This is a genomic window from Amycolatopsis sp. 505 (genome assembly GCF_031625235.1).
Lineage (GTDB): Bacteria > Actinomycetota > Actinomycetes > Mycobacteriales > Pseudonocardiaceae > Amycolatopsis.
In genome coordinates, this window is sequence record NZ_JACKQP010000007.1 from 56,511 (window position 1) to 113,961 (window position 57,451).

General features: G+C 72.6%; 46 protein-coding genes (2 of these 46 only partly in view). 17 read left to right on the forward strand and 29 right to left on the reverse strand.

Annotation, left to right across the window (positions count from 1 at the left end):
- Window positions 1-598 carry the 5' portion of an undecaprenyl-diphosphate phosphatase gene (locus H5965_RS25300; protein ID WP_310972735.1) on the reverse strand. The gene continues 245 nt to the left of window position 1, outside the view, so 598 of the gene's 843 nt are visible here — the first part of the coding sequence; its start codon is at window positions 596-598; its stop codon lies beyond the left edge, outside the window.
- 1 nt (window position 599) lies between these two features.
- Window positions 600-1,637: an LLM class F420-dependent oxidoreductase gene (locus tag H5965_RS25305; RefSeq protein ID WP_310972736.1), complete on the reverse strand. Its 1,038-nt coding sequence runs from the start codon at window positions 1,635-1,637 to the stop codon at window positions 600-602.
- 86 nt (window positions 1,638-1,723) lie between these two features.
- Between H5965_RS25305 and H5965_RS25310 the strand changes: the two genes are divergently transcribed.
- The 3 genes from H5965_RS25310 (at window position 1,724) to H5965_RS25320 (ending at window position 4,025) form a co-directional block, all read left to right on the forward strand.
- Window positions 1,724-2,692, forward strand: coding sequence for an aldo/keto reductase (locus tag H5965_RS25310; protein WP_310972737.1), 969 nt, complete (start codon window positions 1,724-1,726; stop codon window positions 2,690-2,692).
- Window positions 2,693-2,790: 98 nt separating this feature from the next.
- Entirely contained in the window at window positions 2,791-3,804 is a 1,014-nt protein-coding gene (locus H5965_RS25315) for a hypothetical protein (protein ID WP_310973209.1), read from the forward strand.
- A complete protein-coding gene (locus H5965_RS25320) occupies window positions 3,801-4,025 on the forward strand; it encodes a DUF5703 family protein (protein ID WP_004561940.1) in 225 nt (74 codons plus the stop codon). The genes H5965_RS25315 and H5965_RS25320 overlap by 4 nt, the downstream gene beginning before the upstream one ends.
- Here the strand turns inward: H5965_RS25320 and H5965_RS25325 are convergent.
- Genes H5965_RS25325 through H5965_RS25335 form a run of 3 tightly spaced genes read right to left on the reverse strand, consistent with a single transcriptional unit; the run spans window position 4,022 to window position 5,748 of the window.
- Window positions 4,022-4,750, reverse strand: a complete 729-nt coding sequence (locus tag H5965_RS25325) for an SRPBCC domain-containing protein (protein ID WP_310972738.1) — start codon at window positions 4,748-4,750, stop codon at window positions 4,022-4,024. The two genes, H5965_RS25320 and H5965_RS25325, sit on opposite strands and share 4 nt — an antisense overlap.
- 1 nt (window position 4,751) lies before the next feature.
- Window positions 4,752-5,339 carry a helix-turn-helix domain-containing protein gene (locus tag H5965_RS25330; protein ID WP_310972739.1) on the reverse strand — a complete coding sequence of 196 codons (588 nt, stop codon included), beginning with the start codon at window positions 5,337-5,339 and terminating at the stop codon, window positions 4,752-4,754.
- Window positions 5,340-5,370: 31 nt separating this feature from the next.
- On the reverse strand, window positions 5,371-5,748 hold the full coding sequence (locus H5965_RS25335; RefSeq protein ID WP_310972740.1) for a MerR family transcriptional regulator: 378 nt from the start codon (window positions 5,746-5,748) through the stop codon (window positions 5,371-5,373).
- 28 nt (window positions 5,749-5,776) lie between these two features.
- Between H5965_RS25335 and H5965_RS25340 the strand changes: the two genes are divergently transcribed.
- Window positions 5,777-6,460, forward strand: a complete 684-nt coding sequence (locus H5965_RS25340; protein ID WP_310972741.1) for a methyltransferase domain-containing protein — start codon at window positions 5,777-5,779, stop codon at window positions 6,458-6,460.
- 2 nt (window positions 6,461-6,462) lie between these two features.
- On the opposite strand, the gene H5965_RS25345 is transcribed toward H5965_RS25340, so the two are convergent.
- The 3 genes from H5965_RS25345 to H5965_RS25355 form a co-directional block, all read right to left on the reverse strand.
- On the reverse strand, window positions 6,463-7,344 hold the full coding sequence (locus H5965_RS25345; RefSeq protein WP_310972742.1) for an alpha/beta hydrolase: 882 nt from the start codon (window positions 7,342-7,344) through the stop codon (window positions 6,463-6,465).
- Entirely contained in the window at window positions 7,344-8,666 is a 1,323-nt protein-coding gene (locus tag H5965_RS25350; protein WP_310972743.1) for a M20/M25/M40 family metallo-hydrolase, read from the reverse strand. Before H5965_RS25350 ends, H5965_RS25345 begins: the two co-directional genes overlap by 1 nt.
- 120 nt (window positions 8,667-8,786) lie before the next feature.
- Window positions 8,787-8,987 carry an NYN domain-containing protein gene (locus H5965_RS25355; RefSeq protein WP_310973211.1) on the reverse strand — a complete coding sequence of 67 codons (201 nt, stop codon included), beginning with the start codon at window positions 8,985-8,987 and terminating at the stop codon, window positions 8,787-8,789.
- A 55-nt stretch (window positions 8,988-9,042) separates the two neighbouring features.
- Between H5965_RS25355 and H5965_RS25360 the strand changes: the two genes are divergently transcribed.
- A complete protein-coding gene (locus H5965_RS25360) occupies window positions 9,043-9,648 on the forward strand; it encodes an HAD family acid phosphatase (protein ID WP_310972744.1) in 606 nt (201 codons plus the stop codon).
- On the opposite strand, the gene H5965_RS25365 is transcribed toward H5965_RS25360, so the two are convergent.
- Complete coding sequence (locus H5965_RS25365) at window positions 9,627-10,559, reverse strand: LacI family DNA-binding transcriptional regulator (RefSeq protein WP_310972745.1); 933 nt, start codon at window positions 10,557-10,559, stop codon at window positions 9,627-9,629. The two genes, H5965_RS25360 and H5965_RS25365, sit on opposite strands and share 22 nt — an antisense overlap.
- A 139-nt stretch (window positions 10,560-10,698) precedes the next feature.
- On the opposite strand from H5965_RS25365, the gene H5965_RS25370 reads away from it, so the two are divergent.
- Entirely contained in the window at window positions 10,699-11,874 is a 1,176-nt protein-coding gene (locus tag H5965_RS25370; RefSeq protein WP_310972746.1) for a CaiB/BaiF CoA-transferase family protein, read from the forward strand.
- 160 nt (window positions 11,875-12,034) lie between these two features.
- A complete protein-coding gene (locus tag H5965_RS25375) occupies window positions 12,035-12,196 on the forward strand; it encodes a hypothetical protein (RefSeq protein ID WP_310972747.1) in 162 nt (53 codons plus the stop codon).
- A 6-nt stretch (window positions 12,197-12,202) separates the two neighbouring features.
- On the opposite strand, the gene H5965_RS25380 is transcribed toward H5965_RS25375, so the two are convergent.
- The 5 genes from H5965_RS25380 to H5965_RS25400 all read right to left on the reverse strand — a co-directional run bounded on the left by H5965_RS25380 (window position 12,203) and on the right by H5965_RS25400 (window position 20,368).
- Entirely contained in the window at window positions 12,203-12,871 is a 669-nt protein-coding gene (locus H5965_RS25380) for an HAD family hydrolase (RefSeq protein WP_310972748.1), read from the reverse strand.
- Window positions 12,872-12,926: 55 nt separating this feature from the next.
- On the reverse strand, window positions 12,927-15,227 hold the full coding sequence (locus tag H5965_RS25385) for a glycosyl hydrolase family 95 catalytic domain-containing protein (protein WP_310972749.1): 2,301 nt from the start codon (window positions 15,225-15,227) through the stop codon (window positions 12,927-12,929).
- A 98-nt stretch (window positions 15,228-15,325) separates the two neighbouring features.
- A complete protein-coding gene (locus tag H5965_RS25390; protein WP_310972750.1) occupies window positions 15,326-16,087 on the reverse strand; it encodes an NAD(P)H-binding protein in 762 nt (253 codons plus the stop codon).
- A 58-nt stretch (window positions 16,088-16,145) separates the two neighbouring features.
- Window positions 16,146-19,724, reverse strand: a complete 3,579-nt coding sequence (locus tag H5965_RS25395; protein WP_310972751.1) for a discoidin domain-containing protein — start codon at window positions 19,722-19,724, stop codon at window positions 16,146-16,148.
- A gap of 203 nt (window positions 19,725-19,927) precedes the next feature.
- A complete protein-coding gene (locus tag H5965_RS25400; protein WP_310972752.1) occupies window positions 19,928-20,368 on the reverse strand; it encodes a helix-turn-helix domain-containing protein in 441 nt (146 codons plus the stop codon).
- Between the two features lie 131 nt (window positions 20,369-20,499).
- Here H5965_RS25400 and H5965_RS25405 point away from each other — a divergent pair, with 131 nt between their 5' ends.
- Window positions 20,500-21,696 carry a thiolase family protein gene (locus H5965_RS25405; RefSeq protein ID WP_310972753.1) on the forward strand — a complete coding sequence of 399 codons (1,197 nt, stop codon included), beginning with the start codon at window positions 20,500-20,502 and terminating at the stop codon, window positions 21,694-21,696.
- Window positions 21,697-21,768: 72 nt separating this feature from the next.
- On the opposite strand, the gene ligD is transcribed toward H5965_RS25405, so the two are convergent.
- Window positions 21,769-22,710, reverse strand: a complete 942-nt coding sequence (gene ligD, locus H5965_RS25410) for a non-homologous end-joining DNA ligase (protein ID WP_310972754.1) — start codon at window positions 22,708-22,710, stop codon at window positions 21,769-21,771.
- Window positions 22,711-22,775: 65 nt separating this feature from the next.
- On the opposite strand from ligD, the gene H5965_RS25415 reads away from it, so the two are divergent.
- On the forward strand, window positions 22,776-23,612 hold the full coding sequence (locus H5965_RS25415) for a PHP domain-containing protein (protein WP_310972755.1): 837 nt from the start codon (window positions 22,776-22,778) through the stop codon (window positions 23,610-23,612).
- Between the two features lie 16 nt (window positions 23,613-23,628).
- Here the strand turns inward: H5965_RS25415 and H5965_RS25420 are convergent, their stop codons facing one another.
- The 8 genes from H5965_RS25420 to H5965_RS25455 all read right to left on the reverse strand — a co-directional run bounded on the left by H5965_RS25420 (window position 23,629) and on the right by H5965_RS25455 (window position 40,385).
- Window positions 23,629-25,659, reverse strand: a complete 2,031-nt coding sequence (locus H5965_RS25420) for an MDR family MFS transporter (RefSeq protein WP_310972756.1) — start codon at window positions 25,657-25,659, stop codon at window positions 23,629-23,631.
- Between the two features lie 62 nt (window positions 25,660-25,721).
- Window positions 25,722-26,558, reverse strand: coding sequence for an SDR family oxidoreductase (locus H5965_RS25425; RefSeq protein ID WP_310972757.1), 837 nt, complete (start codon window positions 26,556-26,558; stop codon window positions 25,722-25,724).
- A 26-nt stretch (window positions 26,559-26,584) separates the two neighbouring features.
- The gene (locus tag H5965_RS25430) at window positions 26,585-27,037 is read right to left on the reverse strand and encodes a GNAT family N-acetyltransferase (protein ID WP_310972758.1); all 453 of its coding nucleotides are present in this window, start codon (window positions 27,035-27,037) and stop codon (window positions 26,585-26,587) included.
- A 44-nt stretch (window positions 27,038-27,081) separates the two neighbouring features.
- Window positions 27,082-28,248 carry a nucleotide disphospho-sugar-binding domain-containing protein gene (locus tag H5965_RS25435; RefSeq protein ID WP_310972759.1) on the reverse strand — a complete coding sequence of 389 codons (1,167 nt, stop codon included), beginning with the start codon at window positions 28,246-28,248 and terminating at the stop codon, window positions 27,082-27,084.
- Window positions 28,248-29,051, reverse strand: coding sequence for an alpha/beta hydrolase (locus H5965_RS25440; RefSeq protein WP_310972760.1), 804 nt, complete (start codon window positions 29,049-29,051; stop codon window positions 28,248-28,250). Before H5965_RS25440 ends, H5965_RS25435 begins: the two co-directional genes overlap by 1 nt.
- Window positions 29,048-29,362: an acyl carrier protein gene (locus H5965_RS25445; RefSeq protein ID WP_310972761.1), complete on the reverse strand. Its 315-nt coding sequence runs from the start codon at window positions 29,360-29,362 to the stop codon at window positions 29,048-29,050. Before H5965_RS25445 ends, H5965_RS25440 begins: the two co-directional genes overlap by 4 nt.
- Complete coding sequence (locus H5965_RS25450; RefSeq protein WP_310972762.1) at window positions 29,359-33,636, reverse strand: beta-ketoacyl synthase N-terminal-like domain-containing protein; 4,278 nt, start codon at window positions 33,634-33,636, stop codon at window positions 29,359-29,361. The genes H5965_RS25445 and H5965_RS25450 overlap by 4 nt, the downstream gene beginning before the upstream one ends.
- Before the next feature lie 5 nt (window positions 33,637-33,641).
- Window positions 33,642-40,385: an SDR family NAD(P)-dependent oxidoreductase gene (locus H5965_RS25455; protein WP_310972763.1), complete on the reverse strand. Its 6,744-nt coding sequence runs from the start codon at window positions 40,383-40,385 to the stop codon at window positions 33,642-33,644.
- A 768-nt stretch (window positions 40,386-41,153) separates the two neighbouring features.
- Between H5965_RS25455 and H5965_RS25460 the strand changes: the two genes are divergently transcribed.
- Window positions 41,154-42,263, forward strand: a complete 1,110-nt coding sequence (locus tag H5965_RS25460; protein ID WP_310972764.1) for a pyridoxal-phosphate dependent enzyme — start codon at window positions 41,154-41,156, stop codon at window positions 42,261-42,263.
- Window positions 42,260-42,877 (forward strand): PAS domain-containing protein, encoded by a 618-nt coding sequence (locus tag H5965_RS25465; protein ID WP_310972765.1) that lies wholly within the window; start codon window positions 42,260-42,262, stop codon window positions 42,875-42,877. The genes H5965_RS25460 and H5965_RS25465 overlap by 4 nt, the downstream gene beginning before the upstream one ends.
- A 2-nt stretch (window positions 42,878-42,879) precedes the next feature.
- Here the strand turns inward: H5965_RS25465 and H5965_RS25470 are convergent, their stop codons facing one another.
- Entirely contained in the window at window positions 42,880-43,785 is a 906-nt protein-coding gene (locus H5965_RS25470) for a glutaminase (RefSeq protein ID WP_310972766.1), read from the reverse strand.
- A gap of 149 nt (window positions 43,786-43,934) precedes the next feature.
- On the opposite strand from H5965_RS25470, the gene H5965_RS25475 reads away from it, so the two are divergent.
- From H5965_RS25475 to H5965_RS25485, 3 genes are all read left to right on the forward strand, one after another.
- Window positions 43,935-45,323, forward strand: a complete 1,389-nt coding sequence (locus tag H5965_RS25475; RefSeq protein WP_310972767.1) for an amino acid permease — start codon at window positions 43,935-43,937, stop codon at window positions 45,321-45,323.
- A gap of 129 nt (window positions 45,324-45,452) precedes the next feature.
- Window positions 45,453-46,454: a LacI family DNA-binding transcriptional regulator gene (locus H5965_RS25480; RefSeq protein WP_310972768.1), complete on the forward strand. Its 1,002-nt coding sequence runs from the start codon at window positions 45,453-45,455 to the stop codon at window positions 46,452-46,454.
- A 99-nt stretch (window positions 46,455-46,553) separates the two neighbouring features.
- Window positions 46,554-49,391 (forward strand): glycoside hydrolase family 2 TIM barrel-domain containing protein, encoded by a 2,838-nt coding sequence (locus H5965_RS25485; protein ID WP_310972769.1) that lies wholly within the window; start codon window positions 46,554-46,556, stop codon window positions 49,389-49,391.
- Window positions 49,392-49,394: 3 nt separating this feature from the next.
- Here the strand turns inward: H5965_RS25485 and H5965_RS25490 are convergent, their stop codons facing one another.
- Complete coding sequence (locus H5965_RS25490) at window positions 49,395-50,072, reverse strand: NUDIX domain-containing protein (protein ID WP_310972770.1); 678 nt, start codon at window positions 50,070-50,072, stop codon at window positions 49,395-49,397.
- A gap of 78 nt (window positions 50,073-50,150) precedes the next feature.
- On the opposite strand from H5965_RS25490, the gene H5965_RS25495 reads away from it, so the two are divergent.
- Window positions 50,151-51,152: an SPFH domain-containing protein gene (locus H5965_RS25495; RefSeq protein WP_310972771.1), complete on the forward strand. Its 1,002-nt coding sequence runs from the start codon at window positions 50,151-50,153 to the stop codon at window positions 51,150-51,152.
- Window positions 51,149-52,018 carry a hypothetical protein gene (locus H5965_RS25500; protein ID WP_310972772.1) on the forward strand — a complete coding sequence of 290 codons (870 nt, stop codon included), beginning with the start codon at window positions 51,149-51,151 and terminating at the stop codon, window positions 52,016-52,018. The genes H5965_RS25495 and H5965_RS25500 overlap by 4 nt, the downstream gene beginning before the upstream one ends.
- Before the next feature lie 87 nt (window positions 52,019-52,105).
- Here the strand turns inward: H5965_RS25500 and H5965_RS25505 are convergent, their stop codons facing one another.
- On the reverse strand, window positions 52,106-54,328 hold the full coding sequence (locus H5965_RS25505) for a glycoside hydrolase family 15 protein (RefSeq protein WP_310972773.1): 2,223 nt from the start codon (window positions 54,326-54,328) through the stop codon (window positions 52,106-52,108).
- 265 nt (window positions 54,329-54,593) lie between these two features.
- Window positions 54,594-55,289: a TetR/AcrR family transcriptional regulator gene (locus H5965_RS25510; protein ID WP_310972774.1), complete on the reverse strand. Its 696-nt coding sequence runs from the start codon at window positions 55,287-55,289 to the stop codon at window positions 54,594-54,596.
- Window positions 55,290-55,376: 87 nt separating this feature from the next.
- Here H5965_RS25510 and H5965_RS25515 point away from each other — a divergent pair, with 87 nt between their 5' ends.
- Window positions 55,377-56,372, forward strand: a complete 996-nt coding sequence (locus H5965_RS25515) for an aldo/keto reductase (RefSeq protein WP_310972775.1) — start codon at window positions 55,377-55,379, stop codon at window positions 56,370-56,372.
- Here the strand turns inward: H5965_RS25515 and H5965_RS25520 are convergent.
- Window positions 56,351-57,451, reverse strand: a complete 1,101-nt coding sequence (locus H5965_RS25520) for a glycerate kinase (protein WP_310972776.1) — start codon at window positions 57,449-57,451, stop codon at window positions 56,351-56,353. The genes H5965_RS25515 and H5965_RS25520 overlap by 22 nt on opposite strands.
- On the reverse strand, window positions 57,448-57,451 hold the final stretch of the coding sequence (locus tag H5965_RS25525; protein WP_310972777.1) for a gamma-glutamylcyclotransferase. It continues 374 nt past the right edge of the window; only the last 4 of its 378 coding nucleotides appear in the window; its start codon lies beyond the right edge, outside the window; its stop codon occupies window positions 57,448-57,450. The genes H5965_RS25520 and H5965_RS25525 overlap by 4 nt, the downstream gene beginning before the upstream one ends.

Below are 57,451 nucleotides of genomic sequence, written 5' to 3' on the forward strand. Positions count from 1 at the left end.
CGAACACTGCCGGCAGCGCCAGCAGGAACGAGTACTCCGCCGCCTCCGCGCGGGTGTAGCCGAGCAGCAGGCCCGCGCTCGTCGTGCCACCCGAACGGGACACGCCCGGGATCAGGGCCAGCGCCTGCGCGAACCCGAACCCGAGGCCGTGCGGCACGGTGAGGTCGTCCAGCGTGCGCTCCTGCTTGCCGATCCGGTCGGCGATCAGCAGGATCACGCCGAACACGATGAGCACCGTCGCGGTGATCCGAAGGTCGCGGAACGCGCTGTCGATCTCGTCCTGCAGCAGCAGGCCGAGCACCACGATCGGGAGCGAGCCGACGATGATCAGCCAGCCGAGGCGGGCGTCCGGGTCGCGGCGCCACTCCGCCTTGTACAGCGAGAAGAACCAGGCCCGCAGGATCTTCCCGATCTTGGGCCCGAAGTAGATGATCACCGCCAGCTCGGTGCCGATCTGGGTGACGGCGGTGAACGCCGCGCCCGGGTCGTCCCAGCCGGCCAGCGCCGCGACGATCCGCAGGTGCGCGCTCGACGAAATCGGCAGGAACTCCGTCAGGCCCTGGACCAGGCCCAGGACGAGTGCTTCGAACCACCCCACGTCAGGCCACCCCCGCCAGCTCGAGCGCCTCGGCGGCCGTGCGCAACGCCGAGGCCGGCTCCGGGCCGTAGGGCGACACCGACAGGGTCGTCACGCCGGCTTCGGCGTATTCCGTCATCTTCTCCGCGATCCGTTCCTTCGGGCCCAGCAGCGACGTCGCGTCGAGGAACTCGGCCGGCACCGCCGCCATCGCCCCCGCCCGGTCGCCCGCCAGGTACTTCTCCTGCACTTCGGCGGCCTCGGCCGCGAATCCCATCCGGCACGCCAGCCGGTTGTAGAAGTTCTTCTCCTTGCTCCCCATCCCCCCGAGGTAGAGCGCCGCGTAACCGCGGACGGCGTCCGCGCTCCTCCGCCAGTCCTCGCCCGGCACCAGCGGCACCGAAGGGACGACGTCGAAGCCGTCCAGGTTGCGTCCGGCCCGCTCGGCGCCGGCGCGGACGTGGGCCAGCTGCTCCCCCGCGTGGGCCGGCGAGAAGAACACCGGCAGCCAGCCGTCGGCGATCTCGCCGGCCAGCTCCAGGTTCTTCGGGCCGATCGCGGCCAGGTACAGCGGGAGGTGCTTGCGGGCCGGGCGGACGGTCAGCCGCAGCGCCTTGCCCGGGCCGTCCGGCAGCGGCAGCGTGAAGTGCTCGCCCTCGAACCGCACCCGCTCCCGCCGCAACGCCGAACGCACGATCGAGGCGTACTCCCGGGTCCGGCCCACCGGAGAGGTGAACCGCACGCCGTGCCAGCCCTCGGACACCTGCGGGCCGGACACGCCGAGGCCGAGCCGGAACCGGCCGCCCGACAGCGTGTCCAGCGTCGCGGCGGTCATCGCCGTCATCGCCGGGGTGCGGGCCGGGATCTGCAGCACGGCGGCACCGACGTCGATCCGCGACGTCCGCGCCGCGATCCAGGTGAGCACGGTCACCGCGTCCGAGCCGTAGGCCTCCGCGGCCCACACGACCGCGTAGCCGAGGTCCTCCGCCTGTTTCGCCAGGGCCAGGTTGGCGGGGTCGTTCCCCGCTCCCCAGTAGCCGAGATTCAGTCCGAGTCGCACGGGGCCAGACCCTAACGGGGGCCTTGATCGCGACACGACTCACCTTGGTCTCCTCCGGACGGGGCAGCCCACTAGGCTCGGCGGTCGTGGAAAAGCGACTGCTCGGCCGCTCGGGACTGCGCGTCTCCCGTATGGCGCTCGGCACCATGACCTGGGGTGGCGACACCGACGCGGAGGAGGCCGCCAGCCAGCTGGTCGCCTTCGTCGACGCCGGCGGCACCCTGGTGGACACGGCCGACATCTACGGCGAGGGCGAGAGCGAGCGGGTGCTCGGCTCGCTGCTCGGCGACCTCGTGCCCCGCGAAGACGTCGTCCTCGCGACGAAGGCCGTCGCCAAGCGCACCGACGGGCCGTTCGGCGGCGGTGCCTCCCGCGGCGCCCTGCTCACCGCGCTCGACGGCTCGCTCAAGCGGCTCGGCACCGACCACATCGACCTGTGGCAGCTGCACGCCTGGGACGACTGCGTGCCGCTCGCCGAGACCCTCGCCGCCCTCGAGTACGCCGTGACCAGCGGAAAGGTCCGCTACGTCGGCGTCTCGAACTACGCCGGCTGGCAGCTGGCCACCGCCGCCGCGGGCGCCTCGGCCCTCGCGCCGATCGTCTCCACCCAGGTCGAGTACTCGCTGCTGGAACGCGGGGTGGACCGCGAGGTCGTCCCCGCGGCCGCGCACCACGGCATCGGGCTGCTCCCGTGGGCACCGCTCGGCCGCGGCGTGCTGACCGGCAAGTACCGCACCGGCACCCCCGCCGACTCCCGCGGCGCGAACAGCGCCTACGCCGGGTACGTCGAGCACCACCGCACCGACCGCGCCGCCCGGATCGTGCAGGCGGTCGCGACCGCCGCCGACGGCCTTGGCACGTCCCCGCTGGCCGTGGCCCTGGCCTGGGTCCGCGACCGGCCCGGCGTCGTCGCCCCGGTGGTCGGCGCCCGGGACACCGGCCAGCTCACCGGCTCGCTGACGGCGGAGGACATCACCCTCCCGCCCGCCATCCGGTCCGCGCTCGACGACGTCAGCGCGATCGAGGTCGGCTACCCCGAACGCTGGCCGCGGTGAGCGCCAGGTGTCTGTTCGGTGACACGCACGTGACGGCACGGGGATCGAGGAGCATGCTGGTGAAGACCGACCGCCGAGGGACAACTGGAGGCCGCAACGTGCATCGGCTCGCCGCCGTGTCGTGGCTCGCGCTCCCGCTCGCCGGTGCCCTGGTGCTCTCGGGCTGCTCGTCGGCCAAGTCGACCTCCGACGACCTGCAGGTCGTCGCGAACCCGACCGCCGCGCGCCCGGCCGTCTCCCCCGCCGTGACCGTGCCGCCGGCCGGTCAGGTCCTCCGCGACGGCTCGGTGTCGGCTGTCGCCGTGGACGCGAAGACCTCGACCCTCGTCGTTGCGGTTTCTTCGCCACCGGCTCTGCGCCTGTATGACTTGAACGCACTCGCGTCCCCCCCGGTGAATATGCCGTTATACAGTGCTGCGTCCCGGCTGACGGTGTCGCCGGGGCGGGTGGAGATCGCCGAGCCCGGTCGGGGTGTGGTGCAGCAGCTGACGTTGCCGGACCGGAAGCTGACCGAGACGAAGACCGGCGGGCAGCCGGCTTCGAGCATCGCCTACGGGGCCGATCGCCTGGTCGCGATGGGCGCGGGCAAGGACATCCGGGTGCTGCCGGCCACGGGTCCGGCACGGACGATCGGCGGGCAGCTCTACAGCGCCGACGACGTGGTCGACACCGGGGACGGCGTGGTGGTGCTGGATCGGCTGCGGACCGCGGTGTTCTCCGTCGACGTCGCCGCCGGGAAGGTCGACGAAGGCTTGCGGGCGGGCGACGGCGCCGCGAACGCCGTGGCGGACTCTTATGGGCGCGTGCTGGTGACCGACGCCCGCGCGGGGGCGCTGCTGGCGTTCTCGGCCGGCCCGCTGATCCTGAAGCAGCGTTACCCGGTGCCCGGCGGCGCGTACGGGATCGCCTACGACGCCGCGCGGAGCCTGGCGTGGGTGACGCTCACCGAACGGAACGAAGTGGTCGGGTTCGACGTCCGCGGCGGCGAGCCCGTGGAGAAGTACCGGTTCCCCACCGTGCGCCAGCCGGACTCGGTGGGGGTGGACGAGAAGAGCGGCCGGGTGATCGTCGGCTCGGCGGCCGGAGAAGGGACCCAGGTGATCCAGCCATGACAGCGGTCAGCGAGGCGGTGGTCGAAGGGGATTGGGAGTATCGCCGTCTGCACCTCCCCCCGGGCGTGTCCCGGCGTGCGGCGGCGATCCAGCTCTCCATCCACGCGGAGTTCGCGGGCTGGGAACTGCGCACCGTGCGGCTCTACGCCGACGGCACGCGCCGGGTCTGGCTCCGCCGCAAGAAGACGGCGCAGAGCCTCCCCGGCGCCCTCCCGACCTAACCGAGCACGCGGTTCAGCCAGTCGCCCCAGGTCTTCTCCTCGACGTCCGCGTCGGCTCCCGGGGCGAACAAGTGGTGGCAGGCGACCATCGCGCCCTGGAAGCCGCGGACGAACCGGAACATCGCGTCCGGCGTCCGGATGCCCACCGTCTGGTCGTTCACGGCGTAGACCACGCCTCCCCCGCCGAGCCGGACCCGGTCGCCTTCGGACGGGCGCGCCGGCAGTCCCAGCTCGGCGCCCAGCCGCGTCCATGCCTCGTCCCAGTCCGCGACCGGCGGGCCGAACGCGGTGACCGGGGTGGCCTTCCGGCCCACGAAGTGCGTCACGTACTCGACCAGCGTGCGGAAGAACAGGTCGCCGCCCGCGGTCATCGCCTCGAACTCGTCCTCCCAGTCGTCGCCCGGCAGGAAGCCGCTGGTGACGCAGCGGAGCACCGTGCTGCCGCCGCCGCGGCCCTCGATGAGGAATTCGTACGCGATCCGGCGTCCGTCCGGTGCGGTGTCGCTGCCGTAGGCGAGCTTCTCCGCCGGGTCCCACTCGCTGATCCGGAACTCGGGCCGGTAGGCCCCGAAGGCGCCGCGGATCGTGCCGCCGCTGCCGCCCTCGACCTCGTTGCGGCCCATGAACCAGGAGTCGATGCCCGGGCCGGTCGCGATGGCTTCCCACACCTGCTCCGGCGTCGCCCCGACTTCGGCGGCGTCGGTCAGTTCGAACTCGTACCCCACTTCAGGACTCCTCCGGGACGCTCGGGTGCACGGCGACGACCACCCGGTGCGAGCGGCCCTTCTCGGCCGCCTCGTCGTGGTACCTCCCCACCAGCGTGGTGACCGCGGCCGTGAGCTCCTCGGCGAACGCGGCCCGGTCGGCGGCGGAGGCGAACCGCACCTCGCCGTCGAGCGCGAACGTCGCCAGGCGCTGCTTGGCCTTGGCCGCGCCGGTGATCAGCAGGCCGACGTCCCGCACGAGCCGGCCGGCGACGGCGAGCAGCCACCGCGCCGAGAGCCGGTCCGGTGAGCGGGCCGGGTCCGGCTGCACCGCGGCCAGCGCCGTCGGCGAGATGACGTACGAGGCCGCCGTCGCCCGCATCATCCGCTCGGTGACGTTGCCCTTGCGGCGTTCCTCGACCAGTTCGACCAGGCCGTGGCTCTCCAGCGCGCGCAGGTGGTAGTTGACCTTCTGGCGCGGCAGGCCGACGCGCGCGGCGAGCATGGTCGCCGAGGCCGGTTCGGCCAGTTCGGCCAGCAGCCGGGCCCGGACCGGGTCCAGCGACACCTCGGCCGCCGCCGCGTCTTCGATCACCGCCACGGGAAACATGCGCCCAGCATCCAGCCGAACAGAGAAGTTGTCAAGAACGATCGAGCTGTCGGTCGATGAGGGTCTGGAAGTGCGGGCAGCTCATGAGGTCCTCGTGCCGGCAGTCACCCTCGATCAGCTCGAGCGCGGCCTGGGCGCGCGCGATCCGGGTCCGGAGCCGCTCCCGCTGGCGGGCCGCCATCGCCGCCCGCCCGGCCGCGGACCGGTCGGTCAGCATCGAACGGATGTCCGCGAGCTCGAACCCGGCTTCCTTGGCGACCAGGATCGCGGCCACCCGCCGGAGGTCCGCGTCGGTGTACCGGCGCCGGCTGCCGGCGCGGGCGGGGGTCAGCAGCCCTTCCGCCTCCCAGTAGCGCAGCACGTGGGCCGGCAGCCCGAACCGGGCCGCCACTTCGCCGATTGACTTCATGTCGGCATTAAGTCGCAGGATGGGTCGCATGTCCACGTTGCTGAGCCTCCTCGACGCCCTCGACGACCGCCCGCAAGCCGTCCACCTGCGGGAACGTACTTACGAAGGACTTGGTGACGTCGTGGTCGACGTCGGCTGCGGCGGCGGGCGGGCCGTCGGCGAGCTGGCCGCCCGCGGGGTGCGGGCCATCGGCGTCGACGCCGACCCGGCCATGATCTCGGTGGCGGCCGCGCGCTGGCCGGACGGCGAGTTCCACGTCGCCGACGCGACCGCCCTGCCCCTCGACGACGGCGCGGTCACCGGCTACCGCGCCGACAAGGTCCTGCACGTCCTGCCCGACCCCGCGCTCGCGGTCGCCGAGGCCCGCCGCGTCCTGGCCCCGGGCGGCCGCGCGGTGCTCACCGGCCAGGACTGGGACACGATCGTCATCGACTCGGACGATCCGGCGCGCACCCGCGCGATCGTCCACACGCGAGCGGACGGCATGCCACACCCGCGGATCGCGCGGCGGTACCGGAACCTGTTGCTGGACCACGGGTTCACGCAGGTGACGGTCGAGGTTCACACGGTGGTGTGGACGGACGTGGCGGCCCTGCCGGTCTTGGCCAACCTCGGCGGCGACGGCACCTGGCTGGAGGAGCAGTCGGCCCGCGCCCGCGACGACCGGCTGTTCGTCGCGGTGCCGATGTTCGTCGCCACCGGCACCCGCTGACCTCAGGCGCGCCGGCTCGCGTTCACCAGCGCGACCACCCGCGGCAGCACCTGGGCCGCGGCCTCCAGCGGGACGACGTGGCCCACCCCCGGCAGCACCACCGCCGTCCCGTTGCCGAGGCCGCGGACCCAGTGCTCCACATCGGACGCGCGGACGATCCGGTCGCGCTCCCCCACGATCGCCGTCACCGGGAGGTCGGCGACCTGGGCCAGCGCCGCGTCGCGCGCGTAGGCGTCCATGGCCGGGCGGAACACCGACACCGTGTGGGGCCAGTTGCCGCGGATCATCTTGACCGTCAGCTCGACCAGGTCCGGGTCCGGGTCGTCGCCGAAGAGCCACCAGCGCAGGCCCGCGCTGACCGCCCGGCTGGTGTGCTCGCGCACCACGCCGAACAGCTTCGAGCCGAGCACCGCTTCGAGGTCGCGGGCCAGCTTGCCCAGCGCGTTCGGCCAGGTCGCCGACACCTCGGTGGCGAGGGTGCCCGACGACGTCGCCAGCAGCACCAGCCCCGACACCCGCTCGGAGAACAACGCCGGGTGCCGCTGGGACAGCGACATGATCGCCAGGCCGCCCATGTCGTGGCCGACCAGCACCACCCGGCCGTCGGGCACCTCGCGGGTCAGCAGCTCGGCGAGGTCGTCGCCGAGCTGGGCCATGGTCGCGGTGCCGCGGCGGGCCCGCCCGGAGCCGCCGTGACCGCGCTGGTCGAAGGTCAGCACGGCCACCGGCCCGTCGGCGGCGTCCGGCACCAGTGGCGCGATACGGCCCCAGCTGCGCTGGTCGAGCGCGTAGCCGTGGACGAACACCACGGTCACCGGCGCGGCCGGGTCGCCCCTGCGGATCACCTGCAGGGGCGTGCCGTCGGCGAGCGCGAACCCGGTCATCAGCTGGTGCGCAGGAACCGGTCGAGTACGCGGGTGCCGAACTTCAGCGCCTCCACCGGGACCCGCTCGTCGACGCCGTGGAACAGCGCCGAGAAGTCGAGGTCCGCGGGCAGCTTGAGCGGCGCGAAGCCGAAGTTGCGGATGCCCAGCTCCTGGAACGACTTCGCGTCGGTGCCGCCGGACAGCATGTACGGCAGCGTCTTCGCGCCCGGGTCCTCGGCCAGGACCGCCGCGGTCATGGCGTCCACGAGCGCGCCGTCGAAGGTGGTCTCGACCGGCGGGAGCTCCATCCACTCCTTCTCGATGTCCGGGCCGAGCAGCTCGTCCAGCTCGCGGTCGAAGGCCTCCAGCCGGCCTGGCAGGATCCGACAGTCGACCGCGGCCTCGGCGACGGACGGGATGACGTTCGACTTGTACCCGGCGGTGAGCATGGTCGGGTTGGCCGTGTCGCGCAGGGTCGCGCCGATCATCCGGGAGATGTTGCCCAGCTTGGCGACCGAGCCCTCCAGGTCGTCCTCGGGGAAGTCCCAGCCGGTGATCTCGGTGACGCCGGCCAGGAACTCCTTCACCGAGTCGGTCAGCACCAGCGGGAACCGGTGGTTGCCGAGCTTCGCCACGGCCTCGGACAGCTTCGTGACCGCGTTGTCGCGGTGGATCATCGAGCCGTGCCCGGCGGTGCCGCGCACGCGCAGCTTCATCCAGCGGATGCCCTTCTCCGCCGTCTCGATCAGGTAGGCGCGGACGTCGTCCTTGAGCGTGATCGAGAAGCCCCCGACCTCACTGATCGCCTCGGTGACACCCTCGAACAGCTCGGGCCGGTTCTCGACCAGCCACTGCGCGCCGTACTTGCCACCGGCCTCTTCGTCGGCCAGGAAGGCGAAGACGAGGTCCCGCGGCGGCACGATGTTGTTCAGCTTGTAGTGCCGGGCCAGCGCGAGCGCCATCGCGCACATGTCCTTCATGTCGACCGCGCCGCGGCCCCAGACGTAGCCGTCCTGGATCGCCCCGGAGAAGGGGTGCACCGACCACTCCGACGCGTCGGCGGGCACGGCGTCGAGGTGACCGTGGATGAGCAGGGCGCCCCGCTCGCGGTCGGCGCCTTCGAGCCGCACGATCACGTTGTGCCGGTTCTTCCCGCCCGACTCGACGTAGGTGATCTCGTAGCCGGCGTCGGTCAGCTTCTCCGCCACGTACTCCGCCGCCGCCCGCTCGCCGACCAGCGTGTCGGGATCGCCGGTGTTGGTCGTGTCGATGCGGATGAGCTCGCTGGTCAGCGTGACGGCCTCGGCCGCGGCGGCTTCGATCAGGTTCGGTTCGGTCACCGGCCATTCCTATCATTGGCGCCGTCGGACGCGCTGGCCGTGGGAACAGGCTGAGCTCGGCCGTCCGACCGGCCGAGTACGACGTTATACAGACTGGGCCTGCTGTCGCCGGTCGCGCACTTAGATGAACTTGTCGCACGCCGCGACGAACGGCTTGGGCGTCTTGCGTTCGCCGAAGCCGTACACGGTCAGGCCCGATTCGCGCAGGCGCGCCGCCAGCCGGGTGAAGTCGGTGAATCCGTCCCGGCCGGCCCGGGTGCATCCTGCCCGAACCGGGGACCCGGCGCGCTCCGGTCTCCCAGCGCGTCGCGAACATGAAATAGATTCGGCTACTTGCCGGTACGATCACTCCCCACCGGCTGGTGGACTGTCAGCCATGTCAGCCTCGAAAGCCCGCCTCGCCGTGGCCGGTACCGCCTCCGCCGCCCTGCTGCTGCTCGGCAACGCCGGTGTCGCCGACGCCGCCGTTGCCCGGCCCGCCGTCACGGCCGCCGCCGCGCCGTCCTATGCCACCTGGGTCGCCGACGTCACCGCGGTCACCACGCCGGCCGCCGACTACCTCACCCAGCGGCTCGCCGTCCCGGGCGGGCGGACCGCGATCGTGCTCGACATCGACAACACGAGCCTGGAGACCCACTACAACGGCGGGTTCACCACCCCGGCCGTCAAGCCGGTCCTCGCGCTCGCCAAGTTCGCCCAGGCCAAGGGGGCCGCGGTCCTCTTCGTCAGCGACCGCACCGAGGTGCTCCGGTGGCCCACCGAGGGGAACCTGAAGGCGGTCGGGTACCCGGACGACGGGCTCTACCTGCGTCCCCTGTTCAACTTCGACCCGGTGCAGACCAACAAGACCAAGGCCCGGGTCGCCATCGAACAGGCCGGCTACACGATCGTCGCGAACATCGGCAACAACACCACCGACCTCGACGGCGGGCACGCCGAGCGGACCTTCAAGCTGCCGGACTACAACGGCGCGCTGTCCTGAACCGACGCGATCGTCGTCCCGGCCACCGGCGGGCAGGTGAGCAGCCGGGGCTCGCCTGCCCCCGTGGCCACGACGGACGCCAGCAGCCGCACCGCCTCCCGGCCGAGGGCGCGCCGCGGCACCTCGAAGCCGCTGGCTTCCGGACTGGACGGCGGGCAGCCGAGCACCGCCAGCGACAGGTCACCGGGGACCGACACCGCCGCCGCGTGCAGGGCCCGCTGGGCAGGAGCGAACACCGCCTCGTCGACGACCAGCGCGGTCACGCCGTCGGCGAGCCAGCCGCGGACCGCCGTCGCGAGGCCGGTGCCGTCGGTGCGGACCACCAGGGCGGGCTCGATGCCGGTGCCGCTTTCCCGCTCACGCGCGGCCGGGGTGTCGGCCGGCTCGCGCAGGTAGCGGATCCGCCGGTGGCCCGCCTGCCGCAGCCGGGCGAGCACTTCAGCGGACGCCGATGCGTGGTCGGCGTCGACGTACGGGACGCGGTCACCGAGCTCCGGACAGCGTCCGATGTGGACGCTCGGGTACCCGGTGGCGAGCTGCTCCGCGGGCACCGGGCCGCCGAAGAACAGGCAGCCGTCGGCGAGCCGGCTGCGGCGGGCGAAGCCGGGGCCGGGCGCGGTGAACATGATCAGATCCTTGCCGAGCACGGCCGCCTCCGCCGCGATGCCGGCCAGGATCGCCTGGTGCGCCTCGAACGCCGGGCCGGCGGCGCAGATCCCGAAGAGGCCGTGGCCCGCCTGCCGTTTCGCGAGCGGATCGGCGTAACCGAGCCGCTGGGCGGCCTCCAGCACGCGCAGCCGCGTCGCCTCCGCCAGCCGGACCCCGGTGCGGTTGCCGCCGAGCACCACCGACACGGTCGCCTGGGAAACCCCGGCCACGCGCGCGATGTCGGCCTGCCGCACCCTGCCCATCGGGCACCTCGCTCGCCGGTCGCCGGGGTCAGCTGATCGATTCAGACTGCAAGCCCGCTTCGGGACGCGTCAACGGTTTTGCCCGAAACTCCCGTTGATCCGGCCCGGTCATACCGGCGGCGGATGGCAGGATGCGGCCATGCGCTCCTTGCCCCTCGACGGCGTCACGGTCGTGTCGTGCGAACAGGCCGTGGCCGCGCCGCTGGCCACCCGGCACCTGGCCGACCTCGGCGCCCGGGTGCTCAAGATCGAGCGGCCGGGCACCGGCGACTTCGCCCGCGCCTACGACGAAACCGTGCACGGCCTCTCCAGCCACTTCGTGTGGCTGAACCGGTCGAAGGAGAGCGTCGCCCTCGACCTCAAGAGCGACGCGGCGCCCGGCGTGATGGCGGCGCTGCTGGACCGGGCGGACGTGTTCGTGCAGAACTTCGCGCCCGGCGTCGCGGACCGCCTCGGGCTGGGCGCGGCCGCCGTGCGCGCGACCCGGCCGCGGCTGATCACGTGCTCGGTGTCGGGTTACGGCTCGACCGGTCCGTACCGCGACGCGAAGGCGTACGACCTGCTCATCCAGTCCGAAGCGGGACTGGTGTCGGTCACCGGATCCGAGGAGGAGCCGGCCAAGAGCGGTATCCCGGCCGCGGACATCGGGGCCGGGATGTACGCGTTCTCCGGCATCCTCTCCGCGCTGTACGACCGCGAGCGCACCGGGCAGGGCACCGAACTGGAAGTGAGCCTGTTCGACTCGCTGGTGGAGTGGATGGGCTTCCCGCTGTACTACGCGGGTTACGGCGGGACGCCGCCGCCGAGGACGGGCACCAGCCACGCCGCGATCGCGCCCTATGGAACGTTCGCCGCGGGCGACGGGAGCGAAGTGGTGCTGGCGGTGCAGAACGACCGCGAGTGGGCGGCGTTCTGCGAGCACGCGGTCGCCCGCCCGGACTGGGTCACCGACCCGCGGTTCGTCACCGGCAGCGCCCGCGTGACCCACCGGGCGGAGCTGGAAGCCGCGATCGATGCGATCTTCGCCGAGCTCACCGGCGCTTCACTGGAGGCACGGTTGGCAGCGGGCCGGATCGCGTATGCCCGCCGCCGCGACCTGCCGGACGTGCTGGCCCATCCCCAGCTCACGGCCCGCGACCGGTTCGCGGAGGTGGCGACCCCGGGCGGGCCGATCCGGGCGACGCTGCCGCCGATCACGGTGGCCGGCCGGGCGCCGAGGATGGCCCCGGTGCCGGCGCTGGGCGAGCACACGGACGCGGTGTTGAGGGAGTTCGGCTTCGATGTGGACGCACTGCGACGTCAGGGCGCGGTGTAGCACGGGCGCGTCAGGTTCCCAGGATGTGCCGGGCCCTGGTGAGCACCGGCTTGTCCACCATCCGCCCGTAAGGGGTCCGGGCCGCCGGACTGCGTGATCACCCGATGCGACGCCCCACCCCTCAGGACGAACCTGGGCTTCACGACGGAAGGAGCCCCTCATGCGAGGCGACTGGATCCACGACTGGGTGCAGGTGGAGATGGCGTACCGGGCCGGGGAGCGCCCGGCACCGGTGGTGCGCGAGCGGCCGGCTGCGCACCCTTGGAAGACGCTGTGGGCCGCGCTGTTCCCGCCGCGCCGGGCCGCGGTGCGCCACCCGTGACGGCCGTCAGCGGGCTCCGGCGTGCACCCGCTCGACCGTCTCGACCAGGGTGTCCAGGCCGGGCAGGACCGCGTCCGCCACCGCCGGGTCCTGCGGGCCGTCGTGCCGGTTGACCCACACGCGCGGGATGTCCAGCGCCTGGGCGGGCACCATGTCGTGGAAGTGGCTCTGCGCGACGTGCACCCAGTTCGCGGCGGTCGCGTCGAAGGAGGCGGCGAACCGCCGGAAGTGGCCGTGCCCCGGCTTGTACTCGCCGACGTCCTCCGCGGTCACGATCGCGTCGATCGGCACCACCAGCCGCCGCTGGGTCTCGCCGATGAGGTCGCGGTCGCAGTTGGTGAGCAGCGCGAGCCGCCAGCCCGCTTCCCGCAGCGCGGACAGGGCCGGCCGGACGTCCGGGAACACCGGCCAGTACGGCAGCCCGGTGCCGAGCACCGACGCGTCGTCCGCCACCAGCTCCAGCCCGGCTTCGGCCGCGGTCCGCCGCACGGACTCGGCGAGCACCTCCCGGTAGCGCCGCACCGGCACTTCGGCCTGGACCTGCGGCTCGATCCGGTTGTAGACCTCGAGCAGGTCCGCGCCGCGGCCGGGGAACAGCAGCTCCAGCCCGGTGGTGATGCCGTGGCGCCAGTCCACCAGCGTGCCGAAGCAGTCGAACGTCGCCCAGCGGATCATCCTGTCCTCTCCCCTGCGTCGGTGCAGCCGTCCGGATACCCGCGGCGGGCCGACCTCATTCACTCGGCCGGACCGTGATCGACGCTCCCGGCCGCAGGGTGATGATCCGCCGCCAGGTGCCGGCCCGCACCTCGGTCCGGGTCCCGCCGACGCTGCGGAGCACCGCCTTGGTGACCTTCCCGGCCCGCCATTCGACGTCCACCTCGAAGCCTCCGCGCGCGCCGATCCCGGTCACCCGGCCCGACGCCGCCCACGCCGACGGCAGCGCGGGCAGCAGTTCCAGCACGCCCGGCCGCGAGTACACCAGCATTTCGAGCATCGCCGTGGGCGCGCCGAGGTTCGCGTCGATCTGGAAGATCGCGTAGCTGCCCTGGCTGTACATGTCGAAGAAGTTCGGCGCGGTCCCGTTGCCGTTGTCCACCGACGGCCGCAGCACGGTGAGCAGCAGCTGGTACGCACGATCGGCGTCCTTGAGCCGCGCCCAGCACGCCGAGCGCCACGCGGTCGCCCAGCCGTAGCTGTCCATCCCGCGCGCGATCAGCAACGCCCGGACACCGTCGAGCAGCTCGCGCGGTGCCGTGTCGGCCGCGATGCGGTCGCCCGGGAAGAAGCCGATCAGCGGGGACAGGTGCCGGTGCGTGGTCTCGCCGAGGTTGTCCGGCGACATCCATTCCTCGAGCCAGCCGGTGGCCGGGCTCACCTTCGGCAGGTACAGCTTCTTCTGCAGCCCGGCGATCCGGTCGCCGTAGGCGCGGTCCCGGCCCAGGACCGCGACGGCTTCGCGGTAGTGCTCGAACAGGTCCCAGACGATCTCCTGCGCGTAGGTGATCCCGCGGGCGTCCTGCGGGCCGTGCTCGGGTGACCAGTCGTGGTCGTCGACGAGCACTTCGCGGCCGTCGACGGTCATCGGGAGCAGCCGCGCGTCCCAGAACTCGGCCGCTCCCTTGAGCAGCGGGTAGATCCGGGCGAGGTAGGCCTTGTCCTGTGTGTGGGCGTAGTGGTCCCAGAGCGAATTGCACAGCCACGCGTTGCCGCCGGGGTGCCACCACCAGCCGGAGCCGCCGTAGATGTTGGTGGAGAAGGCGACCGCCCAGCCCGCGACCTTCCCGCTGGTGTTCCGGTAGCGGTTGCGCGGGTCGTTGAACAGCCGGTTCGTGCTGTCCGTCCACACGGGAAGCTGCGCGAGGCAGTAGCCGGCCAGGGCAGTGAAGTTCTCCGGCAGCGCCGCGCGATCGGCCAGCCAGTAGTTCATCTGGACGTTGATGTCGGTGTGGTAGTCGCTCATCCAATCCGGCGTGTTGGTGTTCTGCCACAGGCCCTGCAGGCCCATCGGCAGGCCGTCGCGCGAGCCGGTGATCGTCAGGTAGCGCCCGAACTGCAGGTAGCTCGCCTCCAGCTCCGGGTCGGGCACACCCGGCTGGTCGTGCCGGGCGACCAGCCGCGACCACGTGTCGAGGGCCCGCCGGGCCGGCGGCGAGTGGCCGAGGTCGACGCTCATCCGGTCGAACAGCCGCCGGTAGTCCGCGACGTGGGTGGCCCGCAGGGCGCTGCCACCCACGGCCAGTGCCGCGGCCGCCTTCCGCTTCGCCAGGGCCAGGGGGTCGAGCGACGCGTCGAGGAACTTCCGCGCCGCGTCGGGCACGTAGTTCGTGCCGCCGCTGAGCACGATGACGACGTCGTTGCCGCTGAACGTGGTCCCGCCGGCCACCGTGCACGCGTACTTCAGGCCGTTGGCGAACGTGCCGGTGAACGCCGTCGCGCCGGAGGAGGTCTCGCCCCGGGTGGGCTCCAGCGACACCGAGCCGGCGACGGGGCCGCCGCTGAACCGGATCACCACGACGTCGTCGGGGTGGCTCGCGAAGTACTCGCGGCGGTACCGGACGCCCTGGTGCCGGTAGGTGATCACGACGAGGCCGTTGCTCAGGTCGAGCGTGCGGCGGTAGTCCGTGACGCCGGTGTGCGCGGGCACCGAGATCCGCAGCTTCGCCAGCAGGCCGAGCGTGCCGAACTTCTCGCGTTCGTACGGGAACTGGCCGTCCTCCTCGAGGACGTCGTTGGCGCCGCCGGTCCACAACGACGCGTCGGCGAGGTAGAGGAAGTCGGTGGCGGGGTCGCCGCCGACGAGAGCACCGATCCGACCATTCCCGATCGGCAGCCCCTGCTCGATGATCTTGTCCTCGGCCGCGGGAGCCGGGTACCACAGCGTGGTCGCCCGTGCGTCCGGCACCAGGTCCGCCGCGGCCGGCCGCAGCACGTCCGCGCCGGCCAGGAACGGTGGAATCCCGCTGAAGGCGAGGCCGGCGCCGACCGCGCCACCGAGCTTGACGAACGTACGGCGAGAGGGAGGGTTCGACATGTCGGATCCGTTCGGCGTTGAAGGCGGGACCGGCGTGCAGCTCGCCAAACATATGACCTATCCGGAGCCGAGGTCAAGATTCTTCGTAATTAATCGGATTACATATGAGCGTGCTCGGCCAGGTACTCGCGGAAGGTGATCTCGCCTTCGCGGTGCCCGGGGGTCAGGTGCCCGCCGCCGGCGTAAGCCCGGAACGTCTCCCCCGGCACCTTCACCGGCACGATCCGCTTGTGCCGCCCGGTCACCTCGCCGACCGCCTGGGCCAGCTCGGTCGCGGTGAGGATCTCCGGGCCGCCGAAGTCGGGCGCGCGGCCGGCCGGGTCGTCGACCGCGTGGGCGGCGAGGCGGCGGGCGACGTCCCGGACGTCGACGGGCTGGAACGAGATCCGCGGCACCGGCACCACCGGGAGCCGGGACGCGCCGGAAAGGAGCGTGCGGACCAGGCCGTGGAACTGGGTGGCCCGCTGGATCGTGTACGGCAGGCCCGAGGCCGCGAACAGCTCCTCGGTCTCGTGCTTGGCCCGGTAGTAGCCGAGCGGGACCCGGTCGACGCCGACGATCGAGACGTACACCAGGTGCGGGCCGCCCGCCCACCGCGCCGCCTCGATCAGCGTGCGCGCGAGCTGCGTCTCCCGCCCGAAGTAGTCGGTGGCGCAGTGGACGACGACGTCCACCCCGGCGACGGCGCTGTCGATGCCCCGCCCGGTCCGCAGGTCGCCGCGGACGACGTCCGGCGCCGCCCGCCTGCTGAGCACGCGGACTTCCTCGCCCGCCGACCGCAGCCGCGTCACGACCGCCGAGCCGAGCTGCCCGGTGCCGCCGGTGACCAGGATCCGCACGTCGACCACCTCCGGCGTCATCCTGGCACGGCGCGGGCCCGCCGGGGAACGGCTTCCCGGCGGGCCCGCGCGGCCTGGCTCAGCTGCGGTTGATGGTGAACGTGGTGGTGCGGTTGCGGATGTCCTCGGCGTTGTCGGCCAGGGTCAGCCCGGTGAAGGTCGCCGAGCCGACGGCCGGGCCCTGGCCCGGCTCCGGCAGCTCGTTGGCCCAGATCCCGATCCCGGACTTCGCGTCGAAGGCGTCCCCGCTGCGGTGGGCGCCGGTGATCGACACGTTCGCCAGCACGGTGTCCTCGACCGGGTGCTCCGGCGTGGTGCCGTTGTACTTGGTCTGGAACATGATGCCGCTGTAGGTCGGGCTCTGGATGTCCACATCGGACACCCGGATGCCGCGGAACTCCTTGGACGCGGAGAACAGCCAGATCGCCGGGAAGGTCTGCTGGCCCCAGAAGTGGCCGCCGTCCCGGACCAGGGAGGCGTTCTGGACCGTCGTCGGCTGCGGCCCGAACCCGAGGAACGGGTAGCCGAAGTCGAGCGAGCTGATCGTGATCGCCGAGTAGGTCAGCGTGTCCGCGATGTAGAGGTTCCGGAAGGTGTTGCTGTACCCGCCGTACACCGCCAGCCCGGCCGCACGCCACGGCGTGAGCGCGGTGAGGTTTTCGAACACGTTGTCGTACTGGTTGCCCGGGTTGAGGTCCGTGGCGGCGAACAGCGCGAAGCTGTCGTCACCGGTGGACCGGGCCTCGATGTTGGTGACGTGGTTGCCGGTGCTCCCGTTCGTCAGGTTGACGCCGTCGGCGAAGGTGTCGCGGATCCGGGAGTTCTTGATCGTGGCGTTGTCCACGTTGGTGCCCCAGACCATGACCACCTGGTGTTCGACCCAGATGTTGTCGATCGTCAGGTTCGCGACGTTCGTCAGGTTGAACACCTTGCCGGGGCCGTCGATCCGGGACGTGTAGTTGCCGAACACGGCGAACCCGCTGAACGTCGAGCCATTCGCGCTCGCCTGCACGTCGATGCCGATGTCGGTGTTCTCCTGCCCGGAGGGTGCGGAGAACTTCGTGAACCACGGCCCGGCGCCGGTGACCGTGACGGCCTTGCCGTAGACGTTCAGCTTGCTCGACAACGCGTAGGTCCCGGCCGGCAGGTAGACGCCGGTGAGGGTGGTGTCCTGCCGGACCTTGTCGAGGGCGCTCTGCACGTCCTGCTGGGTGAACCCGGCAGGCACCGCGAAGTGCGCCGGGTCGGGGTTGGCGACCGCGGTGGCCTGCTCGAAGTTGACGAAGTCGATCGCGTAGTTCGTCGTGTTCGCCGCGTCCTTCTGCAGCTTGATCCTGCTGCCGGCGGGCACCGTGGTGCCCAGCAGCATGCTGGCTTCGTCGTAGATGTGCCGCGGGCCGGCGCCCGGCGAGTTGCCCGGGCCGGTCTCGGCGCCGTAGAGCCACGCGAAGTGCGAGGTCAGGTCGATGGCCTTGAGGAAGGTGCCGTCGACGTAGACGTTCAGCGTCGAGTTGATCCCGCCACCGCCCGCGCTGTCCGGGATGGAGAACCGCGTGACCAGGGTGTTGGTGGCCGCGCGGGTGGTGAACTCCACCGAGGAGCCGGTCGAGTTCAGCGTCACGGCCTTGCGGCCCGACGCCTCGCCCGCGAGGTCGCCGATCGTGCGGTTCGGCCCGACCACGGCGGCCCCGCCCGCCAGGACGCCGTCCTCGGCTTCGTACATGTCGTAGGGCATGTTCGCGCCACGGCCGGCGAAGAGCGCCTGCGTGCCGGTGTTGTTGCCCTGCTTGACGGGCAGCTCGTTGGCGTCGTTCGCGACGACGGTCTTGACGGTGTACCGGCCGTTGGCGGCGGTCCACGTGCCGACGGTGACCGGGCTCGCGGTGGCTCCGGCGGCGATCGCGCCGGTGTAGGTCCCGCTGAGTGTCTTCACCACGGTGCCGTTCTGGTCCGTGATCGTCACCGTGATGCCGTGGGCGCCGCCGGCGCTCGCCACCGTGCCCTGGTTGCGCAGGGTCGTGGTGAAGGTGACCGTGTTGCCCGCGGACGGGTTGTTCGGCGACCACGCCGTGGCCGCGACGAGGTCGGAGCTCTGCACCGGGCTGACGACGAGCGCCGCCGAGCTCGTGTAGGCGTTGTTGGCCTCGTTCTGCTCGATGACGGCGTTGGCTTCGTCGACCTTGGCCGTCAACGGGTAGCTGCCCGCGTCCCGGGTGCCGATGTTCGCCGACACCGTCGTCGAAGCGCCTGCCGCGAGCGCGCCGACGGTGGCCGTGCCGACCTTGGTCGTTCCGAGGTAGAGGTTGACGTTCGTCGCGCCCGAAGCTGCCGTGCCCGCGTTGCGGACGGTCGCCGACGCGGTGATCGCGTCGGTCTCCACCGGGTTCTGCGGCGACCAGGACACCCCCGAGATGGTCAGGTCCGGGTTGGGTGCGGGGACGCCGAAGACCTGGAACTCGGCGGCCTGCCCGCCGCCCGCGCCGGAGTTGGCGGTGACGCGCAGGCGGACGTCGGCGGCGCGGCCGCCGAGCGGGATCGTCACGGTGTTGCCGCTCGCGGGGTTGAAGCTGTAGCTCTGGGCGGCGGCCAGCGTGGTGAAGGCGGACGCACTCTGCTCCCGGCCCTCGACGGCGATCGTCTGGGTCCGCGGCCCCCACGCCGGGTCCGGGTTGAGCTTGACCACGACCTGGTTCAGGTCGGCGTTCGCGCCGAGCGCGACGGTCAGAAGGTTCGGGTAGGTCCCGCCGCCGCCCTCCCAGTAGGTGGCCACGGAGCCGTCGTTCGCGTTGCCCGCCACGTACGTCCACTCCGTCGAGGACGCCGTGATCGGCTTGCCCAGGGCCAGGTTCGTCCCGGCTTGCGTGCCGGTTCGGGTCACGGTGCTGCTGGGGCCCGACTGGTTGCCCGCCGCGTCCTTCGCCCGGACGAAGTAGGAGACCGTGGCGCCGTCGGGCTGGCTGTCGGTGTAGGTCAGGACATTCCCGGCGACGCTGCCGCGGAGCTGGTTGTTGGCGTAGACGTCGTAGCCGGTGACGCCGGTGTTGTCGGTCGACGCCGACCAGGTCAGCCGGATCTGGCCGCTCGCGGGCTGGGTGTAGGCGAGGTTGCCGGGCGCGGACGGCGGCTGCGTGTCGCCGCCGGCGGGGCCGTGCACCTCGAACTCCGAGAGCTGGGCGGCGGGCCAGCCGGTGTTGGCGCTGACGTTCAGCCGGACGAACCGGGGCTTGCCGCTGACGTCGACGGTGACCGTGTTGGCCTTGGCCGGGTCGAAGACGTACCCGGCGGAGGGCTTCAGGTCGGTGAAGGTGGTCCCGTCGGTGCTGCCCTGGACGCTGATGGTCTCGGTGCGGGCACCCCAGTTCGCGGCCGGCAGCTTGAGCACGAGCTGCGCGACGTCGGTCGGCGTGCCGAGGTCGGCCTGGACCCACTGCGGGAACTGGTTGTTCGCGCTTTCCCAGTAGGTGTCCTGGTTGCCGTCGCCGACGTTCGAGACGGGGTAGCCGGCGAGCTGGCTGCTGGCGGTGTAGGTCGCGGAGGCGGCTTGGACGGCCGGCGCGGGAGCGGCCGGCGCCGCGCTGGCCGGAGCGGCGGGCGTGGCGAGGAGCAGGGACAAGGCGGCGAAGGCGGCCGCGGGTGACAACACACGCTTCGTTCTCATGCGGTTCCTCTGATCCGGGGAGGGGAGGGAGACGACTCGGAGCGAAACCGGAATCTTCCTGACGTCTGCCGCGATCTGCCGGTTATCTGTCAGGTTCTTGCACTGATTCGTTCAAGAGTTACAGTGACCGGGGCCACAAGTCAACGCCCGCGCAGCAAAAAGGCCTCCTCGCGGGGGATGCGAGGAGGCCGTTCCGGCTTGGTTCAGGCGTGCACGGCGCCGAGCCGGATCGCGTGGGTGCCCGGGGCGTCGACCGGGCCGCCGCAGTGGGCGCAGACGGTGGCCGGCTCGAGCACTTCACCGCAGGCGTGGCGCCAGAGGGTGGGCGGTTCGCCCTGGTGGACGTACTTGTCGCCCCAGGCCATCAGACCGAGCAGGACGGGCTGCAGTGCGCGGCCGGCTTCGGTCGGGTGGTACTCGTGGCGCGGCGGGTGGGCTTCGTACTGGACCTTCTCGAGGACGCCGGCGTCGACGAGCTTGCGCAGCCGCGCGGCCAGGATGTCCCGGCTCGCGCCGGTGTTCTCGGCGATCTGGTTGAACCGCCGCTCCCCCAGCATGATCTCGCGCAGCGCGAGCAGGCTCCACCGTTCGCCGACAATCTCCAGCGCCTCGGCGACCGAGCATTCGCGACCACGCCGGACCATGCCACCTCCACGGGATTGAAAATCCAACCTAGCACGTCAACCGCATGTGACGTGGCGAACAGCTGAGTTGTGGATTCCAACCGACCGGGCGTATACCGGAGGGACCCCCGATCTGCGAGGAGGCAGACGCCATGACGGACGCGGTGATCGTCGACGCGGTACGAACCCCGATCGGCAAGGGCAAGCCGAACGGGACACTGGCCGGGGTGCACCCGGTGGACCTGCACGCCCACGCCTTGCGGTCCCTGGTCGAGCGCACGGGCGTGGACCCGGCCCGCATCGACGACGTGATCAGCGGCGCGGTGGGCCAGATCGGCGAGCAGAGCATGAACACGGCCCGCTGGGCGGCGCTGGCGGCCGGGCTCCCGGAGTCGGTCCCGGCGGTGACGGTCGACCGCCAGTGCGGCAGCAGCCAGCAGGCCGTCCACTTCGCGGCCCAGGGCGTGATCGCGGGCGCGTACGACGTGGTGATCGCCTCGGGTGTCGAGTCGATGAGCCGCGTCCCGATGGGCAGCCAGGTGGCGGGCCGCGACCCGTTCGGCCCCCAGGTGGCGGCCCGCTATCCGGACGGCCTGGTCCCACAGGGCATCAGCGCGGAGCTGATCGCCGCGAAGTGGGGCTTCACCCGGGCACAGCTGGACGAGTTCTCGGCGCAAAGCCACCAGCGGGCGGCGAAGGCGTGGGCGGACGGGAAGTTCGCGGCCGAGGTGGCCCCGCTGAAGGCACCGGGACCGGACGGCACGCTGCGGGAGGTCACCACCGACGAGACGGTCCGGCCGGGCACCACAACGGAGGTCCTCGCGGGCTTGAAGCCGGCCTTCCGGGCGGATGTCTGGGAGCAGCGCTTCCCTCAGCTGGCCTGGCAGGTGACGGCGGGCAATTCTTCCCCGATCAACGACGGCGCGGCAGCATTGCTGATCACGAGCGCCGAGGCGGCAGCGGCACTGGGCCTGAAGCCCCGAGCCCGAATCCACAGTTTCGCGGTAGCGGGCGACGACCCCCTCCTGATGCTGACGGGCATCATCCCGGCCACGAACAAGGTCCTGGCCAAGGCAGGCCTGAAGGTGTCGGACATCGACGCATTCGAGGTCAACGAGGCATTCGCCAGCGTGGTCCTGGCCTGGCAGCACGAGACCGGAGCGGACCTGGCGAAGGTGAACGTCAACGGAGGAGCCATAGCCCTGGGCCACCCCTTGGGAGGCAGCGGAGCAAGGCTGGCCACAACACTGCTGTCGGTCCTGGAGCAAACGGGCGGCCGCTACGGCTTGCAGACGATGTGCGAGGCAGGAGGCCTCGCCAATGCAACAATCATCGAGCGCCTGGACTGACCGCACCAAAACCGAAGCAGCACGCACAACCGAAGCACCAAGGAACCCAGACCTCCGGCAACCACCCGGGAATCACTCCGGATCAGGCGCCTCGACACCATCCCGATCAGCCCACTCGAGCAAGGGTTCAAGCGAGAAAACAGCATCATCGATCCCGGCGTGAAGATCACCCACCTCGGCGAACCGGCCCGGAACAGTGGCGATCGTGAAATCCCCCGGCTCGGCATCATCGATCTCCGACCACCGAACCGGCGTCGAAACCGTCCCTTCAGGATTTCCGCGAACCGAGTAGGCACTGGCGATCGTGTGATCCCGGGCGTTCTGGTTGTAGTCGACGAAGAGCAACCGCGGATCCCGGTCCTTCCGCCACCAGGTGGTGGTGACGTCGTCCGGAGCCCGCCGTTCCACCTCATGGGCGAAGGCCAGCGCAGCCCGCCGGACCTCGGCGAAACCCCACCGCGGCTCGATCCGGACGTAGATGTGCAGCCCCCGGCCACCGGAGGTCTTGGGAAAGCCCACCGCACCGAGCTCGTCGAGAATCTCGTGCGCCACGTGGGCAACCCGCCGCACCCGGTCGTAACCACAATCGGGCATCGGGTCGAGATCGATCCGCCACTCGTCCGGCTTCTCGGTATCGGCCCGCCGCGAGTTCCACGGGTGGAACTCCACAGTGGCCATCTGCACCGCCCACGCGACGTGCGCCAGCTCGGTGACGCACAGCTCGTCCGCGTGCCGGTTGTACCGCGGAAAGGTCACCCGGACCGTCTCCAGCCACGGCGGAGCACCGTTCGGCACCCGCTTCTGGTGCACCTTTTCCCCGGCCACCCCGGACGGGAACCGGTGCAGCATGCAGGGCCGCTCGCGCAGGGCGTTGACGATGCCGTCGCCCACCGAGAGGTAGTAGTTGACCAGGTCGAGCTTCGTCTCACCCCGAGCCGGGAAGTAGACCCGGTCCGGGTTGGAGATCCGCACGGTGTGCGGGCCGACCTCGAGCTCCACAGCCTTGGACGCCATGGCATGACGGTACAGCGGCGCGAAGGGCGGCGGCGGGAGGAAGGCGGTGGTGCACAATCGGCGTGGTGAGCCTCCCGACGGACGGGCACGTCCACACCGAATGGTCCTGGGACACGGTCACCGGTTCGATGATCGGCTCGTGCGAGCGGGCGATCGAGCTGGGCCTGCCGTCGGTGGCGTTCACCGAGCACGCGGACCTGACCCCGTGGCTGATCCCGGAGCCGGTCCGGCCGCTGCTGCCGGACCACTTCCGGGTGCGCCTGCGCGCGGACGGCGTCCTGGAGCCGCCGGACCTGGACGTCGCGGGGTACCTGGCGTGCGTCGAAGAGTGCCGCGCGCGGTTTCCGGACCTGCGGATCCTGTCGGGCGTCGAGCTGAGCGAGCCGCACTGGCACCGCCCCCGCGCCGACGCCCTCCTGGCGGCCCACGACTTCGACCGCGTCCTGGGCTCGGTGCACTCCCTGCCGGACGGCGAGCACCACCAGGAGCTGACGGTGGTCTCGGGCCGGCCGCCGGGCGAGCTGCTGCGGGCGTACCTGGGCGAGGTGCTGGGCCTGGTCGAGTCGACGGCGGACTTCGCGGTGCTGGCCCACATCGACTACGCCCTGCGCTCATGGCCTGCCGAAGGCCCCCCGTTCGTGGCGGCGGACTTCGAGGAGGAATTCCGGACGGTGCTGCGCGCGTTGCGGGCAAGCGGGCGAGCGCTGGAGGTCAACACGAAGGTGCCGTTGCCGGGCGAGGTGGTCCGGTGGTGGTTCGAGGTGGGCGGCGAGGCGGTGTCGTTCGGCAGCGACGCCCACGAGCCGGGCCTGGTCGGCCACGGCTTCGAGCGGGCGGCGGCCCTGGTGGAGTCGTGCGGCTTCCGGCCGGGCCGCACCCCGCACGACTTCTGGCGCCGCTGACGCCCGGCGCGGCACGTCAAGCGAGGGCGTGCCGCCCGGAGGCGCGGGACTCCGCGCTCTGGTCCATCAGGCGGGCCGCGACCCGGCCGATCGCCGCGTCCAGTTCGGCTCGGTCACCCGGCCCCCAGTCGCCGAGGCGGTCGGCCAGCCAGTCGTGCCAGGCCTGGACCACCTTGCCGAACTCGGCGCGGCCCCCGGCCGTCAGCTCCCAGCCGTCCCGGGTGTACCGCAGGTGGCCCGTCAGCTCCAGGCGGTTGAACGCCGGCTCCAGCACCTGCGCCGGCACGCCGAAGTACGAGCCGATCGCCGGCAACGTGGCCGGCTCACCGCGGCGGCGACGCAGGTGGACCTGCAGCAGGCACCACATCCCGCCCTCGTCCAGGTCTCCCCCGGCGCGCTCGATGATCGACGGCGCCACCTGGCGGCGCTCGCGGAAGAACAGGGTCGCCACCGCCCGCTCCAGCTCGCGGTCGTCGGTGCGGGCCTCCGGCATCGCGAAGCCGTCGCCCAGGTCCGGCGCCGCCGCCCGAGCCGTGTCGCGCAGCGGGACCTCCTTCAGGAAGAACGCCAGGACCAGTGCCACCAACCCGACCGGCGCCGCCGCGAGGAACACCACGTGCAGCGAGTCGCTGTACGCGCGGATCACCGGCGCCGACACTGACGAAGGCAGCGCGTGCAACGCCGTGGGTACCTGCAGCGCCCGCGGGTCCACCCCCGGCGGTACCGGGAGGGCGGCCAGTTTGGGCGTCAGCTGGTTCGCGTACACCGTGCCGAAGATCGCCGCGCCGAACGAGCTGCCGATCGAGCGCAGGAACGTCACGCCCGAGGTCGCGACGCCGAGGTCGGCGTAGTCCACCGTGTTCTGCACCGCGATGGTCAGGACCTGCATGCCGAGCCCGATGCCGAGGCCCAGCACGGCCATGTACGCCGACGCCTCCCAGAACCCGGTGCCGGTGTCCAGCCGCGACAGCAGGTACAGCCCGATCGTCATGCCCGCCGCCCCGGCCAGCGGGAAGATCTTGTACCGCCCGGTGCGGCTCACCGCGTTGCCCGCGGCGATCGAGGCCACCAGCAGGGCCAGCACCATCGGCAGCAACCGGACCCCGGACGTCGTCGCGGACGTGCCCTGGACGTACTGCATGTACGTCGGCAGGTACGACAGCGCGCCGAGCATCGCGAAGCCGACGACGAAGCTCATGATCCCGCCGACGGTGAACACCGGGTTGCGGAACAGCCGCATCGGCAGCATCGGTTCCTTCGCCCGCAGCTCCACGAAGACGAACGCCGCGAGCAGCACGACCGAGCCGAGCGCCATCCCGATGATGGTCGGCGAGCCCCACGCGTACTGCGTGCCGCCCCAGCTCGTCACCAGGGTCAAGCCGGTCGCGGCGAGGCCGATGAGCAGGATGCCGAGGTAGTCGATGACCGGCTTGACCGCCGCGCGCGCGTTCGGCATCGCCGAGGACGCCACCAGGAGCACCACGAGGACCAGCGGGATGTTGACGTAGAACGCCCAGCGCCACGACAGGTGGTCGACGAAGAAGCCGCCGAGCATCGGGCCGGCCACGGTCACCACGCCGAACACCGAGCCGAGCACGCCCTGGTACTTGCCGCGCTCGCGCAGCGGGACGACGTCGGCGATCAGCGCGGTCGAGGTGACCATCAGCCCGCCGCCGCCCAGGCCCTGCACCGCGCGCCAGACGATCAGCCAGACCATGCTGTCGGCGAACCCGGCGCAGAACGAGCCGATGCCGAACACGATCACCGACAGCTGGAACATCAGCTTGCGGCCGAACAGGTCGCCGAGCTTGCCCACGACCACCGTCATGATCGTCTCGGCCAGCAGGTAGGACGTCACCACCCAGGACAGGTGCCCGGCGCCGCCGAGGTCGCCGACGATGGTCGGCAGCGCCGTGCCGACGATGGTCTGGTCCAGTGCCGCCAGCAGCATGCCGAGCAGCACCGCACCGAACACGGCGTTGACCCGGCCGCGGCTGAGCGCCGGCGGCGCCGCGGCGCCCGGGGTGACCTCCGCGGTGGCCGTCATCCCCCCAAGCTAGTAGGAGGCGTCCACTGTGGATAGCCACCCGTTCCGGTGGTCCTTGTCCCTCAAAGGGTCCAGCGCTCCCGCGGCGGCGATTCGAGGACGAGCTCGCGTTCGACGGCCGCGGCGATCTCCTCCACCGTCCAGGTTTCCCGGTGCAGGACGGGCCGGATGATCGCGGGCTGGCGGACGGCGTGCAGGTGCCCGTCGGCGAGCCGCAGCACCTGCCCGGTGACGCCGGCCGAGAGGTCGCTGAGCAGGTAGGTCACCAGCGGCGCCACCCGTTCGGGCGGTGGTGCGTCGCGGTTCCCGTTCGGGTCGGCGGCCATCAGCCGGGTCCAGGCGATCGGGCTGACGGCGTTGACGCGCACGCCGTGCTCCGCCAGGTCCGAGGCCCACGAGTAGGTCATCGACGCCACCGCGCCCTTCGACGCCGAGTACGCGGCGGCGCGGCGCTGGCCGATCATCGACCCCGACGTCACGTTGACGATGACACCGCGGCCCCGGGCGCACATGACTTTCGCGGCCGCGGTGCCACAGTGGAACGGGCCGAGCACGTTGGTCTCGACCAGTGCCCGGGTCCGCTCGGCGTCGTCGTCCTCCCACGGCGGCGCGTGGTAGCCGACGGCGGCGTTGTTGACGAGCCCGTCCAGCGCCCCGAACCGGCTGCAGCACAGGCTGATCAGCGACCGGGCGTAGTCCGGGTCGGCCACCGAGCCGACGCTCGCCGCCGCGGTACCGCCGTCGGCCACGATCGCCTCCACGGTCTCGCAGGCCGGTTCGCCGTCGACGTCGTTGACGACGACCGCGGCGCCGCTCGCGGCCGCGTGCCGCGCGAACGCCCGCCCCAGCCCGCGTCCGGCACCGGTGATCACCACGGCCCGCCCGTCCAGGAAGCCCATGGCCTCCAGTGTGACGCGGGACCGGCTCAGCTGCGCGTCAAGGACACCAGAAACGGGCGGAACCCGTGCGCGCGGTAGAAATCGAGTGCACCGGCGTTCTGCGCGTACGCCTGCACGGTCATTTCGTTCGCGCCGCGCTCCCGTGCCCAGGCCAGAAATGCGGCCACCAGCGCGCTGCCCACTCCCTCGCGACGGCGGTCCGGAGCGACGCGCATGCTCTCGAGCACGGCCGTCACCGCGTCCGGCCGCAACGGGTCCGGCCGGCGCAACCGCCCGATCAGGTGGCCTGCGCCCCCGCCGGCCAGCAGGCACAGGCACTCCGGGTTCTCGACGAGGCCCGCGTAGTAGGCCTCGCCTTCGCGTGCGGGCCAGCCCGTGTCCATGAACGGGTCGTGCTGCCCACCGTCCTCGGCGAACAACGCCGCGGCCGACGCGACGAGCTCGGGAACGTCCTCGGGACGACATTCGGAAACAGTCATCCCGACCACGGTAACGGCCCTGTTTTCCGCTGTAAATCACGGCTTCAGCGGGAAAGGTGCGCCAGGCTCTCCAACGCCAGCTGCTCCAGGTGCCCGGCGGCCGCCGCGCTTCCGCCGGCCGCGTGGAACGAGGCCGCCACGACCTCGGCCGCGCGGCGGTACGACGGTTCCGTCAGGACCTCCTCGACCGCCGCCGCGATGCGGGGTGCGTCCGCGCGGCCGAACCGCAGGCGGACGCCCGCGCCCGCCGCGACCACCTGGGCCGCCACGACCGGCTGGTCGTCGCGGATCGGCGCGACCACCAGCGGCAGGCCGTGCCACAGCGTTTCGCAGACCGTGTTGTGGCCCGCGTGGCACAGCACGGCGTCGACCCGGGACAACAGCGGCAACTGCGGGACGCTCGGGCGCACCAGCACGTTCGGCGGGACGTCGCCGAGCACGCCGCCCGGGTCGGCGATCACCGCGCGCACGCTCGTCCCGGCGAACGCCTCCGCCGTCGCCGCCAGGAACCCGGCGCCCGCGGACGTGTTCGCCGTCCCCAGGGAGACCAGGACGGTCGGCCGCAGCGGGTCGAGCCACTCCCACGGGAAATCCGTTGTGGACGGCCGGGCGCCGAGGGCGGGCCCGACGAGCCGAACCGCCGCCGGCAGGGTGGCCTCGCCGAGCAGTTCGCGGGTGGTGAAGGCGAGGACGCCGTGCGGTGAGAACCGCGGGTCCGCCCCGCCCCGGCCGCCGGCGATCCGCGCGCGGAGCCCGTCGAGCAGCTCGCCGACCCACGCCCCGACCTTCGGCATCCCGGCCAGGGGGTCGACGAGCTCGGCCGACGTCGTCGCCGACGTGACCCACGGCAGGCCGGCGGCTTCGGCGAGCAGGCCACCGGCGAGGGCCTGCTGGTCGGCGACCATGACGTGCGGCTCGAAGGCGTCGAGCGCCGCGGCCACGCCGGGGGCCATCGCGTCCGCCAGCGGGACGAGGAAGTCCTGCCACAGGAAGCGCAGCGCCGCCGGGCCCTTCAGGTCGGCCGGGCGCACGGGCAGGTCTCCCGCGGCGCAGGAGAACACCAGCGCCTCCGGGCCGGCCAGCTGCCACAGCAGTTCGCCGTGGCCCGCCCAGGCGACCTCGTGGCCGCGCGCGGTGAGCTCGGCCGCCACGCCGACGGCCGGGTTGACGTGCCCCACCAGGGGCGGGACGACGAAGAGGAACCGGGCCACTACCGCACCCGCGCCTGCGTGCGCGCGGTGTCGCGGACCCAGTTCGAGATCAGCTCGATGACCTCCGCGGTCCGCTCGACCAGCACCGAATGCCCCTGCTCGGGCAGCACGACGCAGCGGCCTTCGAGGTGCGTCTCGAAGTGCGGCACCTGCGCCGCCAGCCCCGAATCGCCACCGAAGATCGCGAACACCGGGCAGCGCACCGCCGAAAGGTCCGCTGCGATCGTGGCGCTGCGCGGGATGTCCTCGGCGATCGTGGTGGTCTGCAGGATCTTGTTCGCGGCCTTGGACAGCCGGGCGGTGTGCGCGCCGTGGTGGTCGGCGATCCAGCCGATCACCTCGTCGATCGCCAGCCGGGTCTTGGCGTCGGCGAGCCCGTCGGCCATGTGCCGGGTCCACTCCTCGGTCGGTGGTTCGCCTTCGAGCACGACCACGCTGGCCACCCGGTCGGGCCGGGCGGCGGCCAGCCCGAGCGCCACCGAAGCGCCGAAGGAGTTGCCGACGACGTGGACGGGCCGGGTGACGTCGCAGGCGTCGAGGACCGCGACGAGGTCGTCGACGAACCGCTCCAGCCGGTACCCGGACGCCGGGCGGGTCGTCCGGCCGTGCCCGCGCAGGTCGTACATCAGCACGTCGAGGCCGCGCTCGGCGAAGGCCGGGCCGAGCGTGAAGTAGTAGCTGGCCAGGCTGTCGGTCAGCAGCCCGTGGACGCACACCACGATCGGCGCGTCCCCGTCCAGGGGCACGTCCGGGGTGAGCCGCTGGACGTGCACGTCCAGCTCGCCCGCGCGGATCCGGGTCACGCCGTCGCCCGCAGGGAAGCGACGATGTACCGGACGAGCTCGCCGACGGTCAGCGCGATGATCTCGTCCAGGTCGCGCTCGGCGATGAAGGTGGCGAAGTTGACGCGGTCCCCGTAGTGCTCGCGCAGCTGCCCGGACAGCGCCACCAGGTCGACGCTCTCCAGCTCGAGATCGTCGTGGAACGTCGTCTCCATGGTGATTTCCGCAGTGTCTTCCCCGTCCAGCCCGTACTCCTCGAGCAGCTCGCGCAGCATTCCGCTGAGCTGGGCGAGCACGGTCACCTCGTTCGCGGCCGTGGTCTCGATGCTCATCCGGCAGTCTCCTTCGTCTCTTCTGTCCAGGCGACGACGTAGCGGCGCGGCGGCGCACCGGGCGGGTTCTCGACGTCGGCACAGCACACGCGGTACGCGCGGCCCGCGACGCGGACGGTCAGCCCTTCCGGGGCCGCCGCGACGACCTCGAAGTCCCGGGGTTCCCCGCGCAGGCCGGTGCCGCGCAGTTTCGCGACGGCCTCCTTCGCCGTCCAGAACCGGGCGAACCACTGCTCCGGATCGCCCGGCAGGCTCGCGAACAACGCCAGCTCGCCCGGGCCGAGCGCGGCCTCCACAGTGGACTCCGCGCGCGGGGCCACCTCTTCGATGTCGATGCCGCACGGCCCGAACCGGGCGATCGACACCCCGGCTTCGGCGCGGTGCGCCACGGAAATCGTCACCGGGGGCAGCTCCCGGCCGTAGGCGCCGGTCGCGAACGGCCGGCCGCTCTCGTCGTTGCCGATCCGCAGTTCGGCGGGGAACATCTCGGGTTCGCCGCGGGCCCAGAGGAACTGGCGGACCGCGTCCTTGGCCGCGATCCGGCCGAGCAGCCACTGGCGCCGCCCACGCGGCGGACGGCGGTCGTAGGCGTCGCGTTCGGGGCCGGCGAGGTAATTGCGCATGATCAACTCGCGGGTGGCCAGGTCGGGCCACTGCTCGCGCACCAGGGCCCAGCCGCCCGGCTGCTCGTGCGACAGCGTCGACCGCTCCGGCGTCCGGTCGGCCTGCCGGATGTGCGCCGTGCTGTCGAACCGCCGGTCGCGCCAGCCGGCGAACTCGGCCCAGACCCGGCCGTCGTGGACGAGCTGCATGTCCGCGTCGAGGAACTCGTCGGTCAGCCCGGTGATCCGGACCAGGCACTCCAGGCGTTCGCCCGGGGCCGGGTGCGGCCCGTGGAACCGGATTTCGCGCATGGCGACCGGGAAGACGGTGGTCCGTTCGGGCAGCCGGGACATGATCCAGTAGCCGAGCACCTGGCCGACGTTGTCGAGCAGCGCGCCGGGCGCGGCCGGGGTGGTCAGCACGGCCCGCACGTGCCGGTCGCCGACGGCGGTCAGCTCGGTGACGCCCTGGAAGCGCGGGCCGTGGAACATCCACCGCTCGTCGTACAGCTGGGCCGCCGTGGTCTCGGGCACCTTCTCGGCCGACGCCGGGAACCGCCACGGTGCCGGTGCGGCGGCGGGGTAGTGCGGGGCTAGCTCGACGACGGCCTGGGAGTAGCCGGTGATGGCCGCGTGCACCCGGTCCGGGCCGTGCGGCCGGACGCGCACCGGCACGGTGACCGCCGGAACCGCGGTGATCCACTGGCTGAGCCGCACGTCGTGCACGGCGACCGCCTGCCGTCCGGGCGCGGCCTGCTCGGCGAACCGCATGAGGTGGTCGATCACCGTGGTCGCCGGGACGACCGGCCAGCGATCGCCCGGGTCGGCTTGGGGTGGCTGTTTGAAGAAACAGTGGTCGAGCAGGTACGGCATCGTTTCGAGCGACACGGTGAGGGTGGTGTCGAGTGCCCGCGGTGCCGGGAGGCGGCGCGCCGGGCCGGCGAGCACGGTGGACGCCAGCTCGGCGGTGTCGGCCAGCAGGGCGGCGAACTCCGCGGCGAGCGGGCCCTTCGCGGCCAGGTCGTCCACGCCTGCCTTCCGGGCGGCCGGCAGCGCGATCCGGGCGCGGACCTGGTCGTCCAGGGAGATCAGGCGGCCGCCGAGATCGAGCTTGACCGCCTTGGGCGCGGCCGGGCGTTCGCCGGGCAGGCGCGCGAAGTCGACGTCGAGACCGTCGGCCCACAGCGCGGTCGCGACCCGGCGCAGCTGCGCGAGCCCGGGTCGTTGCGCCGAGTGCGCGGCCACGACCAGGTGTTCCTCGCCGTGCAGGGTGTCGCCGACCAGCGAGCCGAGCTGCCCGGCGCCCACCTGGACGAACGCGCGGAACCCGGCGTCGTGCAGGGCCCGCACGAGCGGGCGGAACCGGACCGGCTGCAGCAGGTGGCGCACGAACAGCTCGCGGATCCCGGCCGCACCCGCCGGGTATTCGGACACCGTGGTCGCCGACCAGAGCGGCAGGGCGGGCGGGTGCAGCGTGAACCGCTCGGCCGCCGCCCGGATCGGGTCCAGGTACGGCCGCAGCATCGGGGTGTGGAAGCCCGAGCGGAACGGCAGCACCTGCGCCACGATCCCGGCGTCGCGGAACCGCTCCACGAGCGCGCCGACCGCCGCTTCCGGCCCGCAGATCATGGCCTGGTTCGGGGAATTGTCGTGGGAGAGGACGACGTCCGCCCGCCCGGCCAGCTCTTCGGTCACCCGCGGCGCGGACGCGCCGATCGCGGCGAAGGCGAGACCGGGGACGACGAGCGCGTCCGGGTCGAACCCGGCGAGGAAGGTGTCGACCTCTTCTTCGGCGTAGACGCCGGCGACGGCCATCGCCGTCCATTCGCCCAGGCTGTGCCCGGCGACGGCGTCCGGCGTGACACCGAGCCGGCCGAGGGCGCCGTGCAGCAGCCGGCCCAGCTCGAACACCGCCGCACCCTGCCGCCCGACGTCGCCGACCTCGACGTCCGCGTGCTTCCAGGGCAGGCCGAAGTGACGGGCGACGTCGCCGCAGTCGAGCGTGAGTTCCGACTCCAGGCCGGGGAAGAGGAACGCGATCTTGCCGCCGCCCGGCCCGAGCAGGGGGCGGTCGGCGAACCAGACGTCGTTGCGGCCGCGCCAGGCCCGGCCGCGCGCCAGGACCTTCCGGGCCAGGGCCAGCCGTTTCCCGGTCGGGTCGACGATGCCGAGCCGGACCGGGCCGCGCCCGGTTTCCGGCGGCCCGGGCCGGTCGAACGCCTCGCGCAGCGCGTCGAGGGTCGGCGCGGCCAGCCGCAGCACGCGCTCGGGCTCGCGCACCACGACCGGTTTCGCGCGGCCCGGGGCCTGTTCGAGGACGACGTGGGCGTTGATCCCGCCGAAGCCGAACGCGTTGACGCCGGCACGGCGCACCGGCGCGTCCCACGGCGCGGCGGCGGCCAACGTGGAAAAGCGGGTCTTGGCCAGCTCCGGGTGCGGGTCGTCGCAGTGCAGCGTGGGCAGCAGGACGCCGTGGTGCACGGCCAAGGCCGCCTTGACCAGCCCGGCGATCCCGGCCGCGGGCATCGTGTGGCCGATCATCGACTTGACCGAGCCCAGAACGGCAGAGCCCGCGCTTCCGAACACCTCTTTCAGCGTGGTGAGTTCCGCGGCGTCGCCGGCCGGGGTCGCGGTGCCGTGCGCCTCCAGCAGGCCGATGGAGTCCGGGGCGGCCGGATCGAGGCCGGCCGCGGCCCACGCCTGGCGGACGGCCCGGACCTGGCCGCCGGAGTCGGGACTGGCCAGGCTCGCGGTCCGGCCGTCGGAGGCGATGCCGGTTCCGGTGATCACGGCGTAGACGCGGTCGCCGTCGCGCTGGGCGTCTTCGAGGCGCTTGAGGACGACGACGCCGGTGCCTTCGCCGATCAGCACCCCGTCGGCGTCGCGGTGGAACGGCCGGATCCGCTCCGACGGTGACAGCGCGCCGAGCTGGGTGAACACGCTCCAGAAGGTGATGTCGTGGCAGTGGTGCACCCCGCCGGCGAGGACGACGTCGCACCGGCCGGTGGTCAGCTCCCGCACGGCGTGGTCGACGGCGATCAGCGAGGACGCGCACGCGGCGTCCACCGTGTAGGCCGGGCCGCGCAGGTCGAGGCGGTTGGCCAGCCGCGACGCGGCCAGGTTCGGCACCAGCCCGATCGCGGATTCGGGTGCCTCGGGGCCGAGCTGGTCGGTGAAGGCCTGGCGGACGGCGTCGAGCCGGTCGGCGTCGAGGTCGGGCATGAGCTCGCCGAGGGTGCGGACGAGCTGGCTCGCGGTGCGGACCCGCTGGTCGAGCCGGACCAGCCCCGGCGTCAGGTACCCGCCGCGGCCGAGCACGACCCCGACCTTCGCGCGGTCGGCCGGCAGGCGGTCCGGGCCACCGGCGTCGGCGACGGCCTGCGCCGCGACGCGCAGCGCGATCAGCTGGTCGGGCTCGGTGGCGGGCACGGAGTTCGGCATGATCCCGAAGCCGGTGACGTCCACTTCGGCCAGTTCGTCGACGAACCCGCCGCGCCGGCAGTAGACCCGGTCGGCCCGGCGCTGCTCGTCCGGCGCGTAGTGCGCGTGGTCCCACTTGCCCGGCGGCACCTCGGTGATCGCGTCGACGCCGCCCGCGAGGTTGCGCCAGTAGCTCGCCAGGTCGGGGGCGCCGGGCAGCAGGACCGACATCCCGACGATGGCCACGCGCATGCCGGTCACCAGCCCGAGGCGGTGTGGACGACGGCGCCGGTGCCCGGACGGCCCCAGGCCAGCTCGCGCAGCAGGCCGAGGGTGCCCTCCTCCGGGTCGATCAGCGCGATGCCGCGGCGGGCGTAGTCGCGCATGAGTTCGGGCGTGACCATGCCGTCGTGCTCACCGGTCGGGGCCCACGGTCCCCAGTGGACGGTCACCGCCCGCCCGGCCGGCCACTGGCGGCCGAGCGTCTCGAGGGCGTCGTTCGCGGCGGCGTAGTCGGACTGGCCGCGGTTGCCGAGCGTGGCGGCGATGCTGCCGAAGAGGACGACGAATGCGGGCTCTTCGGGCAGGTCGGCGGTCGCTTCGAGGAGGGTGCGGGCGCCGTCGACCTTGGTGCCGTAGACGCGCTCGAACGACTCGGGCGTCTTCTCGGCGACGAGCTTGTCCTCGATGACGCCGGCCGCGTAGACGATGCCGTCGAGCCGGCCGTGCTCGGCGTGGATCTCCTTGACCGCGCGGTGCACGGCTTCGGCGTCGAGCATGTCGACCGACTGGTAGCGCGCCGGGCTGCCGAGGGCTTCGAGCTTGGCCAGGGTCTGCCGGACCTCGCGTTCACCCAGGATCCGGCGGACGGCCCGTTCGATCTCGGCGGGGCTCTTCGAGCCGGATCCGATGAGCGCGGCTCGGAGGTCTTGGGCCGTCGTGGCCTGCGGGTGTTCGTCGTGGTGGGCGGGCACGGGTGTCCGGCCGAGCAGTTCGATCCGGCACCCGGCGGCCGCGGCGAGGGTGGTGGCGAACCGGGCGGTGATGCCCTTGGCGCCGCCGACGAGCAGGACGACCGAGTCCCGGGTCAGGCCGATGGCGGCGGCTTCGGCGGCGCCGTCGCCGGCCGGGCCCGCGCCGTTGGTGGCGAGCGGGCCGAGGTCCTGTTCGGTCATCCGGAAACCCCTGCGAGCGTTGCCGTCACGGACGACGACGGGTTCGCGGTCTGCTGTGGACAGTTCTTGGATCAGTGCGGTGGCTTGGTTTTCGGGTGTTTCGTCCGGGAACAGCTCGACCACGCGGGTGAGGGTGGCGGGGTATTCGCGGGCGAGGCTGCGGTGGAAGCCGCGCAGGCCTTCGCCGGGCCCGGCGGTGAGCAGCCAGGACGGGTTCGTCGCGAGGGCGGCCTGGTACTGCGGGAAGGCGGCGGGCAGCGCGGTGCCGGGGAGGAAGAGGACCCCGTCGAACCCGGCGCGGACCTCGTCGGCGACCTCGGCCGTCGCGCCGAGCGCGGTGAGGTGAGTGTGGACGGCCTCGGCGAGCGGCCCACCGCCGAGAACCAGGAATTTCCGCCCGGTGACGTCGGGCGTCTCGGCGGGCGGCAGGTCGGCTTCGGCCATGACCAGGCGTTTCGGTGCCACGATGAGCGGCGCGGGTTCGCCCGGCTCCCAGCGTCCCGAGGTGGCGTCCGACGCCACTTGGGGACGTTCGCCGTCGATGAGGTCGGCGATCGCCGCGGCGGTGCGGGCCTTGGCCAGTTCCTCGACGTCGCCACCCGGGTCGAGGTTCAGGCGCGTGGCCAGTTCCCCCGCGATCTCGGCGCGCTTGATGGAGTCCACGCTCAGGTCGGCCTCGAGATCGAGGTCCGGCTCGATCATCTCCACCGGGTAGCCCGTCCGCTCCCCGATCACCGCCACCACCGTCTCCAGCACCGAAGCGGTCTCCGGGGCCGGCGCGGGGCCGATCAGCGCCGCGATCGCCGCCGCCGTGCGCGCCTTCGCGAACTCCTCCACGTCGCCGCCGGCGAGCCCCAGCCGGGACGCCAGCTCACCCGCGATCTCCGCCCGCTTGATCGAATCCACGCTCAAATCGGCTTCCAGATCGAGGTCCGGCTCGATCATCTCCACCGGATAACCCGTCCGCTCCCCGATCACCTCGACCACCGTTTCCAGCACCGAAGCGGACTTCGGCAGCGCGACCGGCGCCACCGCCGCGGGCTGTTCGATGACCGAAACCGGGACCGGGGAAGGCAACGGAGCATCCGTGCCGAGGAAGCCCAGCAGGACGTCACGCTGGGCGGCGATCATCTCGCGGCTCGTGCGCAGGAAGTCCGCGACCATCGCCTCCGACGGAGCCGCGGCCGACACCCCGAACGAGACCCGCTCCGCCGGGCGGAGGGCGCCCGCCGGGATGGTGCCGTCCGCCGCGCGGAGGAGGTGGCCGTCGACCGTCCACCCGGGACGCTTCGGCCGCGGCACCACGAACGCGTCCACGGCGTCACGCCCGCGGAACAGCCAGCCGGTCTCGAGCGGCACTCCGGACACCGCCAGCTGCGCCAGCGCGCCGAGGAAGCCCGGCAGGCCGCGGCGGCCCGGCTGCTCGAACCCGACCGTCCGGTGCGGCCGGTCGCCGAGGATGGCGGCGACCTGCTTGGCCAGCACGGCACCGGGCCCGGCCTCGACGAACACCCGGGCCCCGGCCGTGTACATCGCCTCGACCTGCTCCACGAACCGGACCGGCGAGCCCAGCTGGGCGGCCAGCTCGCCGCGGATCGCGTCCGGCTCCTCCGGGTAGGGCCCGGCCGTCCGGTTGCCGTATACCGCAACCGCGGGCCGCACGACGCCGATCGCCTCCAAGGCCCGGCCGAACGTCTCCCCCGCCGGCGCCACCAGCGAGCTGTGGAACGCGCACGCCACCTGGATCCGCTTCGCGCCCAGCCCGGCGGCCCGCAGCTGCCCGACCGCGGCCTCGACGTCGGGTGTCGGCCCGGAAATGACCGTCTGCTTGGGCGAGTTGTGGTTCGCCAGCACGACCGGCGATTCCCCGAGGACCGCGAGAACCTCGGCGGCGGACGCCGACACCGCGGCCATCGCGCCCGGGTCGTCGGCGGGAACCGCGCCGAGGATCGCCGCCGCCCGGACGTGGCTCGCGTGCACCAGCCCTTCCGGCGTGAAGGCGCCCGCCGCGGCCAGAGCCGTCAGTTCGCCGTAGCTGTGGCCGCCCAGCATCCCGGGCCGCACGCCGGCCCGGGTCAGCAGCCGGAACGCGGCCAGCCCGGCCATCCCGAGCGCGGGCTGGGCGACGCGCGTGTCGGTGACCCGCTCGACGCGGTCCCGCCGCGCCGGCTCCCCGAACACCGCCGGGCCGAAGACGACCTCGGCCGTCGCCGGGTCGAGCCGCAGGTAGCGCTGCAGCTCGGGGAAGGTGACGAACAGCTCGGCGAACATGCCCGGCCGCTGGCTGCCCTGGCCGGGGAACAGCACCGCGACCTCGCCCGCCACGGTGTCGTCCGCGCGGAACACGCCGGGGGCGTCGTGCCCGTCCAGTGCCTGCCGCAGCAGTCCGGTCAATTCGTCCACAGTGGACGCGACGACGGCCAGGCGGGCCGGACGTCCCTGCGCCCGCTGGGCCGCCGCGAGGGCCAGGTCCCGCAGCCGCCACGGCGAAGGGGCCTCCGCAGCCAGGGCCAGCAGATCCCGCGCCGCCGGCTCCGTCGCGAAGGTGAACAGTTCCGCCGGCCACTCGTCGGCGGCTTGCGCGGGCGGGACGCCGTCGTGGGCGGCGAGCACGACGTGGAAGTTGGTGCCGCCGAAGCCGAACGCGCTGACCCCGGCCAGCCGCTCGGCCGGTGGCGCGGTCCACGGCTGCGCGGCCGACTGGAAGACGAACGGGCTGGTCGCCGGGTCCCAGGCCGGGTTCGGTGCCGCGAGGTGCAGCGTCGGCGGTTTGACGCCGGTGTGCACGGAGAGGGCGGCCTTGATCAGCCCGGCCAGGCCCGCGGCGCACTTGGTGTGCCCGATCTGGGACTTCACCGAGCCGATCGTGCACGCCCCGGGGGCGGCGCCGGCCTCGGTGAACACCTTGGTCAGCGTGCCCAGCTCGGTCCGGTCGCCGACGACGGTGCCGGTCCCGTGCGCCTCGACCAGCCCGACGCGCGCGGGCGAGACACCGGCGTTGCGGTAGGCGCGGGTCAGCGCGGTGTGCTGCCCCTCGGGCCGCGGCGCCGTCAACCCCAGCGCGCGGCCGTCCGAAGCCGCGCCGACGCCCTTGATCACGGCGTACACGCGGTCACCGTCGCGTTCGGCGTCGGCGAGGCGCTTCAGGGCGAGGCAGGCGACGCCTTCGCCGAGCGCGATGCCGTCGGCCGCGCTGTCGAACGTCGCCGACCGCCCGGTCGGCGAGAGCGCGTGCGCCGAGGCGAACAGGAGGTAGTCGTTGATGCCGTTGTGCAGGTCCGCGCCCCCGCACAGGACGAGGTCGCTGGTGCCGGCGGTCAGTTCCTTGCAGGCGACGTCGACCGCGGTCAGCGAGGACGCGCACGCGGCGTCGACGGTGTAGTTGGCCCCGCCCAGGTCGAGCCGGTTGGCGATGCGCCCGGCGATGACGTTCGCGAGCACGCCCGGGAAGGAGTCTTCGGTGATCTTCGGCAGCCGTTCGTCCAGTTCGGACGGGAGTTCGCCGAGGTAGGACGGCAGCACGGACCGCAGGGTCATCGCGTTCGACAGGTCGCTGCCCGCTTCGGCGCCGAACACGACCGACGTCCGGGCCCGGTCGAACGCGCGGTCGGCGTAGCCCGCGTCGGCCAGCGCGCGGTGCGCGGCTTCCAAGGCGAGCAGCTGCACGGGCTCGATGCTGGCCAGCGACGACGGCGGGATGCCGTACTTCAGCGGGTCGAAACCGATCTCGGGCAGGAACCCGCCCCAGCGCGACGGCGTCCGCTCCCCCTGGCCCTCGGGGTCGTAATAGAGGGAGGTGTCCCAGCGCTGCGGGGGCACCTCGGTGACCGCGTCGGTGCCGGCCAGCACGTTCGCCCAGAACGCGGCCAGGTCCGGGGCCTGCGGGAACATGCACGCCATGCCGACGATCGCGATGTCCAGCGGCGCCGGCGCGCCCGGTTCGGTCTCGGTGACGCCGAACTCGGCCGCCCGCGCCCGCAGGAACGCGTTGGCGCCTTCGCCGACCGAGTGGTGCAGGCCGGCGATCGTGGTGACGGCCGAGCGCAGGACTGCGACTTCCCCGGCCATGAACATGCCTTCGGCGAGCTGACGGTCTTCGCCGACGTCCCGCAGCTCGGCGCCCACGCGCTCGATGCCCTTGCTCGCCAGGCGAAGCCGCCCGACGTTGAGCGTTTCCAGCTGCTCCCAGGCGTCGCGGCTCGGCACGCCGCGCTCGGCGAGATCCGCTTTGATCGCCGCGTACTCCTCGGTGAACGGGCTGCGCACGCAGCGGGTGGCGTGGCCCGGCGCGGTCTCGAGGAGGTCGGTGTGCTCGGCTTCGAGCAGGCTGCGCTGGAACAGCGGGAGCACGGCACCCTCGTCGACGACCTCGCGCGTGAAGAGGTAGGCGGTGCCCATCAGCACGCCGATCGCCGCGCCGCGCGCGGCCACCGGGGCGGCGAGGGCCGCCACCATCGCGGCCGAGCGTTCGTCGTGGATGCCGCCGGCGAACAGCAGCTGCAGGTCCGTGGCCGCGTCCGGGGTGGCCGCGAGGAAGTCGGCGAGGACGCCGAGCTGGGCCTCCCACAACGGGAAGCTGGTGCGCGGTCCGACGTGACCGCCGCATTCGGAGCCTTCGAAGACGAACTTGCGGGCGCCCGCTTCGAGGAACTGCTTCAGCAGCCCCGGCGACGGCACGTGCAGGAAGGTGGCGATGCCGGCCTCTTCCAGCGCCACGGCCTGCGCGGGCCGGCCGCCGGCGATGATCGCGTGCGTCGGCCGGAGTTCGCGGATGACGGCCAGCTGCGCGGCCTTGACGTCGTCGGCGGCGAACCCGAGGACGCCGACGCCCCAGGGTGCGCCGCCCACGGCCGCGCGGGTCCGGTCCAGCACGTCGCGGGTCTGTTCCGGGCCGGACAGGGCCAGCGCGATGAACGGCAGCGCGCCGCCCGCGGCGACCGCGGCCGCGAAGGCGGGCTGGTCGCTGACCCGGGTCATCGGGCCCTGGGCGACCGGCAGGGCCGTGCCGAGCGCGCGGCTGCCCGCGCTGCCGGGGCCCAGCACGGCGTCCGGCAGGCGGAGGGCCTCGCCGACGGCGCCGGCCAGGCCGCGCACCGCCGCGGTCACCGTGCCCCAGCGGTCGCGGAACCGGGTGGCGAGGAAGACGTCCTGGCCGGCTTCCAGGGGTTCGATGCCGCGGCGGGCCAGCACGCGGACGCCGTCGGTGACGGTCGTTTCCGAGCCGTCGAGCCCGGTGACGGCGGTGGTCAGGGCGGACGGCAGTTCGGCTTCCGGGAGCAGGGCCAGCTGGGTGTCGACGACGACGCCGGCCGCGCCACCGGCGACGGCGGCCGCGGCGGTGTGCGGCCCGATGCCGCCCGCGGCCCACACCGGGATGTCCAGGGTGTCGTCGGCGAGCAGGGCCTGCAGCAGCACGAAGGTGCTCAGTTCCCCGACCCGGCCGCCGCTTTCGTGGCCGCGGGCGATCAGGCCGTGGGCGCCGGCGGCGACGGCCCGGCCGGCCGCGGCGCGGGAGGTGACCTCGGCCAGCACTCGCCGTCCCGGGAAGTCCCGCGAGGTGCACTCGGCGTCTTCGGTCAGCAGCACGGTGGTCACGGCGTCGGGCAGGTCCGCCGGACCGGCCAGCCGGACCCCGAACGCCGGGACGCCCCATTCGCCGAGCAGTGCGAGCTCCTCTGCGGCCGCGGTGCCTCCGGCCGTGAGGTCGAGCACGCCGAGCCCGCCCCCGCGTGCGGCGGCGGCGACGCCGCGTGCCGACGGCCATCGCAGCGGCGACACGGCGACGACCAGCCCGGCCGGCACGGAGTCGTCTTTCGAGAGACGCATGGGAACTCCCGCTACGCACGAAAGGGTGAAGGGTAACGGGGAGTACTTAAGCGGGTTCCTTCCGTGCCGTCAACAACCCACCGCGATTTCATCGCCGTGGTTCAGAAAATTCGGGAGCGACCAGGCCGAAGGTGCAAGAATTTAACGTCGCCGTCACGTTCCCGCCCCGGACACGGGCCACGACCAATACCCGGTCCTGCCGGGAGTGGACCGGTTCGGGACGTGGTCCACCCGGCACGCGCCGCCGGACGGCGCAAGCCATCCCGCCTGGTGGACCTGCACGCACTGGCCGATCCGGACCACGCCGTCCGTCGGGTCCGGCGTTTCCCGGGGACCCCCGGCGCTTATCCCGCCGGTAAAGCAGAGGGACCCGGACGTTCGCTTCGCCGATCCGGACAAGCCGCCGCCGAATACCCCCACCGGCGATTTAACAGGAATGTTCCCGAGCGCTGAACAAATCGCAACGAGAATTGCCGACACACCTCCGCACACCCCGCCGAGTCCACAGTGGATTGTTCGCCCTCCGGGATTCTCGGTGCTCACGAGACCACGAACGGGGACGTCGGAGGCCACATCCACGCCGATCGGGGCGACCGCCGGTATTCGGGCGACCACCGGCGGTACCCCGGGCGGGCGCACGTGATCGAAATTTCCACCATCGCGTTACAGGCTTTTCCTGAGAAGAAGCTGAAGACATTTCGCGTACTGCGGAGTAGCACTAGACAGTACGTCTAAGCTTGGACTGTTCGTCCAGATCTGGAGGTGGCGGTGGAGTACTGGTACACCGACGAGCGATCGGGGACGCGGTACCCCGGCGACCCGCGGCGCTGGCGCGGCGACGACGGCGCCCCGCTGACCGTGGCACCCCGGCCCGGCCTGCGCCCGGCGGACGTCGACACCGGCGTCCGCTCGCTCTGGCGGTACCGGGCGGCGCTGCCCGGGGACCTGCGCCCGGTGTCGCTCGGGGAAGGCTGCACCCCGCTCGTCCCCCGGGACTGGGCCGGTGCCGACGTCCGGTTCAAGCTCGAATGGTTCAGCCCGACCGGCAGCTTCAAGGACCGCGGCTCCAGCGTCATGGTCTCGGCGCTGGCCGGCGCCGGGGTCCGGGAGCTCCTGGAGGACAGCTCCGGCAACGGTGGCTCGTCGGTGGCGGCCTACAGCGCCGCGGCCGGGATCGCGGCGACCGTCCTCGCCCCGGAAGGGACGTCACCGGCCAAGGTGCTCCAGGCTCGCGCGTACGGCGCGGCCGTCGAACTCGTGCCGGGCACCCGCGACGACACCGCTGCCGAAGCCGTCCGCCGGTCGGACCGCACGACTTACGCGAGCCACAACTGGCACCCGTTCTTCCTGCAGGGCACCAAGACCCTCGCCTACGAGCTGTGGGAGGACCTCGGGTTCCGCGCCCCGGACGCCGTCGTCACCGTGGCCGGCGCGGGCAGCATCGTGCTCGGTTGCGACCTCGGGTTCGGGGAACTCCTCGAAGCCGGGTCGATCAAGCGGCGCCCACGGCTGCTGGTCGCGCAGCCGCGCAACTGCTCCCCCCTCGACGCGGCCTTCCACGACCGGCAGCCACCGGAGTTCGCCCCGACCGTCGCCGAGGGCACGGCGATCCGGCGTCCGGTGCGGCTGCCGGAGGTCCTCGCGGCGATCCGGCGCTCGGGCGGGGACACCGCGGCGATCGACGAGGACGCCATCGCCGCGGCCGCCCGCCGCCTGGCGGCCGTGGGCCTGTACGCGGAGCCGACCAGCGCCACGGCCGCGGCGGCGATCGACGTCTTCCGCGCGCGGGGCGCCGTCCGTGACGGCGAAACCACGGTCGTCGTGCTCACCGGCTCCGGCCTCAAGGCCGCCGACAAGCTGCGGGAGCTGATCGGATGACCGAGGACGAGCTGCTGCTGCGCGAGGCGGAGAAGATCGCCCACGCCGTCGGCCGGATGTTCCCCGGCCTGTGCGAGGTGGTGCTGCACGACCTGCGCGACCCGGCCCACGCCGTGCGCGCGATCGAAGGCGGCCTGTCCGGCCGCGCGGTCGGCGACCCGGCGACCGAGCTGGGCCTGGCCCGGATCGCCGACCCCGGGTTCCCGGACGTGCTGCAGAGCTACCCCAACCGCTTCCCGGACGGCCGGCCCGCGAAGAGCACCTCGATCGGCCTCCGCAACTCGGACGGCGAGTACGTCGCGGCACTGTGCCTCAACCTCGACGTCTCGCTGCTCGGCTCGGCGGCCCACGCCCTGAACCGGCTGGCCGGCACCGACGGACCGGCCCCGGTCACCGAGTCCCTGCGGGCCCGGACGAGCGACGAGCTGCGCGCCCTGGTCGAGGACTACGCGGCCGAGCGCGGCCACACGCCGCGCAGCCTCCCGGCGGCCGCCAAGAAGGACCTCGTGCGGTCGCTGAAGGAACGGGGGTTCCTGGAGCTGAAGAACGCGGTGCCGTCACTGACCGACCTGCTCGGGATCTCGCGGGCCAGCGTCTACAACTACCTGCGCTGACGTCAGAAGATCGACCAGCCGGTCAGCGTCGTGAACCGGTCGAGGGCGGCGACGCCGGCGACGGAGTTGCCCCGCGCGTCCAGACCCGGGCTCCACACGCAGACCGCGCACCGGCCGGGGACGATCGCCACGATGCCGCCGCCCACACCGCTCTTGCCCGGGAGGCCGACGCGGTAGGCGAATTCGCCCGCCGCGTCGTACGTGCCGCACGTCAGCATTACCGCGTTGATCCGCTTCGCCGCGCTGAGCCCGAGCAGCCGCGAGCCGTCGTTGCGGAGGCCGTGGCGGGCCAGGAACAGCGCCGACCGGGCCACGTCGGCGCAGCTCATCGCGATCGAGCACTGGCGGACGTACTGGTCCAGCACCGACGGCACCGGGTGGCGCATATTGCCGTAGGAGGCCATGAAGTACGCGAGGGCGCGGTTGCGGTCGGCGTGCCCCGCCTCCGAGGCCGCCACTTCCGGGTCCACGGCGATCTCGGGACGCCCGCTCTCCCGCCGGAGGAAGGCCAGCAGCGCGTCCGCCGCGTCACCGTGGCGGGCGAGTTCGTCGGTCACCACCAGCGCGCCCGCGTTGATGAACGGATTGCGCGGGATGCCGTCCTCGTGTTCCAGCTGCACCAGCGAATTGAACGGGTCGCCGGACGGTTCCCGGCCGACGCGCGCCCACACGCCGTCGCCGCGCGAAAGCGTCAGCGCGAGGGTGAACACTTTGGACATGCTCTGCACGGAGAACGGGTGCTCCCAGTCGCCGACGCCGTGCACCGCACCGTCCACTTCGGCCACCGCCATGCCGAACCGCCCCGCCTCCACCCTGGCCAGCGCGGGAATGTAGTCCGCGACGGCGCCGCGGCCGACGTCGGTCGCGACGTCGTCGGCTATCCGGTCCAGCAGCGCCGCGAGATCCACGGGCCCGAGCGTAGAAGGCGCTCCGGCGCGGGCCGCGGGCACCCCGGGTCACATCGCGCGGAACGATCTTCGCGTGATGTCCGGCACACCTTAAGTCTTCCTTAGCCTGCTTGGTGACCTGCCGCACACGGCTCTAGCGTCCGATAACCATGGATTCCTCGCTGCTCACCGAAAAAGGTGAAAGCTACTCGAAAACGCTGGGCAACCGCCAAGTGCAGATGATCGCCATCGGCGGCGCGATCGGCGTCGGGCTCTTCCTCGGCGCCGGTGGCAAGCTCCACCAGGTCGGCCCGTCGCTGATCTTCTCGTACGCGATCTGCGGGATCGCCGCCTACTTCGTGATGCGCGCGCTCGGCGAACTCGTCCTGCACGAGCCCAGCTCCGGCAGTTTCGTCACCTACGCGCGGAAGTTCATCGGGCCGTGGGCCGGCTTCGCCTCCGGCTGGATGTACTGGGTGAACTGGGCGATGACCGGGATCGCCGAGATCACCGCGGTCGCCATCTACGTGCACAAGTGGCTGCCGGGCGTGCCGCAGTGGATCACCGCGCTCATCGCGCTGGGCGTCCTGCTGGTGGTGAACCTGCTGTCGGTCAAGGTGTTCGGCGAGCTGGAGTTCTGGTTCTCGGTGGTCAAGGTGCTGGCCATCGTCGTCTTCCTGGTCGTCGGCGCGGGCTTGGTGGTGACGAGCGCGGACATCGGCGGCACCCCGGCCGGCGCGCACAACCTGACCGGCCACAGTGGACTCTTCCCGGCGGGCACCGGCATCGCGCTGATGACGCTGCAGGCGGTCATCTTCGCCTACTCGGCGATCGAGGTCGTCGGCATCGCGGCCGGCGAGACGAAGGACGCCCGCAAGGTCCTGCCGAAGGCGATCAACGGCGTGGTCTGGCGGATCGGCGTGTTCTACGTCGGCTCGGTGCTGCTGCTGGCGATGCTGCTGCCGTGGCCGTTCTACAGCGGCGGCGAGAGCCCGTTCGTGACGGTGTTCAGCCGCCTCGGCATCCCGGGCATCGGCGACGTGATGAACGCGGTGGTCCTGACCGCGGCGCTGTCCAGCGTCAACTCAGGCCTGTATTCGACGGGCCGGATCCTGCGCTCGCTGGCCGAGAAGGGCGAGGCGCCGTCGTTCGTCAGCCGGATGAGCCGCCGCCAGGTGCCCTACGGCGGGATCCTGTTCACGTCGGTCGCGTACGTGCTGGGCGTGGTGCTGAACTACCTGGTGCCGAAGGAGGCGTTCGACATCGCCATCGCGATCGCGTCCCTGGGTGTGATCAGCACCTGGGCGACGCTGATCTTCTGCCAGTTGCGCCTGCGCCAGGCCGCCCTGCGCGGCGAGCTCGAGCGCCCGGCGTACCGGATGCCGTGGGCCCCGTACAGCGGCTGGGCGACGCTGGGATTCCTGGCCCTGGTAGTGGCCCTGATGGGCTTCTCGGACGGCGCCGAGAAGATCGCGTTCTACTCGATCCCGGTGCTGGCGGTGGTCTTGGCGGTGGGCTGGCGGTTCGTCAAGCGCCGCGAACGCACCCGGCTCGGGTAGCGGGCCCGCGGCCGATGCCGCGAATGACTCATTCGGGACATCCGGCGTCCCGAATGAGTCATTCGCGACGCCGGACGGGTTCGCCGGCGGCGGGCGGGCATACTCGTCCTCCGGAAGAGGAGGTGGGCGGTGTCCTCGAGCAGCACGGAACCGCGGCGGGTGACGATCCACGACGTCGCCCGCTCGGCCGGGGTCTCCCGGCAGACCGTCTCGCGCGCGCTCAACGACAAGGCCGAGATCGACGGCACCACGAAACAGCGGGTCCTCGACGCCGCCCGGGAGCTCGGGTACCGGCCCAGCCGGTTCGCGCGGGGGCTGGTGCGGCCGGACACCACCACCATCGGCCTCGTCGTGCCGGATCTGCTCAACCCCTTCTTCACCGAGGTCGCGAAGGGCGCCCTGGAAGCCGCCCGGGCGCGCGGCTGGCACGTCGTCGTGCACGACACCGCCGACGACCCCGACCAGGAACTCGCCACGCTGCGGGTGATCGGCACCCAGGTCGACGCCGTCACCGGCTACTTCGGCCGGGCCGACGAGGACCTCGACCGGCTCACCGCCGGCATCCCGGTCGTCCTCATCGACCGCGAGCCGCGCACGCCGCGGTTCAGCGGGGTCGTGGTCGACGGCGAGGACGGCGTCCGCGAGGCCGTCGCCCACCTCGTCTCGCGCGGGCACCGGCGGATCGGCATGCTCGACGGGCACCCCGCCCCGAGCGTCCGCCGCCGGTGGTTCCTGCGGGCCGCCGCCGAGTGCGGCGTCTCGGTGCAGCCCGGCTGGATCGCCGCCGGTGCCCAGAGCGTCGACGGCGGCGGCGCGGCACTGGCCGCCCTGCTCGCCGCCCACCCCGACGTCACCGCGCTGTTCGCCTTCAACGACGTGATGGCCATCGGCGCCCTGCGCGAGGCTCGCCGGTTCGGCCTGCGCGTGCCCGCCGACCTCGCCGTGATCGGGTTCGACGGCCTCACCCTCGGCACCCTGGTCGAGCCGGAGCTCTCGAGCGTCGCGATCGACACGCGCGCGGTCGGCGCGCTGGCCGTCGAGCAGGCGGCCCGCCTGGTCACCGGCGCGGCGCCCCTCGACCCCGCCGAACTGATCGTCCGCGCCCGCCTCCACCTGCGCGAATCCGCCTGATCCCTTGACACCCGGTCCCGTCGAGCAGCACACTGCGGAGCGGTCCGTGAACGTTCACGGGAACGTTCTCGGGCGCCTGCCGAGCGCGGAAAGGACCTCATGTCGTACCTCGAAGACCCCGGCCCGGGCCGCGGTTCCCTTCCGCCGCGCGCGGCTTTCACCTCCGACGCGCCATCGTTGTCACTGAACGGCACCTGGCGGTTCCGGCTGTCGCCGAGCCTCGCGGCCGCGCCGGCGGGGATCGAAAGCGAGGACTTCGACGACTCGGCGTGGGACGAGCTGCCGGTCCCGTCGCTGTGGCAGCTGCACGGCCACGGCCGCCCGGCCTACACGAACGTGCCCTACCCCTTCCCCGTCGACCCGCCGCACGTGCCGTCGGACAACCCGACCGGCGACCACCGGCGGCGGTTCGACCTGCCCGCGGACTGGCCGGCCGGGTCCGCGGTGCTGCGCTTCGACGGCATCGACTCCTGCGGCCGGATCTGGCTCAACGGCACCGAACTCGGCGTCACGCGGGGCAGCAGGCTCCCGTCGGAGTTCGAGGTCGGGTCGCTGCTGCGGCCGTCCGGGAACGTCCTCGTCGTGCGCGTGCACCAGTGGTCGGCGGGCAGCTACCTCGAAGACCAGGACATGTGGTGGGCCTCGGGCATCTTCCGCGCCGTCACCCTGCTCGCCCGTCCGGCCGGCGGCATCGGCGACTACTGGGTCCGCGCGGACTACGACCACACCACCGGCCTGGGCACGGTCCGGGTCGAGACCGGCCCGGACGTCCTGCTGGACATCCCCGAACTGGGCGTCGCCGGCCACCCGGCCGGGGACGCGCTGGAGCTGCCGGTCGAGCCGTGGAGCGCCGAGACCCCGCGGCTGTACGAAGGCACGCTGGCCACCGCGGCCGAGCGGGTGCCGGTGCGCATCGGGTTCCGCACCGTCACCATCGAGGGCGGGCAGCTGAAGGTCAACGGCCGGCCGCTGATGCTGCGCGGGGTCAACCGCCACGAGCACGACCCGCGCACCGGGCGCGTGGTCTCGCCGGAGACGGCGCTGGCCGACGTGCTGCTGATGAAGCGGCACAACATCAACGCGGTCCGCACCAGCCACTACCCGCCCGATCCGGCGTTCCTCGAGCTGTGCGACGAGTTCGGCCTGTGGGTGATCGACGAGTGCGACCTGGAGACCCACGGCTTCGAGCTGCTCGGCTGGGCCGGCAACCCCAGCGGTGACCCGAGGTGGGCCGAGGCGTACCTCGACCGGATGCGGCGCACGGTCGAGCGGGACAAGAACCGGCCCAGCGTGATCCTCTGGTCGCTGGGCAACGAAAGCCACACGGGCGAGAACCTCGCGCGGATGGCCGAGTGGGTCCGCCACCGCGACCCGAGCCGGCCGATCCACTACGAAGGCGACCACGACTGCGCCTACGTCGACGTGCACAGCCGGATGTACGCCACGCACGAGGAAGTCGACCGGATCGGCCGCCGGGACGACGACAACGCGCGCCGCCGGGACCTGCCGTTCCTGCAGTGCGAGTACGGGCACGCGATGGGCAACGGCCCGGGCGGCCTGCTGGAGTACCGCGAGCTGTTCGAGCGGTACCCGAACTGCCAGGGCGGGTTCCTCTGGGAGTGGATCGACCACGGTCTCGCCGCCGACGGGCACTTCGCCTACGGCGGGGACTTCGGCGAGCCGATCCACGACGGCAACTTCGTCATCGACGGCCTGCTCTTCCCCGACCGGACGCCGTCGCCCGGGCTGGTCGAGTTCGCGAAGGTGATCGAACCGGTGCGGATCTCGGCCGGCGATGGCGGGATCGAGGTGCGCAACCACTACGACTTCGCCGACACCGGACACCTCACGTTCGATTGGGTGCTGGAGGACGAGGGAATCGCGGTCGCCGAGGGTGTTCTCGACGTTCCGTCCGTCCGATCCGGACAGAGCACGGTGGTCCCGCTGCCCGCTCTGCCCGCGACGGACGGTGACGCGTGGTTGACGGTGTCCGCGTCGCTGGCCTCGGCGACGGCGTGGGCGCCGGCCGGGCACGTCGTCGGCTGGGGGCAGCTGCCGGTGTCGGCGGCCCCGGTCGCGGCGCCGCCGCCCGCGCGCGGACCGGTGTTCCGCACCGGCGGGCGGCTGGTGCTGGGCGCCGGCGAGTTCGACCCGGCGACGGGCATCCTGTCGGCCCTCGGCGGGCACGCGGTGGCCGGCCCGCGCCTGGACGTCTGGCGCGCGACGACCGACAACGACCGCGGCACGTTCGCCGGGCGGCCCGCCGCCGACCAGTGGCGCGAGGCCGGGCTGCACCGCATGCAACACCGGGTGATCACGGTCGACGCCGACGGCGAGGAACTGGTGGTGCGCACCCGGGTCGCGCCGCCGGCCCAGCCGTTCGGGCTGTTCGCCGACTACACGTGGACAGCGTTCGACGACCGCCTCCGGCTGCGGGTCGAGGTGACCCCGGACGGCGAGTTCCCCGGCACGCTCCCCCGACTCGGCCTCGCGATGGCCATCCCGGGCGAGTGGGGCACGGCCGAGTGGTTCGGCGGCGGCCCGGGCGAGGCGTACCCGGACAGCCGCCAGGCGGCGCGGATCGGCCGGTTCTCCAGCAGCGTCGACGGCTTGCAGACGCCGTACGTGTACCCGCAGGAGAACGGCAACCGCACCGCGGTCCGCTGGGCTCGTCTGGCCACGCCGGACGGCGCGGGCCTCCGCGTGGACGGCGACCCGCTCTTCGAATTCACGGCCCGCCGCTGGACCGCGGCGGCGCTGGAGGAGGCGCGCCACACCGACGACCTGGTGCCGGACGACGTGGTGCACCTGACGCTGGACGTCGCCCAGCACGGCCTCGGGACGGCGTCGTGCGGGCCGGGGGTGCTGCCGCAGTACCGGCTGTCGCCGCAGAAGACGGAGTTCACCCTGTGGTTCCGGGCGGTGCCGGGCCGCTAAGGCTCAGCTCCGCAGCATCGGCGGGTACAGCACCTCCGCCGCACCGCGCCGGTACAGCCGGGCCGGGCGGCCACCGTCGCGCGTGGTCGTCCGGCCCGTCGGCTCCAGCAGCCCCTCCGCGCCGGTCACCTTCCGGTGGAAGTTGCGCGGGTCCAGCCGCGTGTCCCACACCAGCTCGTACACCCTCCGCAGCTCCGCGACCGTGAACTCCGGCGCGCAGAACGCCGTCGCCAGCGGCGAATACTCCAGCTTCGCCCGGGCGCGCTCGACGCCGTCGGCCAGGATGCGGTCGTGGTCGAACGCCAGCCGTTCGGCCCGCAGCTCGCGCACCGGCGCCCAGCGGGCCTCCGCCGCGTCCGTGCCCGCGCGCGGCACCGGCAGGTCCGGCGCCAGCGCCAGGTAGGCCACCGTCACCACCCGCATCCGCGGGTCGCGGTCCGGGGCGCCGTAGCCCGCCAGCTGTTCGATGTGGACGGTCCCCGGCGCCAGCCCCGTCTCCTCCGCCAGCTCTCGGCGCGCCGCGTCCGCCAGGTCCTCGTCCTCCCGGACGAACCCGCCGGGCAGCGCCCACTCGCCGAAGTACGGCTCGACGCCCCGGCGCACCAGCAGGGCGCACAGCTCCTCCCCGGTCAGGGTGAGCACGACCAGATCCACGGTGACGGCGAACGGCGGGTGACCCATGCCACCCACCCTAATCGTCAGCTTGACGATTAGCCACCCCAGCCCATATCGTCACCTCGACGATAAGAGGAGGGCTCCATGGCCGACATCGACCGCCGGTTCGGGTTCCGGCACCTGCGCGGTGCCCCCACCGTGCACATCCGCCACTACCGCCGCGGCAAGCTCGCGCACGACGGCGTCGGGCTGTCGTTCTGGTACCGGCCGCTGACCGCGGTCGTCTCGGAGGTCCCGGTCGACGACCGCGAGCTGCCGCTGCTGTTCCACGCCCGCACGGCCGACTTCCAGGACGTCACCGTCCAGCTCGCCCTCACCTTCCGGATCCAGGACCCGGCACTGGCCGCCCAGCGCATCGACTTCTCCATCGACCCGGACACCGGCCGCTGGCGAAGCGATCCCCTGGCGCAGATCAGCGGGCTGCTCACGGAGAACGTGCAGCAGTACGCCGTCGAGGTGCTGACCCGCATCGACCTGGCCACCGCGCTGGTCGACGGCGTCAGCGCGGTCCGCGACCGGATCCGCGCCGGCCTGGCCGAGGAGGACACGCGGCTCGCGCAGACCGGTTCGGCGGTGATCGACGTCCGGGTCGTCGCGATCCGGGCCGAGCCGGAGGTCGAGAAGGCGCTCCAGACGACCGCGCGGGAGAAGGTGCAGCAGGAGGCCGACCGCGCGACCTTCGAACGCCGCGCGCTCGCCGTCGAACGGGAACGCGCGATCAGCGAAAACGAGCTGCAGAACCAGATCGAGCTGGCCCGCCGCGAGGAGCAGCTGCTCGCCCAGCGCGGCGCCAACGCCCGGCGGCAGGCCGAGGAAGCCGCGGCGGCGAACCGGATCGAGACGGAGGCGCAGGCGTCGCGCGAAGAACGGCTGACGCAGGTGAAGGCCGACGGCAAGCGAGCGCTCGGCGAAGCGGAAGCAGCGGGCGAAGCGGCGCGGCTGGCGGCGTACCGCGATCTGCCGGAGGGCGTGCTGACCGGGCTGGCGCTGAAGGAACTGGCCGGCAACCTGCCGCAGATCGAGAGTCTGGTGCTCACGCCGGACCTGCTCGCGCCGCTGCTGACGAAGCTGGGCGTCCGCTCGTGAGCCTCGCCCCGCGGGTCGTGCTCGTCCACCGCCGCACCGAGCTGGACGAGCTCGTCGCCCGGCACGGCACCCGCGGCCAGGCCGAGTTCTTCCTGCGCACCCGCGGCCGCGACCTCGCCGAGGTGCTCGAAGCCGACAGGACCCTGCGTGCCGCGCTCGCCGCGGCCAGTGCCGCCATCCCGCTGGACTGGCGCCGCGGCGAAGTCGAACGCGCGGACCTCGACCGGTTCCTCTTCACGCCGGAGGACGTCGTCGTGGTGGTCGGGCAGGACGGCCTGATCGCCAACGTGGCCAAGTACCTCGACGGCCAGCCGGTGATCGGCGTCGCGCCCGGTGCCCCCGGCGTCCTGGTCAAGCACCCGGTCGAGGCGGTCGCGGACCTGGTGCGGTCCACGGCCGACGTCGAACACCGGACGATGGCCGAGCTGACCGCGGACGACGGCCAGCGGCTGCTCGCCCTGAACGAGATCTACCTCGGGCACGCCGGGCACCAGACGGCCCGCTACCGGCTGGGGGTCGGTGGCGGGCCGGCGGAACGCCAGGCGTCGTCGGGGATCCTGGTCGGGACGGGCACCGGGGCGACCGGCTGGTGCGGGTCGGTGTGGCGGGAACGCCGCAGCGGCCTGCCCCTGCCGGCGCCCGGCGAGGCCCGGCTGGTCTGGTTCGTGCGGGAGGCGTGGCCGTCGCCGACGACCGGAACCACCTGCACCGAAGGGGAACTGACGCGGGCGCCGCTGACGGTCGAGGTCGAATCGGACCGCCTGGTGGCGTTCGGCGACGGTCTCGAAGCCGACACCGTCGCCCTCACCCGCGGCCAGACGGCGACCTTCGCCCCGGCGGCGAAGACCGTCCGCCTGGTGCGGTGACGGAACGGACGACACGCGTGCCTGGAGGGACGACACGCGTGATTGGAGGGACGACACGGCGAGGGGGCGTGTCGTCCCTCCGGCGGGTCAGGTGCCGTAGCGGGACTTGACGATCGACGGTGTGTCGAGGTTGTGGCCGGCGTCCATGCTCTGGGCCAGGCGCAGGTACTGGCCCTCGGCCCACATCAGCGGGCCCGCGCTGCCGGTCGGACGGCCGAGGCCGAAGCAGGCGACGTCCGCGCGGTCCCAGACCTGCTCGGGCACGAAGTAGCCCTCGTTGACCGAGTCCGCCATCGACTTCAGGTACACCGCGGCCGAGCGCCCGTTGGCCAATTCGTACTGGCCGCGCTCCCCCGACAGCACCGGCCACAGGCGGCCGAAGCGCTGGCTTCCGTTCGCCGGCCAGCCGCTGCAGTTCGCGGTGCTCTCGCCGTAGTTGTCGTGCGGGTAGCGGTGGAAGTAGATGTCACCGTTGGGCAGCGTGACCTGCACCGAGGAGTTGCCGTCCGAGGCTGCGGCCGTCGGGGCCACCGAGTTCGCGATCGTGGCGTCCCCGGCCGGACGAACGCCCAGGCGGACCAGGTCGAGGAAGCCGAAGTCGGTGACGTCGTGCTCGTAGAAGCAGCCTTCGTCGAAGCAGATCGTCGCCGTGTCGTTCGGGTTGCCGGCCCGGTCGAGGCGCTCGTAGTACGTGTGGCCGCCCCAGTACCCGGACGTCGTCACCGTCCAGCCCGCCAGGGCGTTGCGCCAGGTGTCCGCGGTGGACTCCCAGGACGTGGCGCTCGCCGTGTCGCCGTTCGCCCGGGCGAGCGCGCCCGCCGCGATCAGGCCGGCGATCTCCGCGGCCACCGACGACGGCGACTTGCCGTACTGCTCCTCCCAGCGCTCGGTCGTGTCCGGGCCCGTGGCGACGATGTGGTTGGCCGTGGTCTTGACCTTGGCGTACGTGGCGGCGTCGGTGAGTCCGGTCAGCCAGGCCAGGAGGATCGCGTCGGCGTCCTGGTCCAGCTGTTCGCAGCAGCCGAGTTGCTGGGCGCTCGCCCCGCTCACCCCGGAAACCGGGCTGTAGCGCGGGAACGCGCCTGCCGGGTAGGTGGTGCCGTCGCCGGCGGTCGGGGTGGCGATCCACTGGGAGTTCCAGAGGAACTGGGCCATCCGCTTGGCTTGGGCGGTGTCGCCGGCGGCCAGGAGGCCGGTGGCCTGCTGGTACAGGTCCCGGCCCCAGACTCGGTGGTAGCCGTCGTTGAGGTGGTCCCCGTTCGTGTAGTCGCCCCAGGGGGTGGCCAGGCCGGCGACGCTGGCTCCCGGGTGCTGTTTGTCCTCCGCCGTCTTGAGCGCCATGGCCGCCACGTAGTAGGCGCGACGTCGCTGGGTGTCCCCGGAGACACTCGCCGGGGCCGGCTTGAGGCTGTTCACGTACGTGTTCCAGCCGCTTCGGTAGGACGTCGAGACCGCGGTGAATCCGCTGCCCAGGGAGCCGCTGGCCGAGGACGTGGCCGCTGCCGCGGTGCTGCCGTAGCCCAGGGCGACGGTGAACGTGGTGTCCGTGCCGACCGGGATCTGGCCGCACTGGACGACGTTGCCGTTGCCGGCGATGTTGTCGAACTGGCTGTCGAGGTTCTTGTCGGCGCGCAGGTCGGCCAGGCAGTCGCTGCCCGCTCCGGCGTAGCCGTTGTCGTGTGCCGTGAAGCCGGTGGAGGCTCGCAGGGCGGAGACGACCGTGGTGGGTGAGCCGCCGAACAGCGTTTCGGTGCCGCTGGCGACGAGGCCCGTGCCGTCCCACCAGGCGTTGTCGTTCGCTCCTCCGCCCGCCATCGAGGGGTTGGCCAGGAGGTACAGGCGATAGGTTCCGCCGTCGAGGGACTGGAAGCGGGTGTTCGTCAGCAGGGTCGCGCGGGCGGGGTCGGTGACGTAGTTCGTCGTGATCCGGTACTTGCCGCTCTTGGCCGTGTTGGTGATCGTGTACTGGAGCGACTTCTCGTCCGGCATGGTCACGGCGTGGTTCGTGGCGTCTCGCTCGAGGTCCACGAAGGTGCTGCCGTCGGTGACGATGTACTGCATGTCCTGCATGTTGGGGACGTCGGCCCGGGGGTAGAAGACCTCCGAGGTGACGCCGTTCGCGACGGTGAACCAGACCGGGCTGGCGCTTGTCGTCGCCGTTCCGAGGGCGGACTTGTTGCCCGTGGCCCAGGAGGCTCCTCCTCCGCAGCAGTCCGTTGCCGTTCCGGCTGCTTGGGCCGGTGCCGGGAGGAGCGCGGTGAGCAGGATTGCTGCTCCTGCGCAGGCCAGGACGGCTTTCCACCTGATCATTGCGGGCCTCCGACGGCGTTGTCGATGCATATGTTGTTGGCTGCAACATATTGAGGTCTGGGGTGATGACAGGCAATGTCCGGTCGTTCTGTATCGATTCCGACTTGGGCCGGAAGGCGTAGTTGCCGCAACCCCGAAGCCCGGATTGTGACTACGGCCGGCACCACCGCGTCAAGGCGGGAAAGCGTGCCTTGACCCGGTGGCGCCGGCCGTGTTCTGGCTTCGGATCGGGGTTGCGGGGGGCCTGGGTTGGCGGGTGGTTGCCTCAGGCGTCGGCTATGCGGTCCAGCCACTCGGCCAGGAGGGTTCGCTCGGCTTCGGTGAGCGCCGTTGCGCCGTCGAGGCCTGCCCTCAGCGCTATCGCGCGCTCGGGGAGGTCTGAGTCCTGGGGCTGCTCTGTTCCGGTCAGGATTCGGGTCAGTACCGTCTCGCGTGCCGTCGCCGACAACTCTGGGTCGCGCTGATCCTCCGGTGTTGCGATCTGGGTCAGGACCACACCCATTCCTGCCGCGTGGGTCAGGCGGGCCGCCCTCTCCACGCTCACCCTGAGCCTCCCCGCCTCCGCGACGCGCTCGACGATGCTTCGCAGCATCGCCTCCGCTTCCCTCGCCGCCGGGGACGTTCGGCCCGGGCGTGCGTCGCCGTACATCAGGACGTAGAACTCCGGGCGGGACAAGCCGAACTCGATGTGCAAGTCCCAGCCTCTCCTCAGGTCCTCCACCGGGTCGCCCGTCGATCCCAACTCGCGCTTGCTCTTGAGGTACTCGTCGAAGCCGTACGCCGCCACCGCGTCCAGCAGGCCGTCCTTGTCCCCGAACAGCCGGTACAGCGCCGGGGGCTGAACGCCCGCCGCCGCGCTCACCGCTCGGGTCGACAGCCCGTCGCGACCCTCGGCCGCCAGCAGTGCCGCCGCCGCCTGGAGGATTCGCTCACGGGTGTCCAGCGCCGTCTTCGTTGCCATGGTTTCGATGGTAACAAATCCTCGGTAGCACTTGTTCGGTATCGCTGGTAGCGTTAGACTGGTACCGACGGAAACACAGGAGAACCGATGCTCACTCGCACCCTCGGCCGGACCGGTCCGGCCGTCAGCGCCCTCGGCCTCGGGCTGATGGGCATGTCCGATCTGTACGGCCCCGCCGACGAAGCCGAGTCCATCGCGACCATCCACGCCGCCCTCGACGGGGGTGTCACCCTGCTCGACACCGGTGACTTCTACGGCATGGGACACAACGAACTGCTTCTGCGCGACGCCCTGCGCGGGCGCGCTCGCGACCACGCCGTGATCAGCGTCAAGTTCGGCGCCCTGCGCGGCCCCGATGGTTCCTGGCTCGGCTACGACAGCCGTCCCGAGGCCGTCAAGACCTTCCTCGCGTACAGCCTCCGGCGGCTCGGCACCGACTACGTCGACGTCTACCGGCCCGCCCGGCTCGACCCCGCCGTGCCGATCGAAGAGCAGGTCGGGGCCCTGGCCGAGCTCGTCCAGGCCGGCTATGTGCGGCACATCGGACTGTCCGAAGTGGGCGCGGACACCCTGCGCCGCGCCGCCGCCGTGCACCCGATCTCCGACCTGCAGATCGAGTATTCGCTGCTCTCGCGCGGGATCGAAGCCGAGATCCTGCCGGCCGCGCGTGAGCTCGGCGTCGGCGTCACCGCCTACGGCGTTCTGTCGCGCGGGCTGCTCAGCGGCCACTGGACGCCGTCGCGGGAGCTGGCCGCCGGGGACTTCCGCGGCTACAGCCCGCGGTTCCAGGGCGAGAACCTCGAGCGCAACCTCGCCCTGACCGACGCCCTCGCGAAGATCGCCGCGGCCAAGGGGGTCACCACCGCGCAGCTCGCCATCGCCTGGGTCGCCGCGCAGGGCGATGACGTCGTTCCGCTCGTCGGTGCCCGGACCCGTGCGCGCCTCGCCGAGTCACTGGGCACCTCGGACGTCGAGCTTTCCGGCACCGACCTGGCCGAGATCGAGGCCGCCGTCCCGGCCGGGGCCGCCGCCGGCGGGCGGTATGCCGCCGCCCAGCTCGATCACCTCGACAGCGAGAAGTAGTCGGCCGCCACCCGGTGCGCCAGGCGGCGCAGCAGCGGGGCCGCCTCCGCCATGCAGCGCGCCGGGTCCGGCTCCAGGTCCGTCAACGCGTAGGCGGCCGAGATGCCCGCCTCCTTCAGCTGCACCGAAGACAGCCGACAGCGGCCGGAGACCGCGACGCACGGGATGCCCTTGGCCGCCGCGGCCGCGGCCACCCCGGCCGGGGCCTTGCCGGACAACGTCTGCTCGTCCAGCGATCCCTCGCCGGTGATGACCAGCGAAGCTCCGGTCAGGGCCGCGTCGAAGCCGAGCAGGTCCAGGAGCAGCTCGATGCCGGGCCGCACGCGGGCGCCCAGGACGGCCATGGCGGCGAAGCCCACTCCCCCGGCCGCTCCGGCTCCCGGGCGCTCGGCGAACTCGGGTCCGGCGATCGAGGCCCAGTGCCGCAAGGCGGCATCGAGGGTCTCGACGTCGTCGGGGGACGCTCCCTTCTGGGGTCCGTAGACGGCCGCGGCCCCGCGTGGCCCGCAGAGCGGGTTGTCCACGTCGCTCGCCAGCTCGATGTCCACTTCGGACATTCTCGTCACGTCCAGTGAGGCGAGCCGGGACAGGGCCGCACCACCGGAGGGGAGTTCGCGCCCGGCCGCGTCCAGGAGCCGGGCGCCCAGTGCGGTCAGCAGGCCCGCGCCGCCGTCGGTGCCCGCGCTGCCGCCGACGCCGAGGACGATCCGGCGGCAGCCCGCCCGGACCGCCGCCGCGATCACGTCGCCGGTTCCCGCGCTGGTCGCGGTGAGCGGGGCGGGGGCGCCCGGCAGCCGGTGCAGCCCGGACGCCTCGGCCAGCTCGACGATCGCCGTGTCGCCGCGGACCGCGTAGGACGCGGTCACCGGGAGGCCGGTGGGACCGCGGGCCGGGACCCGCACGCGCCGGTACCCGGCGGCGACGGCCGCGTCGACCGTGCCCTCGCCGCCGTCGGCCACCGGGAGGGTCGTCACCGCCGCCGCGGGGTGGACGTCGGCGAGACCGGCCGCCACCGCCGACGCCACCTCCCCCGCGGTCAGCGACCCCTTGAACTTGTCCGGCGCGATCAGGACCTTCAC

Excerpts from the sequence above, each read along its gene's own strand:
- H5965_RS25320 (WP_004561940.1), top strand. The coding sequence starts at position 3,801 with ATGACAGCGGTCAGCGAGGCGGTGGTCGAAGGGGATTGGGAGTATCGC.
- H5965_RS25330 (WP_310972739.1), bottom strand. The coding sequence starts at position 5,339 with ATGTTTCCCGTGGCGGTGATCGAAGACGCGGCGGCGGCCGAGGTGTCG.
- H5965_RS25335 (WP_310972740.1), bottom strand. The coding sequence starts at position 5,748 with ATGAAGTCAATCGGCGAAGTGGCGGCCCGGTTCGGGCTGCCGGCCCAC.
- H5965_RS25340 (WP_310972741.1), top strand. The coding sequence starts at position 5,777 with ATGTCCACGTTGCTGAGCCTCCTCGACGCCCTCGACGACCGCCCGCAA.
- H5965_RS25345 (WP_310972742.1), bottom strand. The coding sequence starts at position 7,344 with ATGACCGGGTTCGCGCTCGCCGACGGCACGCCCCTGCAGGTGATCCGC.
- H5965_RS25360 (WP_310972744.1), top strand. The coding sequence starts at position 9,043 with ATGTCAGCCTCGAAAGCCCGCCTCGCCGTGGCCGGTACCGCCTCCGCC.
- H5965_RS25365 (WP_310972745.1), bottom strand. The coding sequence starts at position 10,559 with ATGGGCAGGGTGCGGCAGGCCGACATCGCGCGCGTGGCCGGGGTTTCC.
- H5965_RS25370 (WP_310972746.1), top strand. The coding sequence starts at position 10,699 with ATGCGCTCCTTGCCCCTCGACGGCGTCACGGTCGTGTCGTGCGAACAG.
- H5965_RS25375 (WP_310972747.1), top strand. The coding sequence starts at position 12,035 with ATGCGAGGCGACTGGATCCACGACTGGGTGCAGGTGGAGATGGCGTAC.
- H5965_RS25380 (WP_310972748.1), bottom strand. The coding sequence starts at position 12,871 with ATGATCCGCTGGGCGACGTTCGACTGCTTCGGCACGCTGGTGGACTGG.
- H5965_RS25385 (WP_310972749.1), bottom strand. The coding sequence starts at position 15,227 with ATGTCGAACCCTCCCTCTCGCCGTACGTTCGTCAAGCTCGGTGGCGCG.
- H5965_RS25390 (WP_310972750.1), bottom strand. The coding sequence starts at position 16,087 with ATGACGCCGGAGGTGGTCGACGTGCGGATCCTGGTCACCGGCGGCACC.
- H5965_RS25395 (WP_310972751.1), bottom strand. The coding sequence starts at position 19,724 with ATGAGAACGAAGCGTGTGTTGTCACCCGCGGCCGCCTTCGCCGCCTTG.
- H5965_RS25400 (WP_310972752.1), bottom strand. The coding sequence starts at position 20,368 with ATGGTCCGGCGTGGTCGCGAATGCTCGGTCGCCGAGGCGCTGGAGATT.
- H5965_RS25405 (WP_310972753.1), top strand. The coding sequence starts at position 20,500 with ATGACGGACGCGGTGATCGTCGACGCGGTACGAACCCCGATCGGCAAG.
- ligD (WP_310972754.1), bottom strand. The coding sequence starts at position 22,710 with ATGGCGTCCAAGGCTGTGGAGCTCGAGGTCGGCCCGCACACCGTGCGG.
- H5965_RS25420 (WP_310972756.1), bottom strand. The coding sequence starts at position 25,659 with ATGACGGCCACCGCGGAGGTCACCCCGGGCGCCGCGGCGCCGCCGGCG.
- H5965_RS25425 (WP_310972757.1), bottom strand. The coding sequence starts at position 26,558 with ATGGGCTTCCTGGACGGGCGGGCCGTGGTGATCACCGGTGCCGGACGC.
- H5965_RS25430 (WP_310972758.1), bottom strand. The coding sequence starts at position 27,037 with ATGACTGTTTCCGAATGTCGTCCCGAGGACGTTCCCGAGCTCGTCGCG.
- H5965_RS25445 (WP_310972761.1), bottom strand. The coding sequence starts at position 29,362 with ATGAGCATCGAGACCACGGCCGCGAACGAGGTGACCGTGCTCGCCCAG.
- H5965_RS25450 (WP_310972762.1), bottom strand. The coding sequence starts at position 33,636 with ATGCGCGTGGCCATCGTCGGGATGTCGGTCCTGCTGCCCGGCGCCCCC.
- H5965_RS25455 (WP_310972763.1), bottom strand. The coding sequence starts at position 40,385 with ATGCGTCTCTCGAAAGACGACTCCGTGCCGGCCGGGCTGGTCGTCGCC.
- H5965_RS25465 (WP_310972765.1), top strand. The coding sequence starts at position 42,260 with ATGACCGAGGACGAGCTGCTGCTGCGCGAGGCGGAGAAGATCGCCCAC.
- H5965_RS25475 (WP_310972767.1), top strand. The coding sequence starts at position 43,935 with ATGGATTCCTCGCTGCTCACCGAAAAAGGTGAAAGCTACTCGAAAACG.
- H5965_RS25485 (WP_310972769.1), top strand. The coding sequence starts at position 46,554 with ATGTCGTACCTCGAAGACCCCGGCCCGGGCCGCGGTTCCCTTCCGCCG.
- H5965_RS25490 (WP_310972770.1), bottom strand. The coding sequence starts at position 50,072 with ATGGGTCACCCGCCGTTCGCCGTCACCGTGGATCTGGTCGTGCTCACC.
- H5965_RS25495 (WP_310972771.1), top strand. The coding sequence starts at position 50,151 with ATGGCCGACATCGACCGCCGGTTCGGGTTCCGGCACCTGCGCGGTGCC.
- H5965_RS25505 (WP_310972773.1), bottom strand. The coding sequence starts at position 54,328 with ATGATCAGGTGGAAAGCCGTCCTGGCCTGCGCAGGAGCAGCAATCCTG.
- H5965_RS25510 (WP_310972774.1), bottom strand. The coding sequence starts at position 55,289 with ATGGCAACGAAGACGGCGCTGGACACCCGTGAGCGAATCCTCCAGGCG.
- H5965_RS25515 (WP_310972775.1), top strand. The coding sequence starts at position 55,377 with ATGCTCACTCGCACCCTCGGCCGGACCGGTCCGGCCGTCAGCGCCCTC.